The 41306-nt window shown below is 34.5% G+C and carries 32 protein-coding genes (1 of these 32 only partly in view); 25 read left to right on the top strand and 7 right to left on the bottom strand.

Features of this window, described 5'->3' with window-relative positions:
- Positions 1–119 precede the first annotated feature (119 nt).
- The 5 genes from CBP76_RS12090 to CBP76_RS12070 all read left to right on the top strand — a co-directional run bounded on the left by CBP76_RS12090 (position 120) and on the right by CBP76_RS12070 (position 5206).
- Positions 120–629 (top strand): DoxX family protein, encoded by a 510-nt coding sequence (locus CBP76_RS12090; protein WP_102197111.1) that lies wholly within the window; start codon positions 120–122, stop codon positions 627–629.
- 175 nt (positions 630–804) lie between these two features.
- Positions 805–1347 carry a GNAT family N-acetyltransferase gene (locus CBP76_RS12085; protein WP_102197110.1) on the top strand — a complete coding sequence of 181 codons (543 nt, stop codon included), beginning with the start codon at positions 805–807 and terminating at the stop codon, positions 1345–1347.
- Positions 1348–1409: 62 nt separating this feature from the next.
- Positions 1410–2255 (top strand): aldo/keto reductase, encoded by an 846-nt coding sequence (locus CBP76_RS12080; RefSeq protein WP_102197109.1) that lies wholly within the window; start codon positions 1410–1412, stop codon positions 2253–2255.
- A gap of 189 nt (positions 2256–2444) precedes the next feature.
- Positions 2445–4037: a cation:proton antiporter gene (locus CBP76_RS12075; protein ID WP_102197108.1), complete on the top strand. Its 1593-nt coding sequence runs from the start codon at positions 2445–2447 to the stop codon at positions 4035–4037.
- A gap of 104 nt (positions 4038–4141) precedes the next feature.
- Positions 4142–5206, top strand: a complete 1065-nt coding sequence (locus CBP76_RS12070; protein ID WP_102197107.1) for a baeRF8 domain-containing protein — start codon at positions 4142–4144, stop codon at positions 5204–5206.
- Between the two features lie 130 nt (positions 5207–5336).
- Here the strand turns inward: CBP76_RS12070 and CBP76_RS12065 are convergent, their stop codons facing one another.
- From CBP76_RS12065 to CBP76_RS12040, 6 genes are all read right to left on the bottom strand, one after another.
- A complete protein-coding gene (locus CBP76_RS12065) occupies positions 5337–5909 on the bottom strand; it encodes a sugar O-acetyltransferase (RefSeq protein ID WP_102197106.1) in 573 nt (190 codons plus the stop codon).
- A 221-nt stretch (positions 5910–6130) separates the two neighbouring features.
- The gene (locus CBP76_RS12060; RefSeq protein WP_102197105.1) at positions 6131–7942 is read right to left on the bottom strand and encodes an oligopeptide ABC transporter substrate-binding protein; all 1812 of its coding nucleotides are present in this window, start codon (positions 7940–7942) and stop codon (positions 6131–6133) included.
- A 128-nt stretch (positions 7943–8070) separates the two neighbouring features.
- Positions 8071–9021 carry an ABC transporter permease gene (locus CBP76_RS12055; RefSeq protein ID WP_102197104.1) on the bottom strand — a complete coding sequence of 317 codons (951 nt, stop codon included), beginning with the start codon at positions 9019–9021 and terminating at the stop codon, positions 8071–8073.
- A 13-nt stretch (positions 9022–9034) separates the two neighbouring features.
- Positions 9035–9994: an ABC transporter permease gene (locus CBP76_RS12050; protein WP_102197103.1), complete on the bottom strand. Its 960-nt coding sequence runs from the start codon at positions 9992–9994 to the stop codon at positions 9035–9037.
- Complete coding sequence (locus tag CBP76_RS12045; protein ID WP_102197102.1) at positions 9994–10965, bottom strand: ABC transporter ATP-binding protein; 972 nt, start codon at positions 10963–10965, stop codon at positions 9994–9996. Before CBP76_RS12045 ends, CBP76_RS12050 begins: the two co-directional genes overlap by 1 nt.
- Positions 10962–11972 carry an ABC transporter ATP-binding protein gene (locus CBP76_RS12040; RefSeq protein ID WP_102197101.1) on the bottom strand — a complete coding sequence of 337 codons (1011 nt, stop codon included), beginning with the start codon at positions 11970–11972 and terminating at the stop codon, positions 10962–10964. Before CBP76_RS12040 ends, CBP76_RS12045 begins: the two co-directional genes overlap by 4 nt.
- Before the next feature lie 450 nt (positions 11973–12422).
- On the opposite strand from CBP76_RS12040, the gene CBP76_RS12035 reads away from it, so the two are divergent.
- The 18 genes from CBP76_RS12035 (at position 12423) to CBP76_RS11950 (ending at position 36767) form a co-directional block, all read left to right on the top strand.
- A complete protein-coding gene (locus tag CBP76_RS12035; RefSeq protein ID WP_102197100.1) occupies positions 12423–12911 on the top strand; it encodes a hypothetical protein in 489 nt (162 codons plus the stop codon).
- A gap of 399 nt (positions 12912–13310) precedes the next feature.
- Positions 13311–13517, top strand: a complete 207-nt coding sequence (locus CBP76_RS12030; protein WP_102197099.1) for a hypothetical protein — start codon at positions 13311–13313, stop codon at positions 13515–13517.
- 224 nt (positions 13518–13741) lie between these two features.
- Entirely contained in the window at positions 13742–16069 is a 2328-nt protein-coding gene (locus tag CBP76_RS12025; RefSeq protein WP_133120395.1) for a glycoside hydrolase family 65 protein, read from the top strand.
- A gap of 275 nt (positions 16070–16344) precedes the next feature.
- Positions 16345–17154 (top strand): SDR family NAD(P)-dependent oxidoreductase, encoded by an 810-nt coding sequence (locus tag CBP76_RS12020; RefSeq protein WP_102197097.1) that lies wholly within the window; start codon positions 16345–16347, stop codon positions 17152–17154.
- A 10-nt stretch (positions 17155–17164) separates the two neighbouring features.
- Entirely contained in the window at positions 17165–17911 is a 747-nt protein-coding gene (locus tag CBP76_RS12015) for a MurR/RpiR family transcriptional regulator (protein WP_102197096.1), read from the top strand.
- A gap of 203 nt (positions 17912–18114) precedes the next feature.
- Positions 18115–19551 (top strand): 6-phospho-beta-glucosidase, encoded by a 1437-nt coding sequence (locus CBP76_RS12010; RefSeq protein WP_102197095.1) that lies wholly within the window; start codon positions 18115–18117, stop codon positions 19549–19551.
- Positions 19552–19553: 2 nt separating this feature from the next.
- Positions 19554–20453, top strand: coding sequence for an ROK family protein (locus CBP76_RS12005; protein ID WP_102197094.1), 900 nt, complete (start codon positions 19554–19556; stop codon positions 20451–20453).
- A 142-nt stretch (positions 20454–20595) separates the two neighbouring features.
- On the top strand, positions 20596–21942 hold the full coding sequence (locus CBP76_RS12000; protein WP_102197093.1) for a PTS sugar transporter subunit IIC: 1347 nt from the start codon (positions 20596–20598) through the stop codon (positions 21940–21942).
- 228 nt (positions 21943–22170) lie between these two features.
- Complete coding sequence (locus CBP76_RS11995) at positions 22171–24489, top strand: glycosyl hydrolase family 65 domain-containing protein (protein ID WP_166667270.1); 2319 nt, start codon at positions 22171–22173, stop codon at positions 24487–24489.
- Between the two features lie 128 nt (positions 24490–24617).
- Positions 24618–25862 (top strand): argininosuccinate synthase, encoded by a 1245-nt coding sequence (locus CBP76_RS11990; protein ID WP_281258485.1) that lies wholly within the window; start codon positions 24618–24620, stop codon positions 25860–25862.
- Complete coding sequence (argH, locus tag CBP76_RS11985) at positions 25859–27256, top strand: argininosuccinate lyase (RefSeq protein ID WP_102197090.1); 1398 nt, start codon at positions 25859–25861, stop codon at positions 27254–27256. The genes CBP76_RS11990 and argH overlap by 4 nt, the downstream gene beginning before the upstream one ends.
- A 185-nt stretch (positions 27257–27441) precedes the next feature.
- Positions 27442–28653, top strand: coding sequence for an acyltransferase (locus CBP76_RS11980; RefSeq protein WP_174683328.1), 1212 nt, complete (start codon positions 27442–27444; stop codon positions 28651–28653).
- Entirely contained in the window at positions 28610–30127 is a 1518-nt protein-coding gene (locus CBP76_RS11975) for an AMP-binding protein (protein WP_102197089.1), read from the top strand. Before CBP76_RS11980 ends, CBP76_RS11975 begins: the two co-directional genes overlap by 44 nt.
- The gene (locus CBP76_RS11970; RefSeq protein ID WP_102197088.1) at positions 30127–31104 is read left to right on the top strand and encodes an aliphatic sulfonate ABC transporter substrate-binding protein; all 978 of its coding nucleotides are present in this window, start codon (positions 30127–30129) and stop codon (positions 31102–31104) included. The genes CBP76_RS11975 and CBP76_RS11970 overlap by 1 nt, the downstream gene beginning before the upstream one ends.
- Before the next feature lie 135 nt (positions 31105–31239).
- Complete coding sequence (locus CBP76_RS11965; RefSeq protein ID WP_102197087.1) at positions 31240–31782, top strand: helix-turn-helix domain-containing protein; 543 nt, start codon at positions 31240–31242, stop codon at positions 31780–31782.
- A gap of 161 nt (positions 31783–31943) precedes the next feature.
- Complete coding sequence (locus tag CBP76_RS11960; RefSeq protein ID WP_102197086.1) at positions 31944–33812, top strand: BglG family transcription antiterminator; 1869 nt, start codon at positions 31944–31946, stop codon at positions 33810–33812.
- 18 nt (positions 33813–33830) lie between these two features.
- The gene (locus CBP76_RS11955; RefSeq protein WP_102197085.1) at positions 33831–35768 is read left to right on the top strand and encodes a PTS fructose transporter subunit IIABC; all 1938 of its coding nucleotides are present in this window, start codon (positions 33831–33833) and stop codon (positions 35766–35768) included.
- Between the two features lie 33 nt (positions 35769–35801).
- Entirely contained in the window at positions 35802–36767 is a 966-nt protein-coding gene (locus CBP76_RS11950) for a ketose-bisphosphate aldolase (RefSeq protein ID WP_102197084.1), read from the top strand.
- 884 nt (positions 36768–37651) lie between these two features.
- On the opposite strand, the gene CBP76_RS11940 is transcribed toward CBP76_RS11950, so the two are convergent.
- Positions 37652–38407 (bottom strand): MurR/RpiR family transcriptional regulator, encoded by a 756-nt coding sequence (locus CBP76_RS11940; RefSeq protein ID WP_102197082.1) that lies wholly within the window; start codon positions 38405–38407, stop codon positions 37652–37654.
- 157 nt (positions 38408–38564) lie between these two features.
- Here CBP76_RS11940 and CBP76_RS11935 point away from each other — a divergent pair, with 157 nt between their 5' ends.
- Positions 38565–39896, top strand: coding sequence for a family 4 glycosyl hydrolase (locus CBP76_RS11935; RefSeq protein WP_102197081.1), 1332 nt, complete (start codon positions 38565–38567; stop codon positions 39894–39896).
- An 18-nt stretch (positions 39897–39914) separates the two neighbouring features.
- On the top strand, positions 39915–41306 hold the 5' portion of the coding sequence (locus CBP76_RS11930; protein WP_102197080.1) for an alpha-glucoside-specific PTS transporter subunit IIBC. Its footprint extends 726 nt past the window's final position; only the first 1392 of its 2118 coding nucleotides appear in the window; the start codon lies at positions 39915–39917; its stop codon lies beyond the right edge, outside the window.

Genomic DNA, 41306 nt, shown 5'->3' with positions numbered 1-41306 from the left:
GTCCTTTTTTTGTGCATTTAAAAGTTATATTTGTAGACTATTTTTTCTGAAAATGATTCTATGTAAATAAATAGTTTTATAATAGTAAATGTATTATTTACTAGAGAGGGGATAACAAAATGGTTAAATTTTTACGTACTAGTAAAATTGCATCAATCATTTTAGCAATTATTAGAATTTATTTAGGTGTCCTTTGGACAATGGCTGGCTGGGAGAAAATAACTGGTGGTGCTTCTGGAGCCGTCAAGGGTTTATTAACTAATGCGGTTAAAAATCCAGTTACTGGACCAACTGGTAAAGTTGTTTATCCTTGGTTTAATGATATGCTGAGTGCAATTCTACCACATTACAGGGGTATGAGCTTAATGGTTTCTTGGGGTGAGTTTTTAGTCGGTTTAGGATTAATTTTCGGCTGTCTTACTACTGCTGCGGTATTCTTTGGTTTACTGATGAATTTCTCATATATGTTGGCAGGAGCAATCTCAGTAAATCCTGAGTATATTTTCTTGGAATACTTCATTATTATTGCTGGATTTAACGCTGGCAAAATTGGATTGGACTATTGGGTAATTCCATGGATTAGAACTAATATCTTCAAACAAAGACAAAAATCCGATATTTGGAGTTAACTAAAAGGTTTAAGCTGAATTAAAAGTAATATAAATTATTAACAGAAATGTGGGATGAAATATATTCGACCTTTGAATATGTTTTGTCCCACATTTTTTCATATAATGACTGTAAAATTATTTGTTTCTATGTTTAAATAATCAATTATTAGGTAATTAAGGAAGGCAGAATCGAATGGTAAAAATAAGAATGGCTACTGAGAATGACGCACAAAGTTTATTGGATATTTATGCTCCATATATCAAAGAGACAACAATTACATTTGAAGATGTTGTTCCTTCATTAACAAATTTCAAACAACGTATTCATGATATTATTCTAAGTTTTCCTTATTTTGTAGCAGAAGATGATAATGGAAAGATTATTGGTTATGCCTACGCTCATCTTTATGGTCCCAGAGCTGCCTACGCTTGGACTGCTGAGGCAAGTATTTATGTGGATCGTAATTTTAAGGGTCATGGATTGGGAACAGCTTTATATCAGAAATTAGAGGATGCACTATGTTCTCAAGGTGTGGTCAATTTGATGGCTTGCATAACAGAGGGAAACGAAAACAGTATTCACTTTCATGAAAAATTTGGATATAAGGAAGTCGGAACCTTTGTCAAAGTTGGTTATAAGTTTAATCGTTGGTTGGATGTTACTTGGATGCAAAAGAGTTTGAATCCTCGAACTGATAATATGAAAAAAATAATTTCTTATAATAAATTAAGTTAAAAAATTTGACTTAGAGTTACCTCTAGGTAGTATGATTTTTATGACATGGAAGGAGTGTTTTTATGACAGAAATAACGAATACATTTGAACTTGCTAATGGTGTCAAAATACCTAAGGTTGGCTTTGGTACTTGGCAGATTCCTGCTAGTAAGGCAAGAAAAGCTGTTAAGGATGCTATTGAAACCGGATATAGACATATAGATACTGCTTTGGTTTACGATAACGAAAAAGAAGTTGGAGAGGGAATCAAGGATTCTGGAGTAAAACGTGAAGATTTGTTTGTAACATCAAAATTGCCATCACATACTAAATCATATGATGGAGCACTAAAAGATTTTGAAACTACAATGAAGAATTTAGATCTTGATTATTTGGACTTATATTTAATCCATGCTCCATGGCCATGGAATGAAATTGGTTCTAATCATGATAAGGGAAATATTGAGGCTTGGCGTGCGATGGAAGAGATTTATAAATCTGGTCGTGTGAAAGCTATTGGTGTTTCAAATTTTAATGTTCATGATCTGGAAAATGTTATGAAAGATGCTACAGTCAATCCAATGGTTGATCAAATTCAATATTACGTTGGATTCACAGAACCTAAGATTACTGAATTTGCAAAGAAGAACAATATTTTGGTAGAAGCTTATTCACCTCTTGCCACTGGTGGTTTGATTAATAATGAAGATGTCTTGGAAATTGCCAAAAAGTATAACGTCAGTGTACCCCAATTAGCACTTAAGTTTGTGATTCAAAATGATGTTTTACCTTTACCAAAGGCTGTCCATAAAGAACATATTGAAGCTAATACTAAATTAGATTTTGAAATTAGTGATGAAGATATGAAGGTATTGAATTTAATGCCTGATACAGCACCTTCTCATTTCCATAATCCTACACAAGGATAAAGATTTTGAGTATTAAGACAAAAGAGCCAGTAATTGTATTTTGATTACTGACTCTTTTTACGTTTTTATTATAATTTATATTATTTTTGAACCTTGGCCTACCGAAATTTCCATTTATAATAAATATATGTAGTATTAAAGAAAAGTTGGTCTTAGATTTAATTCTAAATATATATAGGGGATAGTGGTATGGAACTATACGAATCAACATTTGCAATTTTAATTGCAGTTGCATTAGGAAACATTATTTCAAGATTTTTTTCAAAAATTTCTTCAACATATATTAATTTATTAGTAGGAGTTGTCTTTGGAATAATTCCTTTTACGAACCATATGATTCTTGAATTTAATAATGAGGTTTTTATGTTATTAGTTATTACTCCACTTCTATTCTTCGAGGGACAGAAGACGATGAATTATATTGTTTGGCAAAAATATCGTAATATAATTAGCACGGCAGTCTTTTTGGTGGTAGTAATTGCCATTGTAGGAACAATTTCTGTTAATTGGTTAAATGGAATTTCCTTGCCTTTGGCAATGATAATTGTGGCTATTAGTACACCAACAGATGCTACTGCACTGGAATCTGTTAAATCAGGATTAATTTTGCCTAAGAACATTGGTTCAATGTTAAAAATGGAATCTTTATTTAATGATGCAACCGGAATCGTTCTCTTACAGGCAGCTTTAATTTGGTATCGTACAGGAGAATTTTCTTTTATAAATAATTCAAAAACATTTTTTGTTTCTGCAATAGGTGGAATGTTTTTCGGAGTATTCATGGCATTTATGATCATGCTATTTCGTCAATGGTTAGTTAGAACAAAAATTAATGTGATCTCATCGCAGACTTTGATATTTCTTTTGACGCCCTTCATTATTTATATCTTGGCAGAAAGAATCGAAGTGTCAGGTATTATTGCGGTAGTTAGTGCGGGTCTAGTTTTTAATAGTGAGGTCAGACGAAGCCGATTTACATCGCCTAGACAGATGCATTTTGGTGTTCAATTAATGAATTTTTTGAATGAAATTTTGAATAGTTTTGTTTTTGTTGTCTTGGGGATTAGCTTAGAACGGATAGTGGTTCAACAAAACAATAATCTTACTCATTCATTTCAGTGGTTGGTAATAGCATTTGTAGTATATATATCATCACTATTAGTTAGATTTATTTATTCAAGAGTTGTTAGTCGACTGAGCGTAATGGATGCAATAATTTTTTCATTGGGCGGAGTGCATGGGTCTGTTACTTTAGCGATGGCCTTTTCTGTTATTGGAATGGGTATTAAAAATAATTCTAGTGTTTTTAATTTAATTATTTTAGTTGAATCAGCAGTTATTATTTTAAGTATGATTGTTCCTACAATTGTTTTTAGATTTATATTACCCCGAGATACTCAAGCTGATGTTTCAAAACAAGTTTATAAAATCCGGAATCAAATGGTAAGTTTAGGTATTAAAAGTGTAAATGACATTCCAAATGTATCTCAAGAAGTTAGAGATAGTGTGATCTACGATTTGAAAGATCAATTGCAGGAGAATAATGTACATCAATATTTGAGACAATGGAACAATGTTAACGGTGAAGTAGGTATTTTTGCTGATGATCTCCATGAGCAAGAACATAGAGTATTACTACATGCATTTAGTGTCGAACAGAAATATTTGTGTGATATTTCGGAAGAAGGGCCTATTGAACAAACATATATAGATGATATTTTTAGCGAACTTTTATTAGCCGAATCATTAATTTTAGACCCTAACAATCAAGGTGAACGATAAAAAAATAAAATTATTAGCAAATTGTTAGACAATTCACATACATCATGATAATATAAAAATATACTAATGATAACGATAAGATTTTTTAGACAAGGAGATGAACTATGAAATTAAAAAACGATAACTTAATGAAGCTTTTAACATCCGATATGGAACCAAAAATCAGCATTATCTTACCAATTCATCCGGAAACTCCTCAGGTAGAGAACAATATTCTCACTTACAAAAATCTTTTAAAAGACGTCAAAAAAGATCTTGAGTACAATTATCCACGTCGGGACTGGAAAAATGCAGTTGAAAGATTAGATGCCTTAACTCTTGATAGAAGATTATGGAACGATGCCAAAAAGGCCTTACTTATTTTTGCTAACAACGAAGCAATGGAAATTTGTGAGATGGAACATACAGTTTTGGCTAAAGAACATATTGGAAATACTTTCTTGATACAGGATCTTTTATTACCTGAAGAGAATGTCCATAAACCAGATTATTTAATCAATATTAGTCGTGATCGAATTAATGTAATGGAAATGGATAGCCTAAGAGAGATTGAAATTGAGGGACTTCACACTATGTTCTCTGATTACTATTCTGACTTTGATGCTAATGCCAATTTAAATTCAGGTTCATATGGTGGTTTAAACGCAAGTTACCACGGACACCGTGCTAAATCCGAAGAGCAACAAAAGGACCAAGCCATTTATTACCAGTATCTAGATAAGGAATTAAAAGACCTTCACCAAAAATACGGATACACTTTTGTGTTAGCTGGATTACCAGAGGTATTAGATGTCTATCTAAATTCATACGAAAAAAGAGACTATATCGGTGGTATTATCCGTGGATCAGTTATGAATTTGAACAGAGCAGAATTATCAAAACGTATTGATGAGTACAATCTCTTTGAGAGAATGGCTAATATTGAAAAGGTTAAACAAGATGTAGAACAAGCTAATAATCAGGATCGTGTTATTAACGATTTAAGTACTATTGAATCTGCTTTAGATAATCGGGATGTTAAGTCATTAGTTTCGTTTAACGATGGTAGTTCATATTCAGTAGAGCATAATAAGTTACTACTGAAATCCTTAGTCAATAAAATCAATTGTCGCGTAGTTTATACAGTAGGCGACAAGAGTTATCCTAGTATGAATGCTATTTTGTACTAAGAACGTGTGAAAGCACGTTTGGCTTTGAGGATTAGAGCATTAAAATAACCTAGTAATCGTATTTTGATTACTAGGTTATTTGTTTTATGTTTTATAACTGTATTTTTTTGTGGTTACAGTGTAAATCTAGTTATTTGGATTTTGGTTTATTTTCCCTTAAAACTTTGGCAGGATTACCTACGACAATGACATTATCAGGGAATGAATGAGTTACGACAGAACCCGCACCAACAATAATATTATTTCCCAAAGTGACACCGGGTAGAATTGATGCACCGCCACCGACCCAAACATCGTTACCAATCGTTATCGGAGCAACTGTTTCGGCTTCGGTTCTTCTAAGCGATGGATCTAAAGGATGTTGAGGCGTGTAGAGGCCAACTTTGGGGCCGAACTTAACATCATTACCGATTGTTATTTTACCTTCATCACAAAGCATTACATCGTGATTAGCATAGAAGTGATTACCAATAGTAATGTTAACGCCATAACTGAAATAAATTGTTGGTTCAACGAAGAATCGATCTCCTACTGATTTCATCAAGCTCTTAATTTTGGAATTACGTTCGTCATTATTAGAAATACGATTGTATTCCATTAATTTTTTACGAACATCGTTGCGTAAGGCAGCTAAGTCGTTTGATTCCAAATAAAGTTCTCCATTAATCATTTTCTGGTAAGATGAATCTTCTTCAATATCCATTTTTTATTAATCTCTCCTCAAATAAACAATATATTAAGCATAGCACAGTAGTAAAATTCTTGTGTTAGGGATATATAAAATAAAAAAGACCGGAGCATTAGGATTGGGAATTATCCTAACACTTCAGTCTTTTTGGGATTTTAAAACAAACTAATTAACTATTTTTATGTGTGTAATGTGAGAGAGTGGTTAATCAGTTTTGAATAATGGAGCCCATTGACTTACTTCATTTTTGAAGAAGTCAATGTAAGGTTACTGTAGAATGAATCATCGTTAGCGGGACTAATATTAAATCCTTTAACACGATTGTTAACTGGTTGCCATGCATAAGAGAATTGCTCTCCGACAACACCAGCTTGGGAATTCATATAGTTCTGCCACTCTTTAAATGTCTTAGCACGAGTGGTATCGTTCCATGAAGTACTATCATTCATTTTATTGATTAATTCAGTATTTTTCTTTGTGACGAAATGTCCGTAATTGAATGGAGCAGTATCGCCATACAGTTGTGACTCAGTAGGTTCAGATGACATAGACCATACTCCTAGCCAAAGATCCATCTTATTTTGAGTTGGTTTTTGGAGAGTATCATAGAAGCTATTCATTTCCATTGGTTTACCATTAGTGAATTTAACATTTAGACCAATTTTGTGCCATTGTTGTAGATAGTCTTGATAAACGGCTTCTGTACTTGAACTACTTGACATAGCACCAAAATGGATTGTAAGTGGTTTACCTTTTGGATCTGAACGCCACTTGCTGCCATTACGCTTCTTGTAACCAGCATCGTCAAGTAACTTATTGGCTTTTTTGATATTCAATGTATAACCCTTAGCGGACTTATCATAATATTTATCAAAAATTGGAGGAAGAATAGTATTGGCACGTTGCTTGACGCCATTACCAAATTTCTTAGTAACTTGATCGATGTTTAGAGCATACATCATGGCTTGACGTAAGCTCTTATTAGCCATTTTCTTATTTGAATCGGAAACATTTTTACCTGTCTTAGTATCGTAATGACCTAAATTAAATGCAAAGTAACTATAAGATAGTGATGGTTTGCCAATATTTGTGTAACCTTTTAAATTTTTAAGGTTCTTATAATCAGTTCCACCAAGAGATGCGGCAGCAAAAGGAACAACTGAATCATATTTCTTTGATTGAAGGGCCTTATCAATATTGTTCATTGAAACAACATTGATAGTAATATGACCAATCTGTGCTTTCTTGCCGTAGTAATACTTATTTGGTGACCAACTAGTTGATTCACCTTCGACAACTTTATCCAACTTATATGGACCAGTGAAAATAGGATTCTTACGAATTTGGTCGGATGCGGCAAGTTTGGCAATTGGAACATCCTTGATATATTCATATGGTTCAACAGAACCCCAGATAAATGAGTTTCCTGAGAATTTCATACTTGGAGCCATCTTTTTGAATTGAATAACAGCTACTTTACCATTTTCACCCTTAGGGAAGGTAATACCAGAAATTGTGTTTGCTGTACCATCACGATATTCTTTTAAACCAACAATATTTTCGAAATCAGAAGAGTATTGTTGAGTAGTAGATTTCTTATTAGCTAGGACTTCATAAGAATATTCAATATCCTTGGCTGTAACATCTGAACCATTTGACCATTTAGCATTGCTACGAAGGGTGATAGTAGCGGTTTTTGCCTTACGATCAAGCTTTTGGTTAGCAAGTCCACCATCAACGATTTTATAGTTCTTGTCATATTTGAATAAATTGTTCAAATTACCAGGTGCAAAAGCCATGGCATCGGAAGCATTAGAACCCAAAATTGGATCAGTGATCCCTTGGAACGGTGAATTATTGACCAAGGCCAATTTCAAAGTTCCATTCTTAGTAGCTGATTTATCAGTTGCGTCTGAATTCTTATAATTAGTTGAGAATTTAACGGCTGAATTTGATGAAGAAGAGCTGTTATTAGAACAGCCGGCAAGTGTCAAAGCAGCTAGAAAAGTAACTGCGGCGACGATTAATTTATGTTTGGTTTTAACCATTGTGTTTCCCCCTTAAAAATTAATAACCCTAAATTTTAACCAATTCCCCGTGTTGAAAGATGAGTTGGCATTGAATAAAAAGATGCGTCTGTAATGATGGAGGCACCACTTCCCTTAAATTTTTTAAGTTAATCTGAAATACCGTGACGTTGTGAAGCATCGGCAGCTCTTCTAACGACTTGACCAATATAACTGATAGATAAACAGAGAATGATGATCAAGAGGGCTGCTGGCAACCAGGTCCACCAGTATTGAGTGATATTATTGGGATCGTTGGCATTGGCAATCAAAGTACCAAGTGATGGTGTTTGAATAGGGAGACCAAATCCCAAATAAGAGAGTCCTGTTTCAACACCTATATTTTCTGCGAACGATAAGGTCGTATCAACGATGATCAATGAGGAAATATTCGGCATGATTTCACGAAAAATAATTTTGAAACTACCAGTTCCAGACGTTTTAGAAGCTGCGACATAATCTTTTTCAGATTCGGAAAGAGTTCTTGAACGGATCAAACGCGAGGTTCCTTCCCAATAAAAGATTGAGAAAATAAAAGTCAAAGTAACGGCATTGTAGCTTTTGATGATAGTAACTAAAACAATGATCATCATGGTCATTGGTAACATCATCATAAAGTCATAGACACGCTGCATTCCCCAGTCGATGTAGCCATTGAAATAACCAGAGATTAGTCCCCAACAAATACCGAAAGTTGAAGAAATAAGTGTTAAGCCAATAGCGATACCGATAGAGTTTCTTGCGCCAACGATCAGTTGTTGAAGAATCGGACGTCCACCAGTGTCCGCTCCTAATAAGAAACCGTTTGAACCAGGTGTAGCATTGTAGTTCATGATGTCAGTTTCCATCATCTTAGGAGTGTTGATAAATAGGGAAGCAATCATAACGAATAGAATAAATGTGACAACCAATATCAAAGCAACCATTGCTGGTTTATCAGCTTTGAATTCACTCCAAATAATTTTGCTAGATGAAGGAGTAGCTTCATCTTGGGCTTCTTTAGAAAGTCGTTCTAGGTCGGCCGCTGAAATGTCTGAATGTTTGTTTAAATTCTCTTCCATAATAACGACCTCCTTATTGAATTCTGATTCTAGGATCGACGATACTTAGGATGATATCTGAAAGTAAGGTACCTAATAGATTTAAGATTCCGTAAATTAAAACTAAAGCGGTGATAACTGTATAATCACGATAACTGATTGAATTAATAAAGAGTAATCCCATACCAGGATATGAAAAGACTGTCTCAGTAAATAGGGAACCATTTAACAGACCAGTAATTGAGTAACCTGCAAAGGCTGCAATAGGTAAGAGTGAATTTCTGAAGATGTGATGTCTGTAGATGTCTTTTTCAGGGACACCCTTTGAACGAGCGGTTCTAACATAATCTGATCCCTTGGCATCAATAACCTCGGAACGAAGATATTGCACAATGTTAACAGTTCCGAACAAAGCTCCAAGGATTCCTGGTAGAAGAATGTGATAAAGTCTTGAAGCAATGGTTGGAAAACCGGGATTGGCTGTTGACGAAACGGAACCTGTAGTTGGGAACCAACCTAGAACATAACCAAAGATCCAGATCCCAATAACTAAAATAACGAAGAAGGGGATACAGTAAGTTACATAGGTATAAATTCTGATAATTGAATCTGGTAATTTTCCTTCATGTTTAGCGGCGTACATTCCCATCGGTAAAGCAAAACAATAAGTTAAAACAGTTGTGAATAAAGCTAACCAAAGTGTGTTAACGGCACGACCACTAATTAAACGGGTAACTGGTTCTTGATATTGATAACTATTACCAAGGTTACCGTGGAACAAATGAACTACCCAGTTCCAATATTGCTGATACCAAGGATCGTATAGGCCATTGATTTTCATTAAATGATGAATTTGAGCAGGGTCAGCCTTGGGATTGATTGAACCAGTAAATGGGTCACCAGGCATGGCTTTAGCAAGTAGAAAAACTAGAATACTAAGAATAATAATTTCAGGAATCATGATTAAGATACGACGGAGAATTGTTTTCCACATTATGCTTTGACCTCGCCTTCATGTTTGATTTTTTCAACCAAATCCTCAGGTAAAGCAACTGAATGAGTTGGTGAAATTTGGACTAATGGATAAGCCTTGCCATCTTTGTCATAGTATTTATCTTGCTGCTCTTGATAAATCTTTTCGACCTCTAAACGTTGTTCCCGATGTTCTTGACGATGATTAACATTAGTTTCAGGAATGGCGGCCAATAATCGCTTGGTATAGATATGTAAGGGATGGTTGTAAATATCATCTCTAGTACCAATTTCAACCAGACGACCACGATTCATAATGGCGATGTTATTGCACATGTGTCTGACGACACCCAAATCGTGTGATATGAAAAGATATGAAATTCCAAATTCTCTTTGAATTTTTTTCATAAAGTTAAGTACTTGAGCCTGGACTGAAAGATCCAAAGCTGAAACAGGTTCGTCAGCAATGATCAATTTAGGATTGGTAGCTACCGCTCTGGCAACACCGATACGTTGTCTTTGCCCACCTGAAAATTGGTGAGGATATTTATAAAGTGCATCAGCATCAAGCCCAACAATGTCTAGTAATTGAAGAACACGTAATTTTTCTTCATTAGCATCTAGTTTCTCAAAGTTTCTTAATGGTTCAGCGATGATGTCTTCAATTCTTTTTCGAGGATTCAAACTAGAAAGTGAATCTTGGAAAATCATTTGAACATCGTGATTGTAATCGAGTTCCTTGCGATTAGATTTTTTAGTGATGTCTTTACCTTTATACATAATCGAACCACTAGTGATCTTTTCCAGACCAACCACTGATTTACCAGTTGTCGATTTACCAGAACCTGATTCTCCAACAAGGCCATAAGTTTCGCCAGCTTCAATATTGAAACTAATACCATCTACCGCCTTGACTGAATAGGTGATTCGATTCCAAAAACCAGAACGGATGGGGTAATGCACTTTTAAATCGTTGATTTCAATTAGGCTCATGCTCTTTGTCCCCCTTGATCAGGAAATTCGAAATCTTTATAGCAAGTACAACGAACACTATGTCCAGACTCTATTTCGTGCATTATTGGATTCGTTTCGTGAGAAGAACTTTTTACCCAAGGAATTCTTGGGGCAAAACGATCTCCCGTATGAGGCATTTTTTGTAATGAAGGGACATTTCCTTTGATGACATATAAATCATCATTTTCGTTATCTCGTTGTGGCATTGATCTTAAGAGTGAACGAGTATAAGGATGCTTAGGAGTATTAAAAATTTGTTCAGCAGAACCCAGTTCAACTATTTGACCGGCATACATAACTGCAACTCGATCGGCTGTTTCGGCAACGACTCCTAAATCATGAGTGATTAGAATAATTCCAGCGTGATTTTCTTTTTGAATATCTCTTAAAACGTCAAGAATCTGTGCTTGAATAGTTACATCCAATGCAGTTGTTGGCTCGTCTGCAATAATTAAATCAGGTTTGCAAGCAATAGCAATGGCAATAATTACACGTTGTCTCATACCGCCAGATAGCTCATGTGGAAATTGATGAGCAGTTCTTTTAGGATTGACAATGCCAACATCTTTTAATAATTCCAAGACACGATCATGTTTTTGTTCAGCAGTGAGGTTGGTGTGATAGTCCATAACCTCTTGTATTTGATCTTCAATTCGTTTTAAAGGATTCAATGCCGATAATGGATCTTGGAAAATCATACCGATCTTGGCACCTCGAAATTGGTTGTAGCCCTTCTCATCAAGCGAGAGCAAGTTAGTGCCTTCAAAATCAATTTCGCCAGTGATTTTTGTTTCTGCTGGATCATGTAGTCCCATGATGGTTGTTGCTAGGGTGCTTTTTCCACAGCCAGATTCGCCAACAATAGCTAAAATCTCATCATGATGTACTTCAAGATTGATATGTGAAATTGCATCGTAATATTTACCCTTAATCTTAAATGATGTATTAACATCTTTAATATTCAAAAATTCTGATGTAGACTCCAAGAAATCCCCTCCTGGCTTCAATTTATCCCTAATTCGCCCTACAGCAAAAGCATAAACACGTATGATTGAATTGAGATGGTAACGATTGGTTATGATTATAATTAATTGTATTTTAATTTACAAGGATTATTTATTAAAGAAATATTAAAAATACTAATTTTGGCAAAGTGCCATATATTGTGAGAGGATAAAAGATTGAAAGCAATGTAACCCTTTACACAGCAAAGTTCGAAGGGACTATAAAGAAATATATGTGAATGAATAATCATATTAATATTGAAATAAATACAAAATGTCTTAATTAATACATTAATAAATATATATTATAAATTAGATTGTGAGAATCGTTGAACTTGAACGATTACTCGTGCCATACTATTAATAAAAGTTGTCGATTTAATTATTTCAAATAATATATGTTAATATGTCTTTAAGAAAAAAGGTGGATATATGCGTCATCGTAAAAAGAATAGAAAGCCATTAATTTTAATAGTTGTTTCAGTTTTAGTTATTTTAGTTTTATGTATAGTGTTTTTCTTTCCGTTAAATAATGTTTTGAGAAATGTAACAGGGAATGACACAGCTAGTGACAAGGTTGTTAAGTCTGAATTAGTGAAGAAAGTTAAATCCAAAAAAACAGGGGATTCAGCAAAGGATGAGAAGATTGATCGAGCTGCCTCTGTTCTGGGTAAAAAGAAAATGTCACAGATTATTTCAGCAGCAAGTAGTCAACAAAAAACTGCTGATTTAATTCAAGATTCCTCATCTTTATCTAAAGAACAATCCCAAAAAGCTGCTCAAGAAATTTTTACGAATGATAGTTATTCTGGGCTGAGAAATGCTGTTAGCGATGGAAATTGGTATCAGGCATATCAGCAATATCAGAAATTGTCTAATAATGGACAATTGAATCAATTGAGGCAAGATATAAGTCAATAAAAAATAGACATAATGGCCACTTAAAAATGGTCCTTATGTCTATTCTTTTGTGACAAAAAGTGATTTTAATCAGCATTTATACTGTTATTTAATTTGTATAATTTTTTCATAGTCTAATTTTTTAAGGTTTCTATAAGAATTGTCAATTATGGTTAAAATTATTACTGTCATATAAAATACTTGAATAGTTGATTTATATGTCTGGATAAATTAATTTATCCAAGTCATATTTCTTAACGTGGGAACTTTTTTATGACAGACTGTAAATACAAATTTTCCAATAATTTTGGAAAACTTATATTTTAGGTTAAAATATCATATATTATGAAAGGTACAGGTTGTATTTAGCATATGATGACAATAGGAAGATATTTGAGGACCAAGAGGTTCTTTAAAGAAATGACTTTACAACAAGTCGTTGATACAGTGAGCGAGGATTATAACTTCTCGACGTCGACTTCAGTTTTGAGTGCTATTGAAACTGATAAGAATAAGATCATTGACGGAGAGTTATTGTTCGTACTTTCAGATTTGTATGGAATTGATTTGAGTGAGATTAGTGAATTAATTCTAAAGAATTTAAAAGAGAACAATACTAGAAGATAAATATCAATATTGAACAAAAATTTGGGTTAGTTTGATTATTGATATAGGATTGTTACTTTTGAGAAAATGTGTCCTTTTGAGGGTACATTTTTTTATTTTGAAATAAATTAGGACATCTTTTTGTAATATCTAAATAAAAACGTTTACAATATGTATGAGGAAGTTTAAACATATTTTGAACATTACCAGTATTGAGGCAAAATAAATTGATTGGACGAAGAGAAATGAAATTTTGCGTAGATACAGATAAGAGAAATAGCTGGTATATTGGTACGGATAATTTTGACACGATGATGATCAATAAAATTGAATCAGTTATGTTTCAAGGAAATGGATATTTGGGTATCAGAGGAGTCTCCGAGGAACGACAACTTGGTGAACGTCGAGATATGTTTGTGGCGGGGACCTTTGATGCTTTTCCAGGTGAGGTAACTGAATTACCTAATCTACCTGATTTGGTCAATATGGAGATCAAAATTGATAAGGAGAGTCTGTCTTTAAATGATGGCTCAATAGAGGATTATCATAAATATTTGAATTTAAAAAATGGCGAATTGACGAGAACCTTTGATTGGATTATCAATGATAAGAGGATTAATTTTAGATTTTCTAGGTTCGTTTCAATGCGTGATAAGCATTTGTTTGTATCAAAAGTAGAAATTAGTTCGGACCAAAATAATTTGAATATCCAAATAAGATCAGGAATTGATGGTCAACAATCAAACAGTGAAACTCAACATATGATAGAGGGCAATAAGCGTTTATATGATGGGCAATATATTCAGTTGATGTCAGAAACTCAGCAGTCTCATATTAAATTTGCTTTCAATGTGAAAAATGATGCTTATATTGATGGGATTTTGTTGAATATGAAACCTTATATCAATATGGGACGTCGTCAAATTTTTTGTAATTATGATTTGAATTTGAATACTGATCAGAAATTCACGTTGATTAAATATGCTAATGTCTATACAAGTATTGATCGAAACAATGCTAACAGTGATCTTTCAACATTATCACTTGAAAGATTAAAATATAATAGTTTATCAAATTATGATGAATTATTACAAAAATCAACTAAATCATGGTTAAAAAATGTCTGGCAAAAAGATTACGTCAAGATAGATTCTGATGATATCAAACCACAAGTTGCCATTAATTTTGCACGGTATCAGTTAGTAGCTAGTACTCCAGATGATAATAGGATGAATATTGGAGCCAAAGGATTAACTGGCGAAGGCTATAAAGGACATACTTTTTGGGATACAGAAATATTTATGTTGCCATATTATATTTATGCTAATCCAGCAGTTGCCCAAAAACTTTTAGCTTATCGATATCTAGGATTAACAGGGGCACATAAAAAGGCTCAGAAGAATAATTATCAGGGCGCTCAGTTCCCTTGGGAGGCCGCCTGGCCCGAAGATGGTGAAACGGCACCATTATACGGGTCAGCCGATATAATCACCGGAGAGGCCATGAAAATCTGGTCAGGGTTCATTGAACAGCATATTACTAGTGATATTGTGATTTCAGTTATGGAATATCTGAACGCTACTAATGATCAGGAATTTGCTAAGAATATGGGATATGAAATTATTTTGGATGCGGCAAAGTTCTGGGTCAGTCGCTTAGAATATGATGAAGATCGTGATCGTTACGAAATTACGAATGTTATTGGACCGGATGAGTATAAGGAACACGTTAATAATAATGCGTTTACCAACTATACAGCTAAATGGTGTATTCAAAAGGCTATTAAAATTTTCAATACTTTGAAAGAAAATTATCCAGATATATATGTTCATTTAAATGAAAAGATGAATTTGAAAGAAACATATAATGAATGGATAGATAAAGTAAACAAAATTTATTTACCACGGCCCAATGTAGATGGTGTAATCCCTCAAGATGATCAATACTTATCTAAAAGAATTATTGATTTGTCACGTTATCAAACTAATAATCAAGTGAGCGATATATTTAAAAGTTACAATTTAACTCAAATTGATGGTATGCAAATAACTAAACAAGCAGATGTTTTACTGTTATTGAATCTATTTGGAGATCGTTTTGATGAAAAAATAAAACGAATCAATTGGAATTATTATGAACCCAAAACAACGCATGATTCATCATTATCATTGTCAACGCATGCTATGATGGCTAGTGATTTACGATTAAATAAAGAAGCCTATGAATTTTATGAAAAAGCTTGCGAAATAGACTTAGGAACACATATAGGCAAGGCTAGTCAGGGACTGCATTTGGCTGCTTGTGGTGGCATTTGGAATGCTACTGTAAAAGGGTTTGGTGGTTTGAAGGTTGTTAATAATAAGCTCAGCCTAGATCCAAATTTGCCAGCTAATTGGCAACAACTGCAATATCAAATTCACTGGCACAATAGTCTTGTAAAAGTCAGCATTGACCATAGTAAGATGATTGTAGGGGTTACTGATGGAGACTTGGAGTTCATTAGTCATGGTCAAACATATCGTGTAATTGATGGTAAAACGGTTGAATTAGATTATGTGGTAGAAAAAAGTTGATATAAAAAAATCTAGTGGCTTTGAATAATGGGAAGCTAGGTTATAAGTTCTTCTTGTATGTTTTTTAGTAAAAATAAATAGTTCGTATTAATTTGTAGAAATATATCAATTAATACGAACTTTTTTTGTATACTTAATTATTTTGAATAGAGTCTAGTATCACTAAAGCCCTAGCTAAATCAGAATAATTTAAATTGAACTCTTTTTGTAGAACATAATTAATTGGATTATGAATACGCTAAAATAGAATTATGACAAGATTTGGAGGAATAGACATGACTAAGGTAGCGATAATAACGGGTATATCATCTGGAATGGGTAAAGCAAGCGCGTTATATTTTAAGTCTAAGGGATTTGAAGTTTATGGTGGAGCCAGACGTGTTGAACGGTTAAAGGATTTAAATGAACAAGCTATTCATACGCAAGCATTAGATGTAACTGATAAAATATCGGTACGTAGTTTAGTCGATCGAGTGGTTAGTGAACAAAGTCGGATTGATGTGTTGATCAATAATGCTGGTTATGGAGAATATGGTCCTTTGGAAGAGGTGCCAATTGAAAATGCCAAAAAACAATTTGATGTTAATTTGTTTGGGGTAGGTCAAATAACACAATATGTTTTACCAATTATGCGTCGTCAAAAATCGGGTCGTATTATTAATATTTCTTCTATTGGTGCTGATGTATATAGTCCTCTGGGCGGATGGTATCATGCAACTAAAGCAAGCTTGAATATGTGGAGTGATGTGCTAGATTCAGAGGTTAAGAGATTTGGAATTCGTTCAGTCGTCGTACAGCCAGGAATTACTAAATCGGAGTGGAGTAAAATTGCTTTTGAAAATGCACGTAAGAATTTAAAAGAAAATTCACCATACGAAGAATTAATAAACAAGGTAGAAAATTTGTTCAATCAAATTGGAAGTGGAGCAACGTCTGAAGATTTGGCTAAGATATTCTATCAAGCTGCTACAGACAAAAATCCTAAGCGTCGCTACTATAATTCAGTAATGGATCATGGGATGGTTCTGATTGCTAAAAAAATGCCTAACACTTATCGTAAAGTGTTAACAAGATTAATTAAGTAGAGGATTTAATATGGCCTTTTTTGGATTTAAAGATATTGATAAATTATCAGAAGTAGATATGGCGGTATATCGCTTTATTGTTGACCATGACGAACAAGTTCCTTATATGAGAGTGCGTGATTTGGCGAAGGGGGCACATGTCTCAAACTCATCAGTCATGCGGTTCATTCATAAGATTGGGTACAGTAGTTTTCCTGAGTTTAAGGTTTCATTTAAAACTGAGAATCAAGATTTAATGAAATCTAACGATGATATTTTAAATATAATTACTCGAGATGTGTTTCCCAATGATATTGAAAAAACAATAAAATTAGTGGCTCATATAATGTTAGACGCTGACAATGTTATTTTCTTTGGTATGGGAGCATCAGGGGCAATTGCGAAATATGCAGCTAGGCAAGCGGCATCGTTAGGATTCAATAGTTTAGCAGTTGAAGATCCATACTATCCATTAATACAACAGTTAAGTAATGCCTCTAACAATGTATTAATTACATTGTCAGTCTCAGGTAAGACAACTGAATTAGTTGAAACACTAAATGATTTTGTCAATTCAGCAGATACAGTCTTGGTCAGTATTACTGGCAATATTGAAAGTCCAATTGCTAGAATTGGCCGTTACGCTTTAACGTATAAGGTCAAAGAAACTAGGATACATAAGTATTATGATCTGACTAGTCAAGTTCCATGTGTTTATTTAGTAGATGGACTGTTAAAGGAGTTACGTAATCAGGATAATGCACGTAGATTAAATTGATTATGGTACATAGTGTTCCAACTGTGGAATATTAATCAATTGATAGGTACAAGAATTCAAAGCGCTTACAAAGTGTTCACATTTTGTAAGCGCTTTTTTATAATTGGCTAGTAAGTTAGTTAAAAGAAACTGTTGAAAAAATAAAAATTCTAAAATTACTGATTCAGCATTAGAAACAAAGAGCATCAAGAGGGAGAACGATTATGGAACTTAAAGGACAAGCATTTCCAGATGGATTTTTATGGGGTGGAGCAGTGGCTGCTCATCAACTTGAGGGAGGTTTTGACCAAGATGGTAAGGGGTTAAGTACTGCTGATGTAATGACAATTGGTGCTAATGGAATTTCTAGGAAGATCACCGATGGAATAGACCCAAATGAATTTTATCCTAACCATAATGCTATTGATTTCTATCATCGTTATCCAGAAGATATTAAATTATTTGCTGAAATGGGATTTAAGGCTTTTAGAACATCAATAGCTTGGACAAGAATTTTTCCTAATGGTGATGAAGATGAACCAAATGAAGCAGGATTGAAGTTTTATGACGATATGTTCGATGAATGTCTCAAATATGGAATTCAACCAGTCATTACTTTGTCACACTTTGAAATGCCATATCATTTAGTCAAAAAATATGGTGGTTGGCGTAGTCGCAAGGTGATTGATTATTTTGTTAAATTTGCAACAGTAGTTTTTAAACGTTATAAGAATAAAGTTAAATATTGGATGACTTTTAATGAAATCAATAATCAAACTGATTATGAATCAAGTCATGCGCTCTTTACCGACTCAGGCATTATCCCTAAACCAGGAGAGAATAATGAGAAATTAATGTATCAAGCTGCACATTATGAACTAGTAGCTAGTGCTAAGGCTGTGAAAATTGGGCATGAGATCAATCCCGATTTTCAAATTGGTTGTATGATCGCTATGACACCAATCTATCCATTAACATCAAAGCCAAAAGATGTTTTATTTGCCCAACGTGCTATGCAAACTAGGTTCTGGTTCGCAGATGTTCATGCCAACGGTTTTTATCCTAAATGGTTATTAAATCATTTTGCAGAAGAGAATTTTGAAATGGATATTACCAACAATGATTTGGAATCTTTGAAGGAAGGCCGTGTTGATTATATTGGTTTTAGTTATTATATGTCGTTTGCGGTAAAAGATACTGGCAAACTTGAATATAACGAAAGCCATGATCGAGTTGACAATCCTTACATCAAAGCAAGTGAATGGGGTTGGCAAGTTGATCCGGTTGGATTGAGATATGCACTGAACTGGTTTAACGATCGTTATCATTTACCATTGTTTATTGTGGAAAATGGTCTAGGTGCTGTTGATAAGATCACATCTGACAAAAAGGTTCATGATGATTATCGAATTGAATATATGAATAACCATATTAGTGAGATGAAGAAGGCCGTACTAGAAGATGGTGTGGATTTAATTGGATATACGCCTTGGGGATGTATCGATTTGGTTGCGGCAAGTACGGGCCAAATGTCCAAGCGTTATGGAATGATTTATGTTGATGAACAAGATGATGGTACTGGTTCTTTGGAAAGATATCGTAAGGATTCATTTTATTGGTTTGAGAATGTCATTAAGACTAATGGTTCGGAGATAGGATGAATATGAAGAAATATATCGGAATTGATATTGGTGGAACATCTGTTAAATATGGTCTAGTTGATGAAAAAGGATCAGTTTCTAATAAGAACAGTTTTAAAACCAAAGCAGATGATAAAACGGGTTTGCTGGATGATTTAGTTGAGGCTGTAAAAGAAGTGCAAAAGATTGCTCCTGATGTATTGGGCATTGGGGTTAGTATGCCAGGAGTTGTTCAAGCAGATGGCTATTTGACAACTGCCGGAGCAATATATGGTTTCTATGAAATTAATCTTAAAGTACTTTTGGAGGCTAAAACTGGTTTACCAGTGAAGATTGAGAACGATGCTAATGCAGCTGCAATTGCGGAAAAATGGATTGGTTCGGCACAAGGCATTCATGACTATATTAGTTTGGTTTTGGGAACTGGTGTTGGCGGTGCTTTAGTGATTAATGACCAAATTTATCGTGGAGCTCATGCTCGTAGTGGTGAGTTTGGTTGGATGATTGTTGAAGATGATGATATTGATGTTGAAATGGGGAGCTTGAATTTTCGTGGAGCTACAGTAATTGGCTTGATACGTCGATACAATCAATTTAGTGATGAAAAAATTGATGATGCTAGAATTATTTTCGAAAGAGCAGATCAAGATGAAACTTTAGCAAAGAATGTTTTGAAGAGTTATTACCACAGTCTTGCTAAGGGTATCATTAACCTGGAAGTTTCATTTGATCCTGCGGCAGTAATTATCGGTGGAGGTATCAGTGCTAATACTGAGTTTTTGAATGATTTAAATAAAATGATTGAGAGTATTAAAGCAACCCATAATAGTATTAAAAATCTTGATCTCCCTGAGGTTAAGGCTGCCAAATTAAAGAATGATGCCGGTATGATAGGCGCTGTTTATCAGTTAATTAATAATTAGTATTTTTCTTTATAGGAAGGATAATAAAATGATAAATCTTAAAAATGGGCCACCAAATTGATTCATAACTTAGAATCTATTTTTTTGAAATTATAAATTGTTGGAATTTAAAATTATATATTTTCAACGAGGGGAGAAATATATGAAAAAATGGTTTAACGAAAAGGTTATGCCAGGTATGATGTGGTTTGTTAATACCCGTGTTATAACCGCTATTAAAAATGGTATGTTAGTTTCATTGCCATTCATTATGGTTGGTTCTGTTTTCCTACTATTAGCTTCATTTCCTGTTCCTGCCGTCGCTAATTGGATGAATGCAACCGGGCTAACACCTTATTGGAATCAAGCTTACAATGCTTCATTTGGTGTTATGTCAATCTTTGCTGTTGTTGGTATTGCTTATAACTGGGCTAAGGATGCTGGATATGAGCCATTGCCAGCCGGTATGATTGCTTTGGTCAGTTTCTTCTTGATCATGCGTCCTACAACAGCCGTTTTAAACGGTACTAAGACAGTTATTTCTGCAAATCAAGCACCTACTATGTTGGGTGGATTTATTGATAGAACTTGGCTTGGTGGTCAAGGTATGATTGCCGCCATCTTAGTTGGTTTGTTAACTGGATGGATTTATTCATGGTTCTTAAAGCATCACATTACAATCAAATTACCTGATTCAGTTCCACCTGCAGTTTCTGACTCATTTATAGCCTTGATCCCTGCATTTGTTATTGTTACAGGTTTCTTAGTTATTTACATTATCTTTGATTTAGTAGCACATCAAACTGTTACGCAATGGATTTACACAACAATTCAAACACCTTTGCAAGGTTTAACTGATTCTGCAGGTGGTGTCTTCTTAGTTGGTATTTTGATCCCATTCCTATGGTTCTTTGGTGTTCATGGTTCTACTATTGTCAGTGGTATCATGAGTCCATTATTACAAGCTAACGCTTTACAAAATGCTAAGATTTTCCAAGCTCATGGTGTTGTAACAGCCGCCTTGGGCGGTCATATCTTTACACAGTCATTACTAGATCAATTCGGTACCGTAACAGGTGCTGGTATGACATTTGGTATTGCTGTTTACATCTTATTCTTTGCTAAATCAGCTCAAATGAGAGCTATTGGTAAAGTTGCCTTCGTACCTGCAATTTTTAATATTAATGAACCAATTTTGTTCGGTTTACCAGTTGTTTTGAATCCACTTATGATCATTCCATTTATGTTTATGCCAACATTCTCAATGTTGTCAACGTACTTCTTAATTAAAGTTGGGATTTTGCCATATCTAAATGGTGTACAAGTTCCTTGGACTACTCCACCAATTGTTTCTGGATTCTTAGTCGGTGGTTGGAAAGTTATGATTTGGCAAGCTATCATAATTGCATTATCATTCTTTGTTTATTATCCATTTGTTCGTAGACAAGATAAGATGCTTTATGATCAAGAACAATTAGAAGCTACCAAAGAGGCTGGTGCTACAGCTTAATAATTTTTTAAAAAGTATAAAATATGCTCAACTTGCGAGCAGCGGAGTTAGTTATAAAGAAAACCCTTTAGTTTGGTCATAAAACCAAATTAAGGGGTTTTCTTATGCCAAATTTAATTCAGAATTTTATATCTCAGTCTCTTTTATTTGTTATTTAAAAGGCAAGTGGTTATATTAATGAATAATAAATATGTGTTTAAACACATATCAAAAAAGAGATGGATTAATATGCTATTCGGTGTAGTTACAAAACCAGATAATGATTGGTGGATCGGTAGAACAAAACCAGATATTTGTCATTTAAGTAAACTTGAATCTTTAATGTTTCAAGGAAATGGTTATTTCGGTATTCGCGGTTCTGTTGAAGAACATTACATGGAAGAAAAGCGTGATATGTTTGTCATGGGTACCTTTGATAAGTACGAAGATGAGGCGACAGAGTTACCTAATTTACCTGACCTTGTTAATTTAGAGATTAAAATAAATAACGAAGTTATGAAATTAAATCATGGTGAAGTAAGTAATTTTAAACGTAGTCTAAATATAAAAAATGGTGAGATGACTCGTTCATTCATTTGGAAATATAATAAAAATCAATATGAATTTAAATTCAAAAGGTTTGTCTCAATGGCACGCTTGCATTTGTTTATCTCAGAGGTTGAGGTTACTCCGTTAACTGATAATGTCAGAATTCAAATTAAATCAGGAATTGATGGGCAACAGACTAATTGTGGAACACAGCATCTTGTTGAAGGTACAAAACGTCTGTTTAATGCTCGATTCATGCAGATGCAAACTAGAACTCAGGAGTCAAAAATAAAATTTGCTTTAACCGAATATCATCGGATTTTTTTAGATGAAACCGAATTGAATTTGAATCCGCATTTGAAATTGAGCCGTCGACAGATATATGCCAATTATTCAGTAGATGTTAATCAGGGGCAGACCTTAACAGTAGTTAAGTATGCGAATATTTTCTCCAGTAAGGATAAGGATTTGAAATGCAGCGTCTCAGAAGATTCTTTATTGGATCTGAAGAAAGTTGGACGAATTGATTATCAAGCGCTACTGGCGGAATCAACTAAGGTTTGGGAAGAAGATATTTGGCAAAATAGTAATGTTGAAATACAGGCACATAATAATAAACCTCAGATTGCCGTCAATTTTGCTAGATATCAATTGATCTCTAATACTCCACATGATTTTGGAATGAATATTGGAGCAAAAGGGATGACCGGTGAAGGATATAAAGGACATACTTTTTGGGATACAGAAATATTTATGTTGCCATATTATATTTTGTCATTGCCACATTATGCCCATAACTTATTAGAGTATCGGTACTTGGGTTTAATTGGAGCCAAAAGAAAGGCACATCAAGGGTGCTTTCATGGCGCTCAATATCCATGGGAAGCTGCTATGCCAGCCGATGCTGAATCTGCTCCAATTTGGGGCAATGCCGATATTGTTACTGGTAGACCTATGAAAATATTATCAGGATTTTTGGAACAGCATGTTACTAGTGATGTGGCCTATGGAGTGATGAGCTATTTGATAGCTACTAATGATAAAATATTTGCTCATCGAATGGGGTATGAAATGATTTTACAATGTGCCAAGTTTTGGGCCAGTCGAGTGGAATGGAATAATGAGAAAAATCATTATGAAATTACTGATGTCATTGGTCCAGATGAATACAAGGAGCATGTTTCGAATGATGCTTTTACAAACTACATGGCTTATTGGTGTATGAAACGTGGTGCTGAAATAATTGCTGATTTACGACAGAATAATCTTGAGGTTTATGATCGATTGGATCAAAAAATTAATTTAAAAGAATTGTTCAAAGCTTTGATTCAGAAGTCGGCCATGATGTACCTTCCTAAGCCCAATACTGAGGAAATTATTCCACAAGATGACGATTACTTATCTTATAAAAAAATTGATATTAGTAAATATAAAGATGCCGAAAAAGATATCGAAGATGTTTCGGAGATTTTTAAAGATTTTGATCTTAAGCAGTTGGATAAGATTCAAGTTACCAAACAACCGGATGTCTTGTTGATGCTATTGATATTTGAAGATATTTTTCCTAAAGATACAATCATAAAAAATTGGAACTATTACGAACCCAAAACAACTCATGATTCTTCATTGTCATATTCCCCCCATGCAATTTTGGCAAATGATTTGGGTCTTTATGATAAAGCGTTTGAGTATTTTGAAAAGGCCTGTCAAATTGATCTAGGCACCAATATGGAATCCTCCGTTAAGGGTACGCATATGGCTGGCTTTGGTGGAGTGTGGAATACGGTTGTTGAGGCTTTTGGTGGGGTAAGAATTACAGAAAAAGGTTTAAGAGTTGAACCACATTTACCAAGTACTTGGCGTTCATTGAAGTATTCTATTAATTGGCAAGGGGTGAAAGCAGAAGTGTATGTCACGCATACTTATTTTTATGTGTTAACAGATGGGAAAATAAAATTTATTTATCATCAACATGAATATCAGGTAGAACCAAAAGAAAAGCTGGTAATTGAACTATGAAAGCAAATTCAATTATTATAAAATATTAGATTATCTAATTTGTTTTTAATTTTAATATTGAAAAAGCATTTCTGAGGTGTTACTATCTTTCTCATAAATTAATTTTTTTCTAATAAAGAGGAGACAGTATTATGACAGAGACAAAGAAAGTAGTTTTAGCTTATTCCGGTGGATTGGATACATCAGTAGCAATTCCGTGGTTGAAAAATAAAGGATACGATGTGATTGCATGTTGTATCAATGTTGGTGAAGGGAAAGATCTTGAGTTTATCAAGAATAAGGCTATTGATGCCGGTGCAGTTGATGCAATTACCATTGACGCTCTAGATGAATTCGCCGACGATTACGCCCTAGTGGCTTTACAAGGACATACCCTCTATGAAGGTATTTATCCGCTTCTCTCTGCTTTATCCCGACCTCTTATTAGTAAAAAATTAGTAGAAATTGCTAAAGAAAATGATGCAATCGCAATTGCCCATGGATGTACCGGAAAGGGTAACGATCAAGTTCGTTTTGAGGTTGCCATCCATGCTCTAGCACCAGAAATGACAGTGCTTGGCCCAGTTCGTGATTGGCACTGGTCACGTGAAGAAGAAATTGAATTTGCTAAGGAACATAATATTCCAATTCCTATTGATTTGGATTCACCATATTCAATTGACGCTAATATTTGGGGACGTGCTAACGAGTGTGGAGTTTTGGAAGATCCATGGAACGAGGCTCCAGAAGATGCTTTTGATATTACTAATCCAATTGAAAAAACACCTGATGAGCCAACTAGTATTGAAATTGAATTTGAACAAGGAGTTCCAGTTAAACTAGATGGAGAGAGCATGAAATTCTCTGATATGATCCAAGAGTTGAATACCATTGCTGGTGAAAATGGTATCGGTAGAATCGATCATATAGAAAATCGTTTGGTAGGTATCAAATCACGGGAGGTTTATGAAACACCAGCCGCTGAGGTCTTGTTGAAGGCTCACAAAGAGCTTGAAGATTTGACACTTGAGCGTGATTTGGCTCACTTCAAACCCTATATTGAAAAAGAATTGAGTGACACAATTTATAATGGTTTGTGGTTCTCACCATTGATGGATTCATTATTAGCCTTCTTGCACGAAAGCCAAAAGACTGTTAACGGAACTATCAAGTTAAAACTATTTAAGGGTAATGTTTGGGTTCAAGGACGTAAATCTCCGAACTCTCTATATGATAAAGACTTGGCTACATATACATCAGCTGATTCATTTGATCAAGAAGCTGCCCAAGGTTTTATCAAACTCTGGGGATTGCCAACGCAGGTTTCAGCTCAAGTTGCCAAAAAAGCTGCCGAGAAAAAAGCTGCTGCACATAAATCTGAGGTGAACCAATGAGTACCGAAAAACTGTGGGGTGGAAGATTCTCAGCTCAAGCCGATTCTTGGGTAGATGAATTTGGTGCTTCAATTAGTTTTGATCAGCAAATGGCAGATGAAGATATTGAAGGTTCTTTAGCACATGTTTTGATGTTGAAAAAAACAGGTATTTTAAATGCTGAAGATGTAGCTCAAATAGTAGCTGGCTTAAAAGACATTCGAAAAGATCTTCATCAAAATAAATTACACTTCACAGCCGAAAATGAAGATATTCATATGAATATAGAAAGTATTTTGACCGATCGAATTGGTTCGGTTGCTGGAAAATTGCATACTGGTCGTTCCAGAAATGATCAAGTGGCGACTGATTTTCATTTGTATGTGAAGAATCGTTTGCCAAAAATTATTGATGAGATAAAAACAATTCAAACAACCTTGGTAAAATTAGCAGATGAAAATGTTGAGACAATTATGCCAGGATATACTCATTTACAACATGCACAACCAATTTCCTATGGTCATTATTTGATGGCCTATTACTCAATGTTAAAACGGGATGTTGAGCGGTTTGAATTCAATATGAAACATACAGATATTTCACCACTAGGAGCAGCGGCATTAGCTGGGACAACTTTTCCAATTGATCGCCAATTTACAGCTGATGAGTTAGGTTTTAGTGATGTATATGGTAATTCGTTGGATGCTGTTTCTGATCGTGATTTTGCTTTAGAATTCTTGAGCAATTCCTCAATTTTGATGCTTCATTTGTCACGATTCTGTGAAGAACTTAGTATGTGGGTTAGTTACGAATTCAATTATTTGGAATTGAGCGATAAGTACACTACGGGAAGTTCCATCATGCCTCAGAAAAAGAATCCAGACATGGCGGAGTTGATCCGTGGTAAAAGTGGTCGAGTATTTGGACATTTATTCGGATTGCTTTCGACGATGAAATCTTTGCCACTTGCTTATAACAAAGATTTGCAAGAGGACAAAGAGGGCGTTTTTGATACTGTTAAAACTATTCTGCCAGCTTTAAGAGTATTCAATGGGATGCTTTCTACCGTTAAAGTTAAAAAAGATAACATGTATCAGGCAACCACACATGACTTTTCCAATGCGACTGAATTGGCAGACTACTTGGCAACTAAGGGTATTCCGTTCAGACAGGCGCATGGAATTGTTGGCGAATTAGTGTTAAAAGGCTTGCAAACGGGAAAGAATCTTCAAGATATCACAATGGTTGAATTCAAAGAGATTTCACCATTGATTGAGGAAGATGTTTATGAAGTTTTGAAACCAGAGATAGCTGTTGAAAGAAGAAACTCTTATGGTGGTACTGGGTTCAAGCAAGTTCGTGAACAGATTTCAAAGGCACAAGCTGAGTTAGAGAATGGAAAAGAATATGTCTAACTTGAGAACATAAAAAAGAGACGACGACTCGATATTGAGTTGTCGTCTCTTTTTTATGCGTATATAAATCAAAAATAAGAAATTCATAGAATAACCTTATGGAATCATCAAGACCCTGGTACTGATGGGATGCTATAACTTATATATGCTTTAAAAAGAAATAAATCAGCAACAGAGGTGACCTTTTGGCGCAAGCAAAGAAGAAAAAATATCTCTATGAAGTGGATCTGATGCGTGTCCTTTTTATCGGTGGGGTTTTGTTGAATCATACGACAACTGCTTTTAAAAATAATGTTAGCAATGGATCTGGAAGTGAGCTCTTTCTTGAAGCAACTCATTTGGCACTTCATTTTACGAGAATGGGTTTTATGTTTATGACTGGACTCGTTTTAGTACTCAATTATTACAATAAAGAACCACATTGGTTCAATTTCTGGAAGAAACGTTACATCAGTGTTGGTATTCCCTATGTTGGATGGAATGCCATTATGTTATGGTTTGCAACCATTACTGCAGGTGTAGCGTTGAATTGGTCAGATTACTTTAAAAATCTATATGATGCAATCATTCATGGTAATAAATACTATATGTACTACATTTTGGTAACATTCCAGTTATATCTGATTTTTCCATTGATAGTCTATATGTTTAAGAAATTCAAGAATCACCATATAGCAATCTTAGTTACTAGTGCAATCATCCAATTGCTATTAGTGATCGGGATCAAATACTGGTTGCCAGGTGTCGATAGATCTAGTTGGTGGTATTTGTTTAGAGCTTATGGAATGAATGTGTTAGTTTACCAATTTTACTTTATCGCTGGAGCTTTTGTTGCTATTCATTACGATGAAGTTGATCGATTTATTGAGAAAAATCACCGGGTTATCGGATGGTCAACTTTAGTTCTAGCACTTGGCACAGTTGCATTGTTCTTTGGTAATCTTAATATTTTGAAATTAAGTATGGGTGCAACTGAATCGATCCATCAGCCTTATATTTTTATCTACGATACCTTTATGATCGTATTTGTTTTCTGGATCGGACGGCAATACGCACATGCTAGAGAAAAAGCATTACCACAATGGTTAGACCGAATTATTAAAAATATGTCAAAAGTGTCTTTTGGGATTTATTTAGTTCAAACGATCCTATTGACACTATTATATGGCATTCTAAGTTTTATTAAATTACCATCCATCGTAACGTTATTATTGCTTCCAGTTGGATATGCATTTGTTCTAGGTGGATCATTTTTAATTTCGTGGTTCTGTTACAAAGTGCCGCCATTTGGAGTTCTTATTGGAAGACCACAATGGCACTTAACTAAAAGAAAAAATAAAGAAGTGAAAGATAATGTCAAAAATAACAAATCAATTAAACAGGCAGTTAGAGAATAATTTAACTGAAAATATTATTAAAGATGAAACAGTCAATCGCTGGTATAGCGGGTATGAGATTGCTGATGATGTAAGAGTTTTGCGAGATGAATTTTTAGAATTACATGTGGGATTGGGCGATGCAGTTTTGGTATGCTTACCAAATACTGCGGCATATCCAGTTATTGCTCAGGCACTATGGGAGGTAGGAGCAGTCATGCATCCAATTGCAGCTACAACTCCAGAATTAGAATTAAAACAAGAATTAGATGAGCACGATTATGTGGCTTCAATTGTAGGACAAGAATTAGTCGATGCTACTTTGGATGATCGAATTGCGATTGTAACGGCGTTACATTTAGAAACCTATTCACTTTTGCATATTATTCGAGATCGAAGTTTGATGGGACATGATGCCAGTGTGCCAGATGAAGATGATTTGGCCTTAATTATGAATACTTCAGGAACTACAGGTAAACCAAAAAGAGTTGGATTAACACATCGTCTTTTATTGAACGGAGTTAAGCATGATATTGAAAGTCATAAGATGACAGCAGCTGATACAACTATGGTTGTTATGCCGATGTTTCATATAAATGCTCAAGCAGTATCAATTCTTTCAACTAGATTGTCTGGTGGAAAAATTGTTATTACTAATAAATTTAGTGCTTCCAGATTTTGGGATCAAATTAGAGATAACGGTGTTACATGGGTATCAGTTGTGCCAACTATCATTAATATTTTACTGATAAATCAAAAAGCTAATGCTAATTATGATGACGATATCAAATTGAGATTTGTTAGATGCTCTTCATTTGCTTTGCCACTTGATAAACTAAAATCATTTCAAACACGCTTTCACACAATAATCCTTGAAGGGTACGGTATGACCGAGACAGCAAGTCAATGTACTATTAACCCGTTTGATGCTCCTAAAGTTGGATCAGCAGGTAAGGCATTTGAAACTGATGTGGCTATTATGATTGATGGAAGACTCACACGTGAAACAAATCAAATTGGCGAAATTGCCGTTCGTGGCGATCATGTTATCAGTGATTACTTAGACCCCCATCCAGATTCATTTAAGGATGGTTGGTTCCTAACGGGTGATTTGGGATATCTCGATGGTGATGGATATTTATTCGTTGAAGGGCGTAAAAAAGATATTATCAATCATGGTGGCGAGAAGGTGGCACCTGTTCAAGTTGAAAACTCATTGAGCCAATTAAATTTTATCAAAGAAGTTTCAGTGATTGGAACACCAGATACCTTATATGGTGAAGCTGTGACGGCAGTAGTAATAAGTCAAGGAGATCAAGAAGAAGAGCTGGAACGTCAAAAGATTTTAGCTCATGCCAAAGCTACATTAACTAATTACGAACAACCAACTAGAATCTTTTTTGTGCAAGACTATCCCAGAAATGCGACAGGTAAAGTGGTTCGCTTGAAACTCAGAGAACAAGTCATGTCAGACTTAGTAAGTAGAGGTGCCTAGTGAATAAAAAACAGAAGCGTTTAAAAAAACTGTTAATAAGTGTAGTTCTATTTTTTTGGGCGGTTATTGCCATTTATGGTTTTAAACAGACGGATGCCGGAGCGGCTAGTTCAGATTTGCAGACGGTTACAATTGGCTATCAAAAAGGAGATCCCTTTGATATCGCTAAACAACGTGGTGAATTTGCTAAGAAAATGAAGTCTAAAGGTTATAAGGTGGTTTGGAAAGAATTTCAAGACGGTAATTCATTAATGCAAGCTCTAAAGGCCGGAAGTATTAATTATGCAAGAACTGGCGATACGCCTCCAGTGTCAGCTCTTTCAACCGGAACTAAGTTAACTTATGTTGCCGCAGGATCTTCAAAAGCCAAAGGATCTGGAATTCTTATTAAGAAGAATTCAAGCATTTCATCAGTTGCAGACCTAAAAGGTAAAAAGGTCGCTTATACCAAGGGAACTAGTTCTCAATATATGCTACTGGCGGCTTTGAAAAAAGCTGGATTAAGTGCAAGTGATGTTACTTGGGTCAATATGGATCAATCTAGTGCTAGTGTTGCTTTCTCTAAAGGGAAAGTAGATGCTTGGGCTACATGGGACCCATACACATCACAGGCTGAAATTAATCAAAATGCTAAGGTATTGATCAGCGGAGTTGGTATTACAAATAATCGTGATTATGTTTTAGCAATGCAAAGTTATGCTAAAGAAAACACTGAGGTTTCTAAATACCTTATTAAATATCTTGAAGAAGATATGGTTTGGGCCAACAACAACCATAGCGAACTTATAACGATGATGAGCAAGTCATTGAAAGTGTCTAAAGCAGTGGTTAAGAAGATGGTTGATCGTCGAACTTACGGTATTAGTGCCATGAATAGTACTTATGCCAAGGAAGAACAGAAGATTGCAGATTTATTCTATGAAGAGAATTTGATTGAGAATAAAGTTACGATTGATGATTATGGAGATTATAAATAAAATAAATTAAAAGTCGACTCGTTAGGTCGGCTTTTTTCGTGTATATTTAGTTTGCATTAGTAATGGCAACCGGTACGTTCTAGTAAAATGATTTCATCAAATTTAAAATTATAATTAATCAAGGGGGACGTTAAAATGAAAACTGGAGAACAATTACAAAAACAAAGAAAATTACACAACATGTCTCAAAATGAATTGGCTGATAAGTTACATTTAACCAGACAATCAATTTCAAAATGGGAGAATGGTACCACCTTACCAAGCTTTGCCAATGTAATTGCAATTAGTGAACTATTTGATGTCTCGCTTGATGAACTAATTAAAGGAGATGAAAGACTGATGGACAAGTTTAAAAATAATGACGATAAAATTAAATTAACTGGTGTTGAAAAGATTATTTGGGGTGGAATTGGAGCTGGAATATTAGCCTGGATCGCCCTTAAATCATTTAGGATTTCTGATTCACTTATTGATGTGGGTACGTTGATTATTGGATTAATTTCGGTTATTGGATTATTGAAAAACTTAAATTGGAAGTATGTTAATAGGAGCCTGAATAAGAAGGCCGTGATTTTTGGAATTATTTTATTGGCAATATTTATTATTGGTGAATTGATTAGTTTTATTAATGGAATGAGATCAGGAATGAATGATTACGTGCCTTTATATAAGTATTGAAATTAAAACCTTTATAAAGTCCAAGACTAAATTTAAGTAATTTTATTTTGCTTGAATTTAATCTTGGACTATTTTATTGCCGTGGTTCAGCGGAAGAAAGATATTATTGTTAGCGGTTACATAATTGAGTAATCTAATAAATGTAGACAGGTGGTGAAGATATGAAAGATAATTACGCCAAATTATTGCTGGAATTAGAAAAAAGAACGAATGGAATTTCAGGTAACCAATTGGCTGATTCACTAGGTGTTTCGACTAGGTCAATTAGAAATTATGTTAAGGATTTGAATAATAACTACTTGCAGGGCGCGCGAATTGAAGCAAGCCCTGAACATGGATATGTAATTAAAGGACAAATCACTAGTATTACGGAAACCGGTCAATTGGAATTTGAACAACGAGCTTTTTTTATACTGCGATACTTGATGATGAGAACAGATATAACAACTTATGAAAATTTAGCGGAGAAGTTGCATTATTCATCCCAAACAATTCGTAGTGATATTTATCGAATTCAAGAATTAATTGCCGAAGAACAGCGAAATGTTAGATTACAGGCAATAATTTTTAAGGGCGTGATGCTTGAAGGCGACGAGTTAGCAATCAGAAGTCTACTGGATAGTTTTTTTAATCCGAATACAACATCTTTTGAACAGTTAGAACGAGAATATGATTTCTATTTTCAAGAGTGGATTGACCCTTTGGAGATTCATTCATTAATTGTCTGTTTGCGTCAGCAATTTGTTAAACGAAATCTTAAACCAACACCTGCATTGGTAAAACCGATTGCCAATTATATCATTATTGCTAATTATCGAGACGATCTGGGACAAAGGTTGAATCAAGTTTTACCAGGAACACAACAACTAAGTGTAGATACCATGGATTATGCTTCTATCTTATTAGAACGTGGATTTCAAATTATTGGAGATACAATTCCTGATAAAGTAGAAACCTGGTGCTTTGCTTGGTTACTAGTTAGTCAACAATTGTTAACTGATGAAAATGCCATTGGAGGGAGTTCAGAGTCAGATTCTAGATTATTAAATACGATAAAAAAGGCTCTATTAGATTTATCAAATACGTACAATCAACCGTTTCTACAGGATACAAAACTACAAACGGATTTATTACTACATATATCAAGGGATATATATCCATTAGAGTACCAATTTTATATTGAAAATTCTTATTTGCATCATATAAAAACTGATTACATTATGGCCTATCAATATGCAGTCGATTTTGCGCATAGTTTGATTGAAATGATGAATTTAAAGGTTCCAGATAATGAAATAGGATATTATGCTCTTCATTTTGCCGCATTTTTAGAACGAAATCAGCAACGAACCATTGATGTGGCGGTTATCTATGCAAGAAGACCAGTAACTGGACAGATGTTAGCCCAACGCATTGAAGAACAATTCTCAAATGTTCAAGTTGTAGCAATAGTTGACACAAAGCACATTAAAGATATTCCTCAGGTAGCACTACTTATTGCTTCTAATGAATCCAGTATTAAAAGTAAATATCCAATTATTTATGTTAATGATTGGCTTGATAAACAAGATAATAAAAAATTACAATTACAGATTAATCAAATCATTCTACAGCAGGTCTTAAATGGAAGTTTATTGATTCATGGGAAATTTAAAAATAAGAATGAATTGATCAAAACAGTTCTGAAAAAAATGGGAAATGACAGTTTATATAGCGCCATTATTCAACGAGAACGATTGTCTTCGACAGAGACAGGAAATTTTGCGGCTATACCACATCCAATGAGAATTCCAGATGTTTCCAAATTTTCCCTAGGAATTGTTATTTTAGATGAACCTATGAAATGGAGTAAAGAGTTAGCGCGCTTGGTTATTGTCGTTATACCTACACATGACCAATTATCAAGATATGAATTAGTTTTCAAAGAATTACAAAGAGTAGTGACCAACAATGAACTGCCTGATTTATTGCCTAGTATCAGAACATTAGATGATTTTATCAATTTGGTTGCTACTGCTAATCAGAGATAAGTTAAGGAGTAAAGTCACATGAAAATATCAGAGTTATTAACCGTTGATACAATTAATTTGAATTTACAAGGCAACGGAAAAGATGATGTCATCAGAGGCTTGGCAAAGAAGTTATATGATGCAGGTAAAGTAGATGACTTTCAAGCATTTGTTAAAGATGTCTGGGATCGTGAAAATGAAATATCAACGGCAGTAGGAAATGGAATTGCTATACCACATGCTAAAAGTAGCCATGTAAATAATGCAGCAATCGCCTTTGGAAGAGCATTACCAGGTATTGATTATGGAGATGACAATTGTCAGTTGGTTTTTCTAATTGCTGCGGGTGAACATGCATCAGATGAACATTTAAAGGCATTATCAAAATTATCAGGATTCCTAATGGATGACATATTCAGAGCCAATTTGATTTTGACCAGAACTCCAGAAGATGTAGAGAAACTAATTGCCGAAAAGGAAAACTCTGATGCAACGGATTCAGCTCAACCGCAAGTATCATCAAAGCAGTCAATTGTTGGAATTACAGCCTGCACCGCAGGAATAGCTCACACATATATGGCTGCTCAGGCCTTAACTGATGCTGGTGCCAAACTGCATATTCCAGTAAAGATTGAGACTCAAGGATCTTCTGGTACAGAAAATGAATTGACGGATGAAGAAATAAGAAATGCCACAGCTGTTGTGATTGCAGCCGATAGAACTATTGATCTATCAAGATTTAATGGGAAACATGTTTTACAAACGTCTACTAAAATGGGAATCAATGAAGCAGAGAAATTGGTAGAGACGGCTCCACAAGCAGTTATTTATCATGACGCTAACGGTAATAGCTCTAATAAAAAACATAACGATGGAAAGGGTCAGGCAAAATCAATAGGATTTGGGATTTATAAACATTTAATGAATGGTGTTTCATTCATGCTACCATTTGTTGTTGCAGGTGGTATTTTAATGGCTATTTCATTTATGTTTGGGACGCAATCATCAAATACAGCTAGTTCACAATACAACTCGTTTGCAGCATTTTTGAATATGGTAGGTTCTAAGGCCGCATTTGGTTTAATGGTTCCAATATTTGCCGGGTATGTTGCATATAGTATTGCTGATAGGCCGGGATTGGCACCAGGGGCAATTGGTGGAATGTTAGCTTATACCGGAGGATCAGGATTCTTAGGCGATGTAGTAGCTGGTTTTGTGGCCGGATACGTAGTAGTAGTTTTAAAGAAGATTTTGATCAAATTACCAAATTCCTTACAAGGATTGAATCCGGTTCTTCTATATCCAGTCATTGGGACATTTTTAACAGCAACCGTTATTCATTATTTGATAAATACGCCAGTTGGATCATTTAATAAAGCACTAACAGCATGGTTACAACACATGTCAGGAGCAAACGCTGTTTTGATCGGTTTTATTCTAGCAGCATTGTTAGTTAGTGATATGGGAGGTCCGTTGAATAAAATCACATATGCTTTTGGTATTCAAATGTTAACAGCAGGTGTTTATGCACCAATGGCAGCTATTATGTGTGGAGGAATGATTCCACCTATTGCACTAGGGTTAGCAACTACATTCTTTAAAAACAAATTTACTACCCAAGAACGTGAGACAGGAAAAGTTGCCTATGTATTAGGTGCGTGTTTTATAACTGAGGGCGTAATTCCTTTTGCTGGAGCTGATCCATTACGTGTTATACCGGGAAATATTATTGGTGCTGGAGTCGGCGGAGCATTATCAATGTTATTCGGCATCACATTACAAGCACCACATGGTGGAATATTTGTTATCCCAATTGCTATAAATCATCCGTTACTTTACGTCTTATGTATTCTTGCTGGAGCAATTGTTGAGTGTTTGATTGTAGGCTTAACAAAGAAAACCGTAACAATAGATGATATGACTAAAGCAGAAAATACTGATCAAACAGAAAAATCGGAAGTGGCTTCAATCTTTTAACTAATAATTTGAATTGGAAAAGAGGAATTTATTATGGTATTAGTTTCGTCAAAGTATTTAGTAGATAAGGCTTATGAAAATCATTTTGCAGTGGGAGCATTCAATGTTGGGAATAGTGAATTCGTTAAAAATATTTTAAGCGTTGCGGAAGAATTACGTTCACCCGTGATTTTACAAGTACATCCCTTTGAATATGATCTGATGGGAAGCAATATTGTTGGATATATTCGTGAAATGGCTATGACATCTAATGTTCCAGTTGCGGTTCACTTGGATCATGGCCGTGATATTAATGATGTTATGAGAGCTATTCGTGATCAAATGAACTCGGTAATGATTGATACATCTGGTCTTTCGTTCGATGGGAATTTAAAGGCTACTAAACAAACAGTTGATTTGGCCCATAGAGTTGGTGTCGCGGTCGAAGCAGAGTTGGGCAGTATCGGTAATCGTAATGCGAGCGCTGAGAATAATATGGGAAGAGTCTATACTGATCCTGATAGTGCCAAACAATTTGTTGAAGCAACTGGAGTAGATGACTTGGCTGTTGCTATTGGAACAGTACATGGACCATATCCAAGTGGTGATAACGATATAAAGATAGACAAATTAGATGCATTAAATGAAGCCCTTAAAATGCCATTAGTCTTACATGGTGGTTCTAATAATCCTGATGAAAAAATTCGTGAAGCAGTTGCCCATGGAATTGCTAAAGTTAATATTTCAACCGATATTAAGATGCCATTTTATCATGCAATTAAAGATACAGTACTGGCTAATCCAAATGACTATGAGCCATGGCTAATGACTCCAGAAGCTGATGAAGCTCAAAAGAAAGTTGTTCGTGAAAAGATGCAACTCTTTAGTAGCAATGGTAAAGCTGATTTATATTTTGCCGATTCAATACACTTGAAGCCACTTTATCCTTATGAATGTGACATTGTTGATAAAATCATTTATGATCAACAACCAGATGAGTGTTTGGTTACGCAAAAATAAAATTGAAATAGTCTGATAAGTTGGGTGCCAAACTTATCAGACTATTTTTATAAGAGAGATAAAAATATGGATGAGTTACCATTAAAACTATTGAGATTGCTTGTTAAAAGAATAATGGAGTTAATTAGTAACGATGTGAATGTTGATGATCTAGTTGTTCCAGTTAGTTGATAGATACATATATGGGATTGATGGAAATACTGAGACAAATAAAACAATAGGTGTAATTTATTCCGCATAAAAACACCAGTCTAGCTGTTAGACTGGTGTTTATTATTTTTCGTAAGATAGTTTACAATTTTTGAATTTAACTAAGTGTTAAACGTATCAATAGTAGAAAACATAGTCCATAGAAAATATTAGCAATTATGACGATGCTGACAAGATGACTAGTTTTTTTGTCTGATTTGGTATTTGGAAAATATTTGAATGATAGAAAGGTCGCCACGAAGGCAAAGAAAGAAAAAATATTTCCTATTATTAATTGGCAGATGGACAAATCTAATAAAATGGAACGATTTTTTTTACTATTAAAAAAATTGTTACTATTTATCCAAAGTATATATCCTACTAAGACGTTTAATAGTATGACAATAAACATTATGGAAGTGTAGGGGCTGGATTTTAAAAGCTCTTGAAAGTCTATACCTTTAGTCGTTTTTATTATTGCAACATATAAGGCATATAAAAGGGATGTAATGAAGAGAATTAGGTAATTCATGACATAAATTTTTTTAGAATTGATTAATAATGTCTGTTTCAAATTAGTAGCTACTCTATTCATTGTGTATGTCCTCCAGTGATGTACTTATATGTTTTATTGTAACTACTAATCTGGTATAAACAACTGTTCTAAGGGAGTTTGGAACACTTTTCAAAATAGGTTATTCAAAATAACTATCTATATAATATCTGAAAAGAGCATCGATAACTAATTCTAATGGTGAAAAATAATTATATTCGGTATCTGGAGTATTAGTTATTTTAAGATTAGTAGTGCTGTAATACAAGTTATAAGTAGCTCTTGATGATAGAGTGTTTTTGGATAGGGGAGTAATAGATATATAAGGAGCATTTTTAAGCTTTAACTTTTGAAGGGATGTGTTTAAATCAATGTTCTCACCACTAAAAGAAATAACCAGCAACAAATCGTTTTCGGTAATATCATTTAGTACCCATTGTAATTCGGTATATGAAGGTATCGTATAAAGTAAAATATTACAGGCTAAGAAATCTCTAGCCAATAATTCGCATGCACGTTTCTCACCCCAATCTGTTCCATACAAGTAGATTCTTTTGGCGGAATGAATAGCTGAAACTAAGGGATTCAGATTAGTTTGAGAAAGTAGTTTTATAGTATCATTCATGTCATTGATTAGGATTTGTGTGTGATTTAACTTATGTGATTCAATACTATCAGCCTCTTGTCTTAAAAAATATTTGAATTCGGTAAAACCTTTGAAATTAAGCTTTTTAGCAAGTCTAGTTAATCCTGCGGGAGATGTATATGCTATGTCACTTATTTCCTTGGAGTTTAAGTTACTGATTATTTTTTTGTTTCTTAAGATAATTGAAAGAAGTTGCATGTCATTATCTGTAAGTCGATCAGAATGTTCATTTATTAACTCTTCAATACGCATAAAATGCCTCCTAAAAATGAAATGCCTTTCACTAGAATGAAACAATATTCATAAAATTAAAAATGATAACGCTTACTCAAAAAGCAAACAAATTTGTTTAAATACATTATATACTGTGCTCATAAATAATTAATTTAATTATAGGGGGTCAAGCGCAATGAAACAAACAAATTTGCATGTAACAATCGCAGGTGGTGGAAGTACTTATACACCAGGTATTACACAAGCAGTTTTAAATAATCTAGACCGTTTTCCAATGACCAAATTGACTTTATATGATATTGATGAAGAAAGAAATGAAGATATGTATCTAATAATTCAATATATGTTAAAAATAACTGGTCATGATGACATCGAATTGTTAGCAACATTAGATCCAAAAGAGGCATTTACAGATTGTGATTTCGTCTTCTCTCAAATTCGAGTTGGTGGTATGGAAATGAGAGAAAAAGATGAGAAGATTCCTTTGAAATATGGATTAGTTGGTCAAGAAACTTGTGGTGTTGGAGGATTTTCATACGGTTTAAGGTCTATCAAAGGATTATTGGGAGTGGTTGGATATGTTCAACAATATGCTCCAGATGCTTGGATCCTTAATTATACTAATCCGGAAACATTGATTGCCGAATCTATTAGGCGAGCTTATCCTGATGCTCATATGATTAATGCATGTGATATGACAATTTCAATTGAAGAAACAATGGCTCGTAATTTTGGTTACGATCGTAAAAATTGGATTTGCCAATATTATGGGTTGAATCATTTTGGATGGTACACGGAAATTTATGATAAATCACTTGAACGAGATGTAATGCCAGAATTAATTGATAAATTAAAGAATAAACCGATGAAAATTGCTTCATTCAATAAAGGCGATCAATCTTGGCAAGATGCTTGGAATAAATTGTCAAAGATTTTGAACTTGTTTCCAGATTATTTGCCAAATAACTATTTGGAGTATTATTTCTTTCCAGATATCGTTGTTGATGAAACAGATCCTAACTATACTCGTGCCAATATGGTTATGGATGGCCGCTTAAAACATACTAAAGATATGGCCAATGAAATCAGAAATAATGAAGAAGGAAATATTTTGGATTTTGATTTTGGTGAACATGGACAATATATCGTTGATATGGCTACCTCTATTCTGAATGATAGTCATGAAAGATTTATGTTAATTCTTCCTAATCATGGTTCCATACCAAATCTTCGAGAAGATGCGGCTGTCGAGGTACCGGCATATGTAGGGCGTAAGGGTGCAGAACCAATTTCAATGCGTCATAATATCCCGGATTTTCATAAAGGATTGATGGAAGCACAGAATGCGGCTGAAAAATTGTTGGTCGATGGTTACTTTGAAGGATCATATCAAAAAGTCCTACAGGCATTTACTTTAAATCAAACGGTTCCTTCTGCCGATAAAGCAAAGTTAGTACTTGATGATTTAATTATTGCAAATAGAAATTATTGGCCAGAACTACATTAATTTTGGAGGTAAAGGAATATGATGGCTAAGTTTCAGCGTTTTGGTGGCGCCATGTTTACACCCGTTGTATTTTTTGTATTTTCTGGAATTATTGTAGGATTAACTGCTGTCTTCACCAATCCCGCCATTGTTGGAGGGTTGGCGTCTCCAGGAACTGCGTGGCTTTCAATTTGGAAGATAATCGATGCCGGCGGGTGGACAGTATTCAATAATATGGAAGTTCTCTTTGTAATTGGTCTGCCATTAGGGTTGGCTAATAAAGCAAAAGAACGAGCAGCACTTGAAGCATTTGTTATTTATATGACATTCAATAATTTTGTTAATCAAATTCTTCAAATGTTTGGTAAAAATTTTGGAGTAAATATTAATTCAACAGCAGAAACTAGTGGATTGAAGGTTATTGCCGGGGTAAAAACATTAGATACAGGAGTTATTGGTGCAATTTTAATTGCGGGAATAGTTGTATGGCTACATAATCGCTATTTTAGCGTTAGATTACCAGATTGGTTAGGAGTATTTCAAGGATCAGCCTTTGTTGCAATGATTGGATTTCTCTTGATGATCCCAATAGCGGGTCTTTTTGTATGGATTTGGCCTATGTTCCAACACGGGATTTTACAAATGCAGTACTTTATGGTTAAATCAGGTAATTTTGGAGTATTCACGTATATTTTTCTTGAGAAGGCCTTGTTGCCAGTAGGCTTGCATCATTTTATTTACGCTCCGTTCCAATATGGTCCGGCAGTTATAGAAGGAGGAACGACACTATATTGGGTTAAACATATTAGTCAATTTGCATCTACAACAACACCGCTTATTAAACTATTTCCAGAAGGTGGGTATGCAATGCAAGGTATGTCTAATATTTTTGGAATTCCTGGTATTGCCTTGGCATTTTATGCAACTGCTATTCCTAAGAATAGAAAAAAATTATTAGCACTTATCATACCTGGTGTATTAACTGCTGCCCTGGCTGGTATTACAGAACCATTTGATTATACATTTCTATTTATTGCACCAGCATTGTTCTTTGTTCATGCATTTTTAGCTGCGTGTTTAGCAACAACAATGTATGCTTTTGGAGTAACTGGAGATATGTCAGCCGGGTTAATTGATATAGCTGCTAAAAACTATATTCCAATGTGGGCAAATCATTGGCAAACATATGTTATTCAATGGGTAATTGGAATTATCTTTATTGGTATTTATTTTGTGGTCTTTAGATTCTTGATACTCAAATTTGATTTCAAAACACCAGGCAGATCCGATGATGAAATGGTGAATATGTTTACTAAAGATGATTTTAAAAATAAAAAGTCTAAGGAAAAAGGTACGATTTCAAATGATCCATTTAGAACAGCGGCTGGTGCCTATATAAACCTTTTAGGTGGGGCTGATAATATAGCTTCA

Source organism: Companilactobacillus nuruki, assembly GCF_002872255.1.
In the GTDB taxonomy this organism is placed as follows: Bacteria; Bacillota; Bacilli; order Lactobacillales; family Lactobacillaceae; genus Companilactobacillus; species Companilactobacillus nuruki.
This window is presented reverse-complemented; position numbering and strand designations above follow the sequence as displayed.

Coding starts and splice junctions, on each gene's coding strand:
- CBP76_RS12025 (WP_133120395.1), top strand. CDS start 13,742: ATGAAATTTTGCGTAGATACAGATAAGAGAAATAGCTGGTATATTGGT.
- CBP76_RS12050 (WP_102197103.1), bottom strand. CDS start 9,994: ATGTGGAAAACAATTCTCCGTCGTATCTTAATCATGATTCCTGAAATT.
- CBP76_RS12080 (WP_102197109.1), top strand. CDS start 1,410: ATGACAGAAATAACGAATACATTTGAACTTGCTAATGGTGTCAAAATA.
- CBP76_RS12090 (WP_102197111.1), top strand. CDS start 120: ATGGTTAAATTTTTACGTACTAGTAAAATTGCATCAATCATTTTAGCA.
- CBP76_RS12075 (WP_102197108.1), top strand. CDS start 2,445: ATGGAACTATACGAATCAACATTTGCAATTTTAATTGCAGTTGCATTA.
- CBP76_RS11940 (WP_102197082.1), bottom strand. CDS start 38,407: ATGCGTATTGAAGAGTTAATAAATGAACATTCTGATCGACTTACAGAT.
- CBP76_RS12035 (WP_102197100.1), top strand. CDS start 12,423: ATGCGTCATCGTAAAAAGAATAGAAAGCCATTAATTTTAATAGTTGTT.
- CBP76_RS11975 (WP_102197089.1), top strand. CDS start 28,610: ATGTCAAAAATAACAAATCAATTAAACAGGCAGTTAGAGAATAATTTA.
- CBP76_RS12070 (WP_102197107.1), top strand. CDS start 4,142: ATGAAATTAAAAAACGATAACTTAATGAAGCTTTTAACATCCGATATG.
- CBP76_RS12010 (WP_102197095.1), top strand. CDS start 18,115: ATGGAACTTAAAGGACAAGCATTTCCAGATGGATTTTTATGGGGTGGA.
- CBP76_RS12060 (WP_102197105.1), bottom strand. CDS start 7,942: ATGGTTAAAACCAAACATAAATTAATCGTCGCCGCAGTTACTTTTCTA.
- CBP76_RS12000 (WP_102197093.1), top strand. CDS start 20,596: ATGAAAAAATGGTTTAACGAAAAGGTTATGCCAGGTATGATGTGGTTT.
- CBP76_RS11960 (WP_102197086.1), top strand. CDS start 31,944: ATGAAAGATAATTACGCCAAATTATTGCTGGAATTAGAAAAAAGAACG.
- CBP76_RS12020 (WP_102197097.1), top strand. CDS start 16,345: ATGACTAAGGTAGCGATAATAACGGGTATATCATCTGGAATGGGTAAA.
- CBP76_RS11950 (WP_102197084.1), top strand. CDS start 35,802: ATGGTATTAGTTTCGTCAAAGTATTTAGTAGATAAGGCTTATGAAAAT.
- CBP76_RS12065 (WP_102197106.1), bottom strand. CDS start 5,909: ATGGATATTGAAGAAGATTCATCTTACCAGAAAATGATTAATGGAGAA.
- CBP76_RS12030 (WP_102197099.1), top strand. CDS start 13,311: ATGACTTTACAACAAGTCGTTGATACAGTGAGCGAGGATTATAACTTC.
- CBP76_RS12015 (WP_102197096.1), top strand. CDS start 17,165: ATGGCCTTTTTTGGATTTAAAGATATTGATAAATTATCAGAAGTAGAT.
- CBP76_RS11955 (WP_102197085.1), top strand. CDS start 33,831: ATGAAAATATCAGAGTTATTAACCGTTGATACAATTAATTTGAATTTA.
- CBP76_RS11965 (WP_102197087.1), top strand. CDS start 31,240: ATGAAAACTGGAGAACAATTACAAAAACAAAGAAAATTACACAACATG.
- CBP76_RS12055 (WP_102197104.1), bottom strand. CDS start 9,021: ATGGAAGAGAATTTAAACAAACATTCAGACATTTCAGCGGCCGACCTA.
- CBP76_RS11935 (WP_102197081.1), top strand. CDS start 38,565: ATGAAACAAACAAATTTGCATGTAACAATCGCAGGTGGTGGAAGTACT.
- CBP76_RS12005 (WP_102197094.1), top strand. CDS start 19,554: ATGAAGAAATATATCGGAATTGATATTGGTGGAACATCTGTTAAATAT.
- argH (WP_102197090.1), top strand. CDS start 25,859: ATGAGTACCGAAAAACTGTGGGGTGGAAGATTCTCAGCTCAAGCCGAT.
- CBP76_RS12085 (WP_102197110.1), top strand. CDS start 805: ATGGTAAAAATAAGAATGGCTACTGAGAATGACGCACAAAGTTTATTG.
- CBP76_RS11995 (WP_166667270.1), top strand. CDS start 22,171: ATGCTATTCGGTGTAGTTACAAAACCAGATAATGATTGGTGGATCGGT.
- CBP76_RS12045 (WP_102197102.1), bottom strand. CDS start 10,965: ATGAGCCTAATTGAAATCAACGATTTAAAAGTGCATTACCCCATCCGT.